Genomic DNA, 57,671 nt, shown 5'->3' on the forward strand with positions numbered 1-57,671 from the left:
ACGCAATGGGCACGTGGGCTGGGAGCGATTGTGGCAAGGATGGTTCAAACTACAAACCATCCTTGAAGGCTATGAGCTAGCCAAGTCTCTTGAGCTTTGAGATGTGATCAAGAGACAGCGCATCGCGGGGCTTTTTGTTGTCGCATTCGAATTAACGAGTGCGAGGGCAAATTTCGTCATCAGAGAAGAAATATGCAATTTCACGAGCAGCAGATTCAACAGCGTCAGAGCCGTGTACTGCGTTTTCGCTAACTTCAGTCGCAAAGCAAGAACGAATGGTGCCGCGCGCTGCTTCCGCAGGGTTCGTTGCGCCCATGATCTCACGGTTAGCCAGAACTGCATTTTCGCCTTCCAGCACTTGAACCATTACGGGACCAGACGTCATGAACTCAACCAAGCTTGCAAAGAACGGACGCTCTTTGTGCTCAGCATAAAAGCCTTCAGCTTGCTCTTGGCTCATGTGGATCATTTTTGATGCAACAATAGTCAAGCCAGCAGACTCGAAACGGTTGTAAATAGCGCCAATTAGATTTTTAGCGACGGCATCGGGCTTGATGATTGAAAAGGTGCGTTGAATCGCCATCTTTCAGCTCTCCTTGAGGGAAGAATACAAAGGTTCCTGTTGTTGTCACAGGTTTAATTTTCGCGGCGCATTATACGCATCGAACAGGCTGAATGAACAGCGTTAAAAAAATACCAGATGTGACTCAGCCATCATAAAGCGAACCCTAGGCCGAATATAAGTCAGAAGGCGAAAAAAAACGGCCTTTCGACCGTTTCCTTAATCTGCTTCATCGATCCAGTGTTGTTGAATCGCTTCAAGGATGCGTTCACCACAATGACTAGGGTCATCATCGAACTCATCGAGCTCAACAACCCACTGCATTAAATCGGTGAATCGTACCTGAGTCGGATCGACATCTGGATGGACATCAATCAGCGCCAGCGCAATATCCAATGAGTCAGTCCATTTCAACGCCATGGTTAATGCTCCTAGTGTTGTTCAGAAACCATATTTAAGGTGTATTTCGGAATTTCGACAACTAAATCTTCGTCGGCAACTTGTGCCTGACAGCCGAGCCGCGACTCTGGCTCAAGGCCCCAAGCTTTGTCCAACATGTCGTCTTCCAATTCATCACTTTCTTCCAGTGAGTCAAAGCCTTCACGGATCACCACATGACAAGTGGTACAAGCACAAGACTTCTCACAGGCATGTTCAATATCGATATGGTTACGCAGCGCCACATCAAGCACAGTTTCGCCTTCGGCGGCATCCACCACCATGCCTTCGGGGCATAGCTCTTCATTAGGTAGAAATACGATTTTTGGCATGGTTAAACCTCATCCACTTTATGGCCCGCCAATGCCGAGCGAATCGACACGTCCATTCGGCGCGCAGCAAATACTTCTGATAATTTGTTGACTCGCTCAATCGCCAGTTCAATGGCTTTATCATCCTGACCTTGTGCGACTTGTTTCAGCTCTGCCATCCCTGCAAGCAACCCATCGCGCTCATCACAACTCAATAGTTTATCGCCATCTGCGGCAATCGCGACATCAAGCGCTTCAAGAACTCGCTCAGCCTCTACGCGTTGCTCGGCGAGCATTCGCGCGGTCATATCTTCTTTTGCATGGGTGATCGACGATTTGATCATCTGGGTAATTTCATCTTCACTCAAGCCATACGATGGTTTCACGTCAATGGCGGCCGACACGCCGGTTGATTTTTCCATCGCCGACACACTCAACAAACCATCTGCATCGACTTGAAAAGTGACGCGAATGTGGGCTGCACCGGCTGCCAACGGCGGAATATCCCGCAGGGTAAAGCGTGCCAGCGAGCGACAATCATCCACCAATTCGCGCTCACCTTGTAGTACATGAATCATCATCGCCGTCTGGCCATCTTTGAACGTGGTGAACTCCTGGGCTTTGGCAATGGGAATCGTACTATTGCGCGGGATGACCTTTTCGACTAAACCGCCCATCGTCTCTAAACCGAGCGACAGCGGAATAACGTCGAGCAAGAGCATGTCGTCAGCATTCTTGTTGCCAACTAATACATCGGCTTGCAGTGCAGCACCTAGCGCTACCACTTTGTCCGGATCGATGCTTGTCAACGGCGCTTTGCCAAACAGCGCAGCAACATCTGCTCTGACTTTGGGCACCCGAGTAGAGCCACCGACCATGACAACTTGAAGAATTTCGTCTGGGCTAATCGATGCGTCCTTCAGTGCCCGCTTACTTGCGCGCAACGTCTTGCGGACCAGCGGTTCGATCAGTTGCTCAAAGTGCTGCCGTGAAACCTCTAATTGGTATTCGCCAGTGGACAACTTTAGGCTTACTGCTACGGAAGCAAGGTCGCTCAGCTGCTCTTTCACTCGGCGCGCTGCGTTGGCCAAATGCCGTAAATCCGCTTGGCTGAGTTGCCCGCTGTTCAAGCCTGCTTGAGTGATAAAATCGTCAACCAACAGCTGATCAAAGTCATCACCACCGAGAGCAGAATCACCACCTGTCGCCAGTACTTCGAAAATACCTTTTTGCAACCGCAACACTGACACATCGAAGGTTCCGCCGCCGAGATCGTACACGACGATGACGCCTTCATCGCCGCTGTCAAGACCGTATGCAACAGCCGCAGCAGTCGGCTCATTGATTAATCGAAGTACCTTTAAACCGGCCAGTTGCGCAGCATCTTTGGTCGCTTGGCGCTGGGCATCATCAAAATAGGCCGGCACCGTGATCACGGCGCCATCAATGTCGCCGCCTAACGAATGCTCAGCGCGTTGGCGCAACGTGGTCAACAGGTGTGATGAGGTTTCAATGGCGTTGATTTTGCCCTGCGGCGTATCGAAAGCCACCAAGCCGTTTTCAGTCTCACAAAACTGATAAGGAAATTTTTGACCGCGAGCCTGAACATCAGCCAATGAGCGGCCCATAAAACGCTTCACAGAAACAATGGTGTTGACCGGATCAATTTCGCTTTGGGCGACCGCTGGGTAGCCTGTAAGTATTTCATCCGTTTGATAGCTCACTACCGAAGGCAGAATAGCTTGACCATTGGCGTCAACAAGGGTTTCTGCCTGGCCACTGCGGACCGAAGCAACTAACGAATGAGTGGTACCCAAATCGATGCCTACAGCACGTTTGGTTTGGTGCGGAGCGGTACTTTGACCGGGCTCAGCAATCTGCAGCAATGCCATGTATTTAGCCTGACTGTGTAGAAACTAGTAATTAGTAATCGAGTGCGTCTTCGGCCTGAGCAATCTCAACCATCAACTTATTCATGAAAGACAACTTACGCACTTCATTGGCCCAAGTCGGCGCATCTTGATGATGCTGACCGGCATCCAACGCCTGAGCAATTTTATCGTTCAGTTGTTTTTGAGCCGCGGCAATCGTATCAGAGAATTGTTCAAGGCCGTCGAGATCTTCCGCTTGTTTCAGAGCTTCTAAATGCTCACGCCATTCCATCTGCTGCATTAAAAATGCTGAATCTCGCAGCGTATGTTGTTCGGCTTGTAAATCAATGCCAGCCAATTGCAACATGTATTGAGCTCGCTTTAGCGGCACTTTTAAGGTCTGAAACGCATCGTTGATTTGAGCTGACTGTTGCACCGCTAAGCGTTGTGCCTGCTCGCCCTGGCTAACAAACTGGTCAGGGTGGACGGACTTTTGTAAGTCACGAAAGGTATTGGTTAAAGCTGTTTGGTCGAGACTATATTGCTCAGGCAAACCAAACAGCTCAAAGTAGTTGTCCATGATAATGGTAGCGCGTTAACTCAGTGCTGAATTTAACATTAAACGGTAAAGCTCTCGCCGCAACCACACTCGTCTTTGACGTTGGGGTTATTGAACTGGAAGCCCTCATTCAATCCTTCTTTGACAAAATCAAGTTCGGTACCATTGAGGTACACCAAGCTTTTGCCATCAATAATGATTTTCAGGCCATGGGTTTCAAACACCTCATCGCCGTCTTCCAGTTCATCAACAAACTCCAAGACATAGGCAAGGCCACTACAACCTGTGGTCCGAACCCCAAGGCGAAGGCCTAAGCCTTTGCCTCGATTTGATAAAAATGCACTGACTCGGTCGGCTGCTGCGTCAGTCATTGTTACTGCCATGCCTTATGTCTCCTGAGATTAAGCGGGTTGCTTGCTTTTGTAATCTTCAATCGCTGCTTTAATGGCATCTTCGGCCAAAATTGAGCAGTGAATTTTTACCGGCGGCAACGCCAACTCCTCGGCGATTGCGGTGTTCTTAATCGAAGCAGCCTCGTCGAGAGTCTTACCTTTGACCCACTCGGTAACCAATGACGAAGAGGCAATCGCGCTGCCACAGCCATAAGTTTTGAACTTGGCATCTTCAATCACACCCTGATCGTCGATTTTTAACTGTAATTTCATCACGTCACCACAAGCTGGTGCGCCGACCATGCCGGTCGCGACTTGTGGATCATCTTTTTCAAACGAACCAACGTTGCGAGGATTCTCGTAGTGGTCGATTACTTTTTCACTGTAAGCCATATCTATTTACTCCTACTTTGTCCGTTCGCAATTAATGGTGAGTCCATTCGACTTTATTTAAATCGACGCCGTCTTTAAACATTTCCCAAAGCGGCGACATCTCGCGCAATTTGCCAATTGCGTTTTGAAGCAAATTAACGGTGTAATCCACTTCTTCTTCAGTGGTGAAGCGACCGATGCTAAAACGAATCGAGCTGTGAGCCAATTCGTCATTTAACCCTAGGGCACGCAACACATATGACGGCTCTAGGCTGGCCGAAGTACAAGCAGAACCCGAAGAAACCGCCAAATCTTTTAGCGCCATAATCAATGATTCGCCTTCAACGAAAGCAAAGCTAACATTGAGATTGCCCGCTACGCGTTGCTCTAAATCACCATTAACATAGACTTCTTCCATGTCTTTAATGCCGTTCCAGAGGCGTTGACGAAGCGCTAAGACGCGCTCATTTTCTTGCGCCATTTCTTCTTTGGCCAAGCGGAATGCTTCACCCATACCAACAATCTGGTGGGTTGGCAGAGTACCAGAACGCATACCACGCTCATGGCCACCACCGTGCATTTGCGCTTCTAATCGCACTCGCGGCTTACGACGAACGTAAAGCGCACCGATGCCTTTTGGACCGTAGCATTTGTGAGCTGAGAAGCTCATCATGTCGATTTTTTGTTGAGCCATATCAATTGGCACTTTACCGGCGCTTTGTGCGGCATCGACGTGGAACAAAATTTTGTTCTCGCGACATAGCTCACCTATTGCAGTGACATCTTGAATCACGCCGATCTCGTTGTTGACGTGCATGATGCTGACCACAATGGTGTCTTCTCGAAGCGCTTGCTGGAGCTTGGCCAAGTCAATGAGGCCATTGCTTTCCGGCTCAAGGTAAGTCACCTCAAAGCCTTCGCGTTCTAACTGACGAAAGGTATCGAGCACCGCTTTGTGTTCAGTTTTACAGGTGATCAAGTGCTTGCCTTTTTTCTGATAGAAATGAGCAGCACCTTTAATGGCGAGGTTATTTGATTCGGTGGCACCGGAAGTAAAGACGATTTCACGCGGATCGGCGTTGATCAAATCAGCGATTTGATTGCGTGCAATATCAACCGCTTCTTCGGCTTGCCAACCAAATTTGTGAGAGCGCGAAGCGGGGTTACCGAATACGCCATCGGTGGTCATAAATTGCATCATTTTTTCAGCAACCCGAGGATCGACCGGGGTGGTTGCTGAATAATCCAAGTAAATCGGAAGCTTCATGAATTACTCCGTAAAAATCTCGTCTGAGCCGTATCCGGCTATCAGCCCACCATGTGAAGTGGGATATTAATTTTGTTATTGCTTAATTGGTTGTCTTGACGCTCGGTCACGCCTTGAACATCGTGTTCTTGCATCAAGTCGGCGAGTGAAATGCTCGCCAAAAAATTCTCAATACGCTCACTCAAACCCAGCCAAAGCGAATGGGTCAGACAACGGTTGCCGCTTTGGCAATCTCCCTTGCCCTGACAACGAGTGGCGTCAATGGATTCGTCAACAGCGGCGATAACCATGTTGACTGAAATATCTGCTGCGTCTTTACCAAGGCGATAACCACCACCCGGGCCACGGACGCTGGACACCAACCCTTGCTTGCGCAGGCGGGAAAACAGCTGCTCCAGATATGACAGTGAAATATCCTGTCGTTCTGAAATATCGGCCAACGGTACAGGGCCATCTTCTGAGTGCAAGGCCACGTCAAGCATGGCTGTGACCGCGTAGCGGCCTTTTGATGTTAAACGCATTTTTTTATCCGGTCTCTCTCAGCAGTGACGCGAATGGTCACATACCCGAGTAAAACAGTCAAGTAAATATCATACTATTTTACTCAGGTTTTATAAGGCCGGATCAACTCGCTATTTAAATTCCCGGGTCAAATGCTTCACGCTCCCGTTGACGAGCTTGCGCAGCCTCTTTTTCAGCCTCGGCTAAATCAATCACATCGAGCTCGGGGATTTCCTTGCAGACATCGCCCCCAAGGTTGTTGATGGCACCACACATGTCGTTCACTTTGGCATCCATCAAATGAATGTGATCAACTAACTGGCCAATGGCTTGGGCGACTGGATCGGGGTTGTCTGGCGAGACCGCATAGGAATTAAAACCATATTTTTTCGCCAGCGCATCGCGATGCTCGCGCTTTTCGTCAGTACTGGTTTGCGCTTTAACAATGCGGCCTGGAATGCCGACAACTGTGGCCCCTGCGGGGACCTCTTTGACCACCACCGCATTAGAGCCAATGCGAGCATTTTCGTGCACGGTAAACGGACCAAGCACCTTGGCTCCGGCGCCAATGACGACTCCATCTTTGAGGGTCGGGTGACGTTTGCCTGCATCCCAACTGGTGCCGCCAAGGGTAACCCCGTGATACAGCGTGACATCGTCACCAATCTCTGCGGTCTCACCGATTACAATGCCCATCCCGTGGTCAATAAAGAAACGGCGACCAATAGTGGCTCCGGGGTGAATTTCAATTCCGGTCATCCAACGCGAAAACGATGACACAAAGCGTCCCAACCACTTCATTTGATGACGCCAAAACCAGTTGGCAAGGCGATGTAGCCAGAGCGCGTGGAGGCCAGGGTAACAAGTGAGTACTTCCCATGTATTGCGGGCAGCGGGATCGCGGCCAAACACACAACGAATGTCTTCTCGCATGAGACTAAACATTTAAGTTGCTCTCCTTATTCCTTACTGGCGCCTTCTACGCCGCTATCTTGCTCTGTTTCTTCCTGATGTGAGGCATGCTTTTTCCGACCCGGGTTCTGCACCGAGCTAAGCATCCCTCGTAATATATTTAACTCTGTCGCCTCAGGCCGCGCTCGGTTAAATAGGCGGCGAAGCTTAGTCATCACGACACCAGGGTGCTGTGGAATAATAAACCCCGTTTGACGAAGCGTCTGCTCTAGGTGTTGGTAAAACCCTTCGAGTTGCTCTGCCAGCGGGTATTCGGCTTGCTCGCTTTGATGCTGCTCGCGGTTCAACCATGCCATTCGCACTTCATAACATAATGTTTGGACGGCAGCGGCTAAATTCAACGAGCTGTAGTCTGGATTGGCTGGAATACAGACATGGAAATGGCACTGCTGCAACTCGTCATTACTGAGTCCATGGGCTTCACGGCCAAAGACAATCGCCACCGGATAGTTGGGAGCTTCCGCAATGACTTTTTCACCACATTCGCGTGGGTCAAGCATTGGCCAGCTAAACGTCCGATTTCGAGCGCTGGTCCCTACCACTAGACCGCAGTCAGCGATTGCCTGTTGCAGTGAATCACACACCGTCACGTTTTCCAACACGTCCACCGCACCAGCAGCTAAGGCAACCGATTTACCATCAGGCATCGCCTGCGGATCAACCAAGTACAGATGCTGCAGACCCATGGTTTTCATCGCTCGAGCGGCAGAGCCAATATTACCGGAGTGAGTCGTGCCGACCAGCACAATGCGAACTTGATCCAACATCTTTGATATGCACCTGGAATTTTCGGGGGCACGAAGTTTATCACGCCGGATCATTGTTTTATAGATGTAGATCCTAGACCTTTTGCAGATCTTTTGATAACGCTGACGACACCGCCACAAGCTGGTCAAAAATTAAGCTGGAATAAGCCTGTAACCCCGTGTATACTCCGCCGCCGACCTAGTTCTTTAACAAAACATCGAGTGGTAGTGGAATGCATCCAATGCTAAATATCGCCGTGCGCGCTGCACGAGCGGCAGGAAAAGTGATCCTGCATGGTTACGAACGACTGGACCGTATCGAAACCGAAACGAAAAGTGCCAATGATTTTGTCACCAACATCGACAAGGATGCCGAACAAGTCATTATCGAAACCTTGTTAAACGCTTACCCTGATCACAGCATCGTTGCTGAAGAAAGCGGTATGAGTGGCGCAGTCAAAAGCGACTACCAATGGATCATTGACCCACTCGATGGCACCACCAACTTCATGCGTGGTGTACCTCACTTTGCAATTTCCATTGCATTAAAACACAAAGATCGCCTCGATCAGGCGGTCGTTTACGATCCAATTCGCGACGAACTCTTTACCGCTAGCCGTGGCGCAGGCGCCCAGCTAAATGGTTATCGTATTCGCGTGACCGACAAACCAGACTTGAATGGCGCTCTGCTTGCAACAGGCTTTCCGTTCAAAGCAAAACATCACTTACCTGCTTACACAGCAATTTTTTCTGACTTGTTCGAACAGGTTGGCGATATGCGCCGAGCGGGCTCTGCCGCTCTAGATTTGGCTTATGTTGCTGCTGGCCGTATTGATGGTTTCTGGGAAATTGGCCTTAAGCCTTGGGATATTGCCGCTGGCGAGCTAATCGTTCGTGAAGCTGGCGGTATCGTTTGTGATTTTGTTGGCGGTCATGGCCACCTCAAAAGCGGTAATGTCGTCGCTGCTAACCCTCGGGTGACTCAACGTATGGTCAAAGCGATGCAGCCGCATTTAGGTGAAGCGCTCAAGCGCTAAGTGATTACAACGGCTCCAAATTGAAAAGGCCCTTGCAAACGCAAGGGCCTTTTTTGTTGCTCGCAATCGCGAAAGATATATTCACCCGAGCACAAAAAAGCGGCCATCAAGGCCGCTCTTTGATTAACTACCAAGGCAAGCTTTAAAGCATGGCTTGCTGATCGGCACCTTCTTTCTCGATTTCCTCTGGAATCAGAGATTCACGAGTGAGACCAAGAGCCAACGCCGTTGTGGTAGCAATATAAATCGACGAGTAGCTACCGACAACCACACCAACAATCAATGATGCAGAGAAGGTTGCCAACAGTTCACCACCAGCGAAATACAAGGCAAACAACACCACCAAAGTCGTCAATGAGGTGATCAAGGTTCGACTCAGGGTCTGCGTCAACGAGGCATTGGTAATCGCGATTTCACCCATCTTACGCACCTTGCGGAAGTTCTCCCGAATTCGGTCGAACACCACGATGGTGTCGTTCAGTGAGTAACCAATCACCGACAGCACACCGGCAACCGTGGTCAGGTTAAACTCCAACTGAGTCAGAGCGTAAAAACCAAAGATTAACGACACGTCGTGGAACAACGCCGCCACCGCGCCAGCACCCAAGCGCCATTCAAAGCGAAAAGCAACGTAAATCAGGATGCTGATCAGTGCCACCACCATTGCCAGCAACGCCGATTCCATCAGCTCTTTACCGACAACAGGGCCGACGAACTCAGTACGCTTAATAATCACTTGGTCGTCAAGCTGGGCTTTAAGGACATCCGTGATCTTATTGTTGAGAGTTTCAGCTGAAGCTTGCTCAACCGGCGGTAAACGCACCAGCATATCGCGGCTAGAGCCGTACGCCTGAACCGTCGCCGATTCAAAGCCTTCGTTTTCCAACACGCCGCGAATATCAGAAGCAACCACTGACTTGGAGAACTCCAGCTCCACCAATGTACCGCCGGTGAAATCAAGGCCCATATTCAAGCCGCGAACACCAACCAGAGCCAGAGATACGATCACCAAAATGGTCGACAAAATACCGGCTGGGCCGCGCCAACGCATGAAGTTGATATCACTGTCGAGTTTTAAGATTTGAAACATCGTCGACTCCTTAAATCGGCAGCTTGTCGAGACGGCGACCGCCCCACACTGAGTTAACGACCAAACGTGTACCAACAATTGCGGTAAACATTGATGTCGCAAGACCAATGGCCAGCGTTAAGGCGAAGCCTTTCACCGGACCACTACCGATAGAGAACAAGATAACCGCCGTAATAAAGGTGGTGATATTGGCATCGGCAATCGATGATAAGGCATTGGAATAACCCATATGGATCGATTGCTGAACCGAACGCCCGGCTCTCAACTCTTCGCGTATTCGCTCGAAGATCAGCACGTTGGCATCAACCGCTGTACCAATGGTTAAAACGATACCGGCGATACCTGGCAGCGATAACGTCGCCCCCGGCAACATCGACATCACCCCAACGATTAACACCAAGTTCATCACCAATGCGACGTTGGCGACCAAGCCGAAACCACGGTAGTAGAACAGCATGAATGCGATGGTGGCAGCCAAACCATAAATGATCGACGTTAAGCCACGCTCAATATTCTCAGCGCCCATGCTTGGGCCAACCGTGCGTTCTTCAACAATCTGAATCGGAGCAATCAAAGCACCGGCACGCAGTACCAGCGCCAAGTTATGCGCTTCAGCTTGGGAATCGATACCGGTAATACGGAAGCTACGTCCGAGGCGAGCCTGAATGGTCGCAACGTTGACCACTTCTTCTTGCTTATCGAAGATTGGGCGGCCATCAGCATCACGTTTGCCAGTCGGTTTGTATTCAATAAATACTGTCGCCATCGGCTGACCAATGGCGTCTTTGGTGGCAGCAGCCATCTTATTGCCGCCCTTGCCATCCAATGAAATGTTCACCTGAGGGCGCGAATACTCATCAAAGCCAGACTGCGCACCAACAATGTGGTCACCGGTCAGGATCACGCGATTCTTGAGAAGTACCGGACGGCCATCGCGATCGGTAAACAAACGACTACCAGGGATGGAACGACCAGCAACAGCGGCTGCAACATCACCTTTGGTGTCTTGCATGCGGAATTCCAGCGTGGCCGTCGCTCCGAGGATTTCCTTCGCGCGTGCGGTGTCCTGCACACCCGGCAATTCCACCACAATACGATCTGCACCCTGCCGCTGTACCAGCGGCTCGGCAACACCTAATTCATTAACCCGGTTACGGATAATGGTGATGTTTTGCTGCACTGCGTAATCGCGCGTTTCTTTCAGCTTTTGCTCACTCATGGTGACAATGGTGTCGGTATCATTGTCGCTATCGGTGAAGATCAAATCTGGATACTTGCGCTCCAACGCACGCGTACCTTGGTCACGGCCTTCCTCATCGCGAAAGCGCAGCTCAACACCGCCTTGCGAGCGCTGACGAATGCCCTTATAGCGGACCCCCTCTTCGCGCAAATCAGAGCGGAAATCCTGCACCATTTGTTCTTCGGTTTTGGCAATGGCCGCGCCCATATCCACTTCCATCAGGAAGTGAACACCACCGCGCAAGTCCAGGCCCAATTTCATTGGGCCGGCACCTAGACCTTCGAGCCATGCTGGCGTTGCAGGCGCCAGATTTAGAGCCACAACAAAGCGCTCGCCAAGGGCATTGGCAACCAATTCACGAACAGGTAGTTGTTGATCAGAATTAAGAAGGCGTAATTCGATTTGATTGTTCTCAAGGGTCAGGCGCTTGTATTCAACACCTTCGGCCTCAAGGGCTTGTTTGACTTTGTCCAGAGTCTGCGCTTCAACGGTGGCACCGCGGGCCGCCGAGATTTGCACAGCTGGATCTTCACCATATAAATTTGGTGACGCATAAAGTGCGCAAATGGCGACCACGAGGATCACCATTACCACTTTCCAAATAGGATTTGTATTTAACACAATCGGCTCCTGCCGAGTTTATTACAGTGACTTCATCGTGCCTTTCGGCAGCACCGCTGAAATAGCTGCTTTTTGAGCAGTAACGTCAAGGCCTTCAGCCAGGCTAATCACAACGAAATCTTTCTCGTCGCTGACTTTGGCAATTTTGCCAACCAGACCACCATTGGTCAGAACTTCATCGCCTTTTTTCAGCGCGCTGACCAAGGCTTTGTGATCTTTCACTCGCTTGGCTTGCGGGCGGTACACCATGAAATAAAAAATCACGGCGAACATTACCAGCATGAAAATCAACTCAAAGCCACCGCCTTGCGCTTGTGCACCTGAATCAGCCCAGGCATCTGCAATAAACAGACTCATGAATACTTCCTTAACAGTTAGTCAGTTGTAGTTTCGTTTTGTTGCTCAAGTGGTGGCACTGGAAGCCCCCGGCGAGCATAAAAATCAGTTACGAAGTCGGATAATTTACCTTGCTCAATCGCCGCCCGCAAACCTTCCATCACTCGTTGGTAAAAACGTAAGTTGTGGATGGTGTTCAAGCGAGCACCCAGAATCTCATTACATTTGTCCAAATGATGTAGATATGCGCGACTGTAATTCTTACAGGTATAGCAATCACACTCAGGATCAAGCGGTCCGGTATCTTTCTTGTGTTTGGCGTTGCGGATCTTTACCACGCCGTCAGTGACAAACAAATGGCCATTACGCGCATTTCGGGTTGGCATCACGCAATCGAACATATCAACGCCGCGACGGACCCCTTCAACCAGATCTTCGGGCTTGCCGACTCCCATCAGATATCGGGGCTTATCTTCAGGGATCAAGGGGGTGGTGTGATCCAAAATGCGGATCATGTCTTCTTTTGGCTCGCCAACCGACAAACCGCCGATGGCGTAGCCATCAAAACCAATGTCGGTTAACCCCTTGAGCGATACCTCTCGAAGTGGCTCATACATGCCGCCCTGAATAATGCCAAACAGCGCATTGGGGTTTTCAATCTTATCGAAATGAGTTCGACAGCGCTCAGCCCAGCGCAGCGACAGCTCCATCGAAGTTTTCGCTTCATCGAAGGTTGCTGGATATGGCGTGCACTCATCGAAGATCATGACGATATCGGAGCCCAATGAAGTTTGTACTTCCATCGATTCTTCCGGCGTCAGGAAGATCTTATCGCCATTGACTGGCGAGCTAAAACTCACCCCTTCTTCGGTAATTTTGCGTAGCGCACCCAAACTAAACACTTGGAATCCGCCGGAATCGGTCAAGATCGGGCCTTGCCAGTTCATGAAGTCGTGCAAGTCACCATGCATTTCCATGATTTCCATGCCCGGCCGCAGCCATAAGTGGAAGGTGTTACCCAGCAAAATTTCAGCGCCAGTTCCAGCCACCTCTTCTGGGGTCATGCCCTTGACGGTGCCGTAAGTGCCTACCGGCATGAAAGCCGGCGTTTCAACAGTGCCGCGCTCAAAATGCAAACGGCCACGACGGGCTTTGCCATCGGTATTGATGAGTTCGTATTTCATAGATCCTCGCTAACCGGAAAAACAGTCCGGTGCTGACTCAATCTTTCTAGAGAAGTCAGTAACAACGTTCAGTGCATTGTCACAAATGTTGGTTACGGCTGATGAACATGGCATCGCCGTAACTAAAAAAGCGGTATTGCTGCTCGACTGCGGCCTTGTAAGCCGCCATCACGTGATCATAACCGGCAAAGGCGCTAATCAACATGATCAAAGTCGATTGTGGTAAATGAAAGTTGGTCACCATGGCATCAACTAACTGGAATTGATAGCCAGGGTAGATAAAGATGCTGGTGTCCTGACAAAACGGCTGCAGCTGTTGCTCAGCTGGCGCTTGCCCTTCGATGAAGCAGGCCTGAGCGGCCGATTCCAGTGAACGAACCGACGTCGTCCCCACCGCAATCACTCGGCCACCATTGGCTCTGGTTTGATTGATTTTATCCACCGTAGCCTGAGGGACGTCAGCCCACTCGGCATGCATGACGTGGTCTTTGACATCATCGACCCGAACCGGCTGAAAGGTACCGGCGCCAACATGTAAGGTCACGAAGCCAATGTCAGCGCCTTTGGCTTGAATCGCTGCCATCAACTCATCGGTAAAGTGAAGACCCGCGGTTGGCGCCGCCACTGCGCCCGGTTTGTCGTTATAAACCGTTTGATAACGTTCGCGGTCAGAGTCTTCGTCGGGGCGGTCAATATAAGGAGGCAATGGCATGTGGCCAATGTCTTCCAAGACGTCGAGCCAGCTTTGATCATCACTTAAGGCCAGCTCAAATAACGCATCTTGACGGCCGGTCACGGCGACTTCGACTTTATCTTCAAGAATAATCTGACTACCCGGCTTTGGGGCTTTGCTGCATCGAACGTGAGCAAGCGCTTGCTGCGGTGAGATAATGCGCTCAACCAGTACTTCTAATTTGGCGCCGGTGATCTTGCGACCAAAAGCTCGAGCGGGGATCACGCGGGTATCGTTAAAGATCAGCAAGTCACCGGGGTTAATCTGCTCGAGAATATCGGTAAATTGGCGATGCTTGAGTTCGCCGGAGTTGCCATCAAGACACAGCAATCGGCTACTACTGCGGTCTGGCTGTGGGTAGCGGGCAATCAACTCGTCAGGCAATTCAAACGAGAAATCAGCAACTTTCATCCGATTCTCCGGCGGTATCTAGATCAATGGGCAGAATTTAGGCGGCGGCTAGTCTAGAGCGCCACCGCTAACGGATCAAGTGATCAGCCCATTATACTAATCGATGTCGATCGCTGCTGGCCGAGCAGCAGCCCATCGCTGGCGCCGAGTCCACAATAAAGCCGAAATCCAAACCACACTGAGCGCGCCAACACTGCCGCCACCACCGCCGCTTTGAGAGCCGGTGTCATTGTTAGTGCCATTATTGTTGCAGCAATCATCAGCTGGAGCCTGATCTGGAATAAATTCGATATCGCGGATGGTCGCTGTTCCAACCTCGGTAACGGAGTAGTTGAGCTGCAAGATGTCGCCGGAGGCAACTCGATAATCAAATGCACCATCTTCAGACGAGTAGATGGCCAAGACATCGCCATTGAGTTCGCTGATCCAAAGGCTCTGACCGTCATCGTTACTAAACGACACATTGAGCGACACCTGACCGGCTTCGGCAAACTGAATGAGCAAATCGGTTTCATCTTGGCCGACCGCAGCCAGCGATGCCAACAGCGCGTCGCCTTGCTGCTCAAAGCGGCTTTGACCAAAGGCAAATGTCGTTAGCTCGGCAGGAACCGCGGCATTATCAAAACTGACCATAGCGGCAACATCGGCGACCAGATCAATTTCTATCGGCTCTTTTGAGGTTTCCATGTTAATAACACCCGCTGTCGAGTTCAGGCTGCGGGCATCAAATTGCACTTCAAGAACACACTGCTGCTGGGCCAATAAGGTTTGATTGGAACAATCATCGGTAATAACGCTGTAGGAGTTTCCGGCAAGCACCGCTTGGCCAAGATCGATCGCAGTGGTCGTCGCCTGATTCGTGATCAGCACAGTTCGCATGACTGACTCGCCAATCGGCAGCAAGCCAAAATATTGAGGACTAGTGGCTACGACGCCAGCGGTGGTTTCATCGATCCACTGCAGGTAACTGGCGACCCGCGCATAGCCGGATGGGAATCGCCCGCCACATTCGATGCCCCAGCTGGTAATGCCAAATATCTGGTTAAGTGGGTTGAGCAAGGGCCCGCCACTGTCGCCAAAACAGGTATCAGCACTATTGTTGCCGCCGGCACACAGCATGTTGTCGGTAATATCAACGCCGGTGCGGTTAAACTCACTGCGACACTGTTGTGGCTCAACATAAGCAACGGTCGCTTGCATCAACTGATTGACCGGCGACTGTTGTTCTTCAGTATCGCCCCATCCCAGCACTAACAAATCATCGCCATTAGCCAAGGCAGCAGTGGCGGCGCTAGTCGCCAGTTTGGGGTAATCGTTGAGCGGATTGGCTTGCGCCAGTTTAATCAGCGCGACGTCATTGTCGTTGGTTTGTTCGTCATACTGAGGATGAACAATAAATTGCTCAACACGTTTTAAGTTGCTGCGGTTTACTTGAGCTTGCCGCGCAATCCCGACTGCCACCGCTAACTCGTCAGGCCCTAAACCGAAAGAAGTCAAACAATGCGCTGCGGTCAGCACCCAGTCTGAATTCACTTGCACGCCGCCGCAAAAATGTTGGGATTGATCGATAAACTGGCCATCATTACCAATGTATTGGATCGATGCCAACCAACCGTAGCGGGTAATCTCTGTAGGCTCGCCCCCGATAATTTTTGTCGGCTCTGTCGATAACTGCTGAGCCGAGGCCGTCAAACAACACAGTGACATCAATACAGCTTTTAAGGCCACGCTGAATTTCATTTTTTGATCACCTATACACATATTGTGATTGCCTTTGGTTTGACCGGAGTATCGGTAGCTTTATTGCAGTAAATCAAACTTTGCCATACGCCAGAGTCATAGTCTTGAAGTGTACCGGTCAACTGGGAGAAGACTCATGACAATGCAAGTTGATGAAATCATGAACACCGAGTTATTTACCCTAGGCCCCGACGCACAACTATCTAACGCAAAGCAACTCATGTCGGAGCACCCGATTCGCCACATCCCGATAATCGACGCTGACCAACGACTACTTGGTATCATCAGTCAACGTGATGTTCTGAAGCACGGAGGAATGGATGCAAATGAGCAGGACACCGCAGCTGTCTCCTCTATTATGACAGATCATCCCTATACCATTAGCCCAAAAACCGGCGTTGTTCAGGCTGCTCGTCTGTTGAAGCGACAGCGCTTCGGATGCCTACCCGTAGTCGATAACGGTAAGCTGGTCGGCATGGTCACAGGCTCTGATTTTGTTGAAGTTGCCATTCAGTTAATGACAATGGCCGAAGATGTTGTACCAGACCCAATAGACGAGCTATAACCGTAAAATTCCAACAAAAACAACCAAAAAAGAGTGACTAGAATCACTCTTTTTTGCGTTCTGGCCTGCCCAAATGAAAAATACAGTAATTTAATTACAAAAAAAGTTTGACGTGTGATGCATGTCACACTATTATTCACGTCAACGAAACGAGAACACAGTTCTTTGGAGGACACAACCTATGCAACCTTTGATTGATATTTTCAGCAAAGTGCTCTCCGGCGACCAGATTTCTGCAGCTGAAGAGCCTACAAAATTGGCACCTGCAACTAAGCGATACAACTTCGCTTACAACAAGTAAATGTGCGACGTTGGTGACCACCTCGCCAACGCGCCTTTTCCCCCCAATTGATTCGCTGAATCACGTTATTGAAGCCTTTTCTGGTTTGCCCGCTATAGAGTAGCGGGCTTTTTTTTGGATTTTTTCCAGCTTTGGCCGCAGTATGATAACAAGTCGGTTTTAACCCAAAAGCACAACGCGTGAATTTTCTCGCCCACTTCCATATTGCGTCGCTGACCAATACCAGCCTCACCGGTGCCTTGCTCGGCGATTTTGTCCGTGGCCGCCAATTTCAACAATTTCCGATGGATGTGCAATTAGGTATTTCATTGCACAGAAAAGTTGATTCCTACAGCGAGCAGATGCCTTATCTAAAAGTGATAAGGCCACAATTTCCCCAAGGTCAGCGCCGTTACTTAGGGATCGTAACCGACATGCTACTCGATCATAAACTCAGCCAGCATTGGCATGAGTTTCACCACATGCCCTTACCTGACTTCGCCGCAAGTGTCTACTCGCAACTGGTGCCTTTACCGCAAACAGCACCGCGGTACGACGACGTCAGGCTAGCGATGAGCCAAGGCGATTGGCTTAGCCGCTATCAAACCGAGCAACAAATATTGCACGCACTGAGCAGAATCAGCCAACGGTTAAAGCGGCCGGCTGATTTAGCAGCCATTGGAACTCGGTGCTTACAAGATTTTCAACCGGAGTTAGAACAGGCGATTTTGGTTGACTATCAAGCAATGATTCAGCGGCTTCAAGATTGGCTAAAGCATTGTGGAGAACAAAACCAACCTCGGTGAACTTGAAATTGTCAAAAATAAAAAGAAGCTAACCGACTGAAATTTCTAGCATATTATTAGCGGCACAAAAAAATCAAAAAAAACGTCAATTTTTTGACACTCTCGATTATAATCAAAGTGTCTGGTGCCGTTCGGCGCAGTCTAGACAGCCATCTAGTTCGATCGCCATAGCCACAAATTAAAATGTTGTTTTGTGCATTTCGAGGCTTTTAGCAGATGGCGTTACAGAGGACGCTCTGATAAATCAGAGTGCAGTCACTCGTAACAGGTAAATCATTCTAACAACAATATCAAATTGCTCAGTGCCCGCTTTAAGTGGTTGAGCAACGCTGTTTATTGAACGACCTAGTCCCAAACCCAAAGCAGTAAATACAGTTGCACTTATTTCAAACAATGGCTTTGAAGTAAGACCCGAGGTAGCTGGTGGCTACCACATTTATTCAGCAGTGAGATTTTTCAGTATCAATAACCCCGCTTTGTGACAATTTGGAGTAGTTAGAAGGACTAAATATCTCGCGGGTTTGTCAGGGACACAGAGGGATGAAGACAAATCAATTCCGACTAGATATCAATGGACTGAGGGGAGTCGCGGTCATTGCCGTTGTTCTCTATCACTTCAATAATGAATGGTTGCCAAGTGGTTTCGCCGGCGTCGATGTTTTTTTTGTCGTTTCAGGATTTTTAATGACAAAAATAATAATGACGGCAATAGATAACAGTAGCTTCTCGCTAATACGCTTCTATCAATCCAGAGCTAATCGCATCATCCCCGCATTGGCATTTGTTTGTTTAGCTGTGCTGCTCTACGGATGGTTTCAGTTACTCAACGGCGATTTCAATAGCCTTTTAAGGCACGTATACAGCAGCTTATTATTCTTTTCCAATCACGTTTACTGGATGGAATCAGGTTACTTTGAAGCCAATGCAATGGAAAAGTGGCTGCTACATACTTGGTCACTATCCGTTGAGTGGCAATTTTACCTCGCTTACCCTTTAGTTTTGCTAGGTTTAGCAAAAATTTCATCCAGACGGTTTATTAAGGCTATTGTACTGACAGGGGCAGCCGTAGGCTTTGCTTTCAGCATTGTGGCCACGGGAATATCGGCGGATGCTGCTTACTTTCTTCTGCCAACTCGGGCATGGCAGCTGTTATTGGGAGCTGTCGCGTTCTTTTATCCCATGTCATTGGGACGCTACGCTAAAGTGATTTCATACGGAGCTCTGCTCACCATCATCCTGTCGATGTTTGTCTTCGATGAAAGTACTCCGTGGCCATCATATTTCGCCATACTGCCGACCCTCAGTGCTTTCTTTATCCTTCAATGCAACTATAAAGACAACATCGTTATCAATAACAAAGCGCTACAAGTTATCGGTCTGTGGTCCTATTCAATCTATCTTTGGCATTGGCCGGTAGCGGTTTACATTAACAACCTGAATTTTTCCCCTTCAAAGCAGTTCTACTATCTATTAACTGGCATTGTCGCCTCACTTGTTCTCGGAGCCTTGTCTTATTACATCATCGAGCAAAAGCGATATATGAAGGCCAAGTATGCCATTTTCGCGTTGGTCGCATGCTCCTCGTATATGCTGCTCAAAGCGGGCGTCCCGCAAGACCTTCGAGAAATGTCGAGCCACCCAGCCAACCAATTTATCGCCAGCTATGGTAACTATTCGCCTCGTGGCGGCTGCTTAGTGTCAGAATTTCAACGTAAGCATCAATCTATGGGTATATTCAGCGACTGTTTAGACATGAATAGCTCTGGCGGCGTTTTCATGTGGGGCGACTCCCATATGAGCTCGATATCACTCGGATTACGCCAATACATTCCCAAGGGCATAACGATAAACCGCGTATTTTCCTCAGGATGTCCATCATCGTTTCAGATCAAACGTGGCAGTGTTTCAAGATTAAGGCGAGCATGCGACTTTTCTAATGAGTTGGCATTGAAGGCAATTAAGAAGATTCGCCCCGAGACGGTGATCATTGCCAATAAAGACAAACACGAGATGATGGACTGGGCCAACACAGTTACCACATTAAAGTCGCTGGGCGTCCGAGAGATTGTTTTAGTCGGACCTCTGCCTCAGTGGTATCCGTCTTTACCAGCTGTATATGCCAAGCACTCATATGGCAAAACCCATATTTCAGGCAAAAAGTTAGATCAGAATGTGGTTAAAACCAACGAAAAAATGGCGCAGATGATATCGGATTTAGATTCAGTCACCTACATTGATGTGATTAATCGAATATGTCCTGAAAGCGAAGATCAAAGAACATGTCACGTCACCTATGGTGACGAATTACTCGCTTTTGATTACGGTCACCTGACTCTATCTGGCTCCAAGCACATTGCCAAAGAAATCATCGTACCGATATTAGATGTCACCAAAAAAGGGTGACCTTAAAGTCACCCAAAGTGCACGAGGTGATCCGTTGGCCGCAGCAATCGCTGCAGCCATCAGAACGCGGTGGCTCAGCTAAACTGAGCTTCTTCAGTACTGCCCGTTAGTGCCGTTACCGACGACTGGCCGCCCTGAATAATGTTAGTGACCTTATCAAAATAGCCTGTGCCAACTTCTTGCTGATGAGCAACAAAGGTGTAGCCTTTGTTGGCTGCAGCAAATTCAGGCTCTTGGACCATTTCAACGTAATGACGCATGCCTTCACCTTGAGCATAGGCGTGAGCCAATTCAAACATGTTGAACCACATGTTATGGATGCCCGCTAAAGTAATGAACTGGTACTTGTAGCCCATGTCTGACAACTCTTGCTGGAACTTGGCAATGGTGGTGTCATCCAAATTCTTGCGCCAGTTAAACGACGGAGAGCAGTTATATGCGAGGATCTGGTCGGGATACTTTGCTTTGATTGCTTCAGCAAATTTCTTCGCTTCTTGCAAACACGGCGTCGCCGTTTCACACCAGACCATGTCGGCATATGGGGCGTAGGCCAGACCACGAGAAATCGCTTGATCGATTCCTGGCGTCACTCGGTAAAAGCCCTCGCTAGTGCGCTCGCCGGTAATAAACTCCTGATCGTAAGGATCGGCATCGGAAGTCAGCAAATCGGCAGCGTTGGCATCGGTACGAGCAATCACCAAAGTGGTTGTGCCTGCAACATCGGCAGCAAGTCGGGCAGAAACCAGTTTTTGCACAGCCTCTTTGGTTGGCACCAGTACCTTGCCTCCCATGTGACCACACTTTTTCACCGATGCCAGTTGATCTTCAAAGTGAACACCAGCAGCACCAGCATTGATCATGTTTTTCATCAACTCATAGGCATTGAGGACGCCGCCAAAACCAGCTTCCGCATCAGCGACAATTGGCAGGAAGTAATCAATGCCGGTTTCAGGACTTTGGCCGTTTGACCATTGAATTTGGTCTGCTCGGGCAAACGAGTTGTTAATCCGTTCGACCACCGCAGGTACGGAATTGGCCGGATACAGCGACTGATCTGGGTACATGCTTGATGCTAAATTGGCATCTGCAGCAACCTGCCAGCCAGACAAATAAATCGCCTCAATCCCTGCTTTGGCTTGCTGTACCGCCTGCCCGCCGGTCAATGCTCCGAGGCAATTGACGTAACCTTTTTTGGCATCGCCGTTGATCAGTTGCCATAACTTATCAGCGCCACGCTGAGCTAAATCATTTCTCGGTACAAACGATCCGCGCAGGTTAACCACATCTTCAGCGCTGTACGTTCGCGTCACGCCCTTCCAGCGTGGGTTAGTGAGCCAGTCTTGTTCAATCGCAGCTATTTGTTGTTCACGTGTTAAAGACATGGTGCGTCCTCTTCTCGGTTTTATTTACGCCTCTTAATTGGGCATTTTGGTAGTTTGTATTTAGCGTCGCGTCAAAACATTTGTAATCTTACAACTACAATCTCGTTCAAGTTTTGGATTCTTTCCATTAGCCATTAGTCGAACAAAAATTATCCAAAGCAAAAATTGAAGATTCTTTTTTTATTTATTTTCACTCACATAGATATAATCCAGTGGTGATAGCAATCTCCTTAACGAGCCATTTTGGTTATAAATGGAACAAACAAGCCTGACAAGCATTTGATCAAAATTAAATTTAATTACGTAAATTTACTACACATTAAAATTTACTAGAGCGACTATTCAAACGCTCTGCACTCCCCACCAAGCGCTTCCTCAGCCACAATTAAAAGTGCTAACTCCCTAGATTTGTTGGCTTAAAACAGCCACAGCCTATTTCAAAAACAACTTAGAGTCTTAACTCTAAAACAGTCATCACACCCGATAATTTGCGCATTTACACATGTAAAATTTTACAAAAGGTGTTTTTTTTTGCCGCAGCACACAGCCTGATAACAACGCTTCTCACTCCTTTTGCCATCGGGCTATAGTGAATACACAGTCTTTTGGTGACAAAGAGGTAGCAAATGGAAGGCGACAAAAAGCAAAAGCAATTGCCTAAACTGGACAAGAAAAAGTACGAAGCCGAGCTACAGCGATTACAAGTTGAACTCGTTCACTTGCAAGAATGGGTTAAGACGCAGGGCTTGAAAGTCGCGGTGGTCTTTGAAGGTCGTGATGCCTCGGGCAAAGGCGGCACCATTAAGCGGATCACCGAAAAGCTCAACCCTAGGGTTTGTCGGGTTGTCGCTCTTGGCGTGCCAACCGAGCGAGAACGCACCCAGTGGTACTTTCAACGCTACGTAAAACACTTGCCAGCCGCTGGTGAAATTGTGCTATTTGACCGCTCTTGGTACAACCGCGCTGGCGTTGAGCGCGTCATGGGTTTCTGTAGCGATGACGAATACGACGAATTTATGCGCTCTTGCCCAGAATTTGAGCGCATGCTGATCCGCAGTGGCATTATTCTGATTAAGTATTGGTTCTCGGTCTCTGACGACGAGCAGGAAAAGCGTTTTCAGGAGCGGATTAAAAACCCCATCAAGCGTTGGAAATTCTCCCCCATGGATCTTGAGTCTCGGGCCAAATGGGCTGAATATTCGGCAGCTAAAGACGACATGTTCAAGTACACCGATACCAAGCAATCACCTTGGTTCGTGGTTCAATCAGATGATAAGCGGCGGTTGCGCCTAAACTGCATCAGCCACTTTATTCAGCAGATCCCCTATAAAAAAATTCAATACGACAACATCATCTTGCCGAAGATCGATAAAAGTGGCTATGTCAGAGCGCCCCATGGCGATCAAACCATCGTCCCCGATGTTTTTTAGCACACCACAAAAACAACAAAGCCCTGCTATGCAGGGCTTTGGTAACCGTCACTAGATCGTTATTGCTGGTCAATAATCGATGCAATCTCTACCGCTGAAGTGTGGCGAATATCCTTGCCAGTGACGTTGTAGACAACATATTCGGAGATGTTGGTGCAGTGATCACCGACTCGCTCAAGTGCTCGGCTAATTGACATCAAGTCGAGCATTTGCGGAATCGAACGCGAATCGCCCATCATGTAAGTCAATGACTGACGCACAATCCCTTCATGCAAGGAGTCAATTTTCTTGTCATGCAAGTGAACCTGCCAAGCCGCTTTAACATCCATCCGAGCAAACGCATCGAGCACTTCGCGGAGCATTTTAACGATTTGTTCGCCCATCGCTTCGAGGTTGAACTTCACCACATCCGGCGCACTAATATCAGAACGAAGCGAGGCTTTAGCAATGGACTCTGCTAAGTCGCCAATACGCTCTAAATCAGTAATGGTTTTGACAATTGTCATCATCAGGCGCAAGTCGCTCGCTGTAGGCTGACGCTTGGCAATAATGCGGGTGCATTCCTGATCGATTTCCATTTCAAAATTATTGACCTTGACGTCATTGTTAATGACTTCATGGGCCAAATCACTGTTCTTATCACGGGCAGCAGTTAACACATCCATCAGTTGCTGCTCAACCAAACCGCCCATTGCCAGAATTTGGCTTCGAACGTTTTCTAGCTCTTCATTAAACTGGCCAGAAATGTGTTTGTTTAAATGACCTGTATCCACGGTAATTCCTCTATTGTGCAAAGCAATGGCAATGCTTAGCCGTATCGGCCAGTAATATAATCTTCAGTTTTCTTCTTCGCTGGCGTTGTGAACAGCGTGTTGGTGTCTGAATATTCGACCATCTCACCCATGTACATGAACGCGGTCTGATCGGAAACCCGAGCCGCCTGTTGCATGTTGTGCGTGACAATGACAACAGTAAACTGCTTCTTCAAATCATTAATCAGCTCTTCAATGGTCAGTGTTGAAATCGGGTCCAATGCTGATGTGGGTTCGTCCAACAACAAGACTTCTGGCTCAATGGCAATGGCGCGAGCAATGACTAAGCGCTGCTGCTGACCACCGGAGAGGCCGAATGCATTGTCATTTAAGCGATCTTTCACTTCATCCCAAAGGGCGGCACCACGCAACGAGCGTTCAACCGCTTCATCGAGTACTCGACGGTCTTTAATGCCCTGCAGACGCAAGCCGTAAACCACATTCTCGTAGATGCTTTTCGGGAATGGATTTGGGCGCTGGAATACCATACCAACGCCGCGGCGGAGCGCTGCCACATCGACTTTGCGATCGTAAATATTCTGGCCGTGCAGCAGAATTTCACCTTCAATCCGGCAAATGTCCACCAGATCATTCATCCGATTAATACAGCGCAGCAAGGTTGATTTACCGCAACCAGACGGGCCAATAAAGGCGGTCACCTGATTTTTTGGGATCTTCATGCTGACGTCATACAGCGCCTGCTTGTTGCCGTAGTACAAATCTAGATTTTTAATTTCCAACGCAGTTTCAGCATCGGTCAATGCCGATAAATCTCGGGTCGCTGTTGAGCCAGTTGGTGTTACTGTGATCATCAGGAGATGTCCTCTAATCAAATACTGTTCTTAGTGCTCAAGCGAGCGGTATTTTTCACGCAAGTGATTGCGAATGCCAATAGCGGTAATGTTCAAGCCTACGATTACAGTCACCAACAAGAAGGAGGTGGCATAAACCAGAGGGCGAGCCGCTTCAACGTTCGGGCTTTGGAAGCCCACATCATAGATGTGGAAACCCAAGTGCATAAACTTACGGTCTAAGTGAATAAATGGGAAATTGCCATCCACCGGTAAGGTTGGGGCCATTTTAACCACACCCACCAGCATCAGTGGTGCAACTTCACCGGCAGCACGAGCAACCGCCAGAATCAAACCGGTCATAATTGCAGGCGATGCCATTGGCAAGATAATGCGCCACAGTGTTTCGGCTTTGGTCGCACCCAAGGCCAAACTACCCTGACGAACAGTCGACGGGATCCGCGACAAACCTTCTTCGGTCGAGACAATCACCACCGGCAAGGTCAAGATTGCCAGGGTCAATGCCGACCACATCATGCCAGGGGTACCAAACGTTGGTGACGGCAGCGCCTCTGGGTAGAACAATTGGTCGATGCTGCCACCCATGACGTAGACGAAAAAGCCCAAACCAAATACGCCATAAACAATCGATGGCACACCAGCTAAGTTAATCACTGCGGTGCGAATGATTTTAGTCAGGGCGTTTTTGCCAGCATATTCGTGCAGATAAATTGCCGCGACAACACCAAATGGCGTCACCACCACAGCCATCAACATCACCATGAACACGGTGCCAAAGATTGCCGGGAACACGCCACCTTCGGTATTGGCTTCGCGCGGTTCGCTGCTGATGAATTTACCAACCTCAATGAACCAGTGGCCCGCTTTTGCCAGCACACTCATGTCATTCGGGTAAATCACATCCAGCACATACTTCATGGAGATGCTAACCGACTCGCCGCGCATGTCTTTGATAACGACACTATCGCGCTCGGTTTCTTCACGCAGTGCAAATAGCTCTTTTTCGTAGCCAAGATATTCCGTGCGTAAGGCTTCGCGCTGGGCGTTGTAATCGTCAATGCGATCTTGCGTTAAGCGGTCGCGCAATTCATCACCACGCTCGCGCAAACGAATTTTTTCCAGCTTGTAGTTGATACCGCCAATGTCACTGTGCTGAATGTCAGCCATGCCATCAGTCAGTTCAGCAACGCGGGCAATGCGCTGCTCTAGAACTTCAGCGACATCGCCAGCCACTGGTTTGCCTTGCTCCAAAACGGCTTCGATTTGACCGTAGAAATTGCCGTTTTTGGTACGCTCAACCCGCGCCATATTGGTCGGCTGGCTACGCGAGATAATGTCGGTTTCAAGGATCCAACGGAAATCCAAGTCAACAAACTCACGGTTACCGGTTTTCACCAGATAACGGGTCACCAGGTCGGTTGGTGCGCCGTCGATTTCGCGACCAGATTCGCGCAACTGCAACACGGTGACTTGTTCACGGTCGTGAATTTCGCCAACCACAGTAGTGACGTTGCCAAGCTGGTCGCGCACTTCGAATTGATAAATCGCCGCAGGCCAAAAGTAGATCAAGCCACGCCAAGCAATCAGCAATAACAAGCCTAATACGGCCACCAGGCTAATACTGACGGTACCAGCCGTCATCCAAACCCAGGGTGAGCCAGACTTAAACCAAGTTTTCATCTAAATAATCTCCGTCTCGCTCAGCTTACATATTGCTGTACTTGTCACGCAGACGCTGGCGGACAAATTCAGAAATAGTGTTGAATACAAAGGTCACGATAAACAGCACAAAGGCTGACAAGAACAGCACGCGATAATGCGAGCTACCGACCTCAGACTCAGGCATTTCAACCGCGATATTAGCCGACAAGGTCCGCATGCCCTGGAAGATGCTCCAGTCCATCAGTGGTGTATTACCGGTCGCCATCAATACGATCATGGTTTCGCCTACGGCGCGGCCTAAGCCCATCATTACCGCCGAGAAAATACCCGGACTTGCCGTCAACAGCACAACTCGGGTCAAGGTTTGCCATGGTGTTGCACCCAATGCCAATGAACCATTGGACAAATGACGCGGCACGCTGAATACGGCATCCTCTGCAATCGAGAAAATCGTCGGAATGACAGCAAAGCCCATGGCAATACCAACCACCAAGGAGTTGCGCTGGTCAAAGCTAATGCCCAATTCATTGGTGATGTAGCCACGTGCATCACCACCCATCAACCACATTTCTAGTGTTGGGCTGATGGCAAAACTGAACCAACCTAAGAAGATCACCACGGGAATCAACACCGCTGCATCCCAGCCTTCGGGTAAGCGCTGCTTGATATTTTTTGGCAGCTTGTGAAAGCCCCAAGCAGCGGCCAAGAAACCGGCAGGCAAGACAATCAGCAAGGTCATCACGCCCGGCAGATTCCCTTCAATCAGTGGTGCTAACCAAAGACCGGCGAGGAAACCAAGAATAACCGTTGGTAATGCCTCCATGATTTCGACGGTTGGTTTGACATAGGTGCGCATCTCCGGTGCCATGAAATAAGCGGTATAGATTGCCCCCGCCAAAGCCAAAGGCACCGCAAATAGCATGGCGTAGAAAGCCGCTTTGATGGTACCGAACGAAATTGGCACCAATGACATTTTGGCTTCGAAGTCGTCACTACCAGAGGTTGACTGCCAAATATAATCTGGCTCTTTGTAACCTTCGTACCAAACCTCTTGCCACAACGCGCTCCAAGTTACTTCTGGATGCGGGTTGTAGATGTCGACATAACTAATCTGTCCAGCTTCTTGCAATAGTGCAGAATCAGCACGAGGTGAGAATACAATCTGATCGATGCTGTCTTCTGCCAACTGCTTGCTCACCAAACGAGTGTCGCCAGTCGAGTGGAACAGCGACAACTGACCATCGGTGGTTCCCGCCATGAAGCCACGACGGAAAAACTCAGATGTCATAATGCTCACGTTGCCACCGGCATCAAAATCACGGATCCGGGTAAATTCGCGACCTTGCTCGGTCAGCACCTGGAACCATTGGCTAACAGTACCGCCCTGCTCGGCAATCATGATCGACGACGCACCAGACAACAAATCCATGTAGGTGAGTTTGGTGTTGCCAAAATCAAGGGTTTGCAGGCGGCTAATGCCGGCATCCGGTTGGCTAATGTCATAAACATCAACCAAGTTGGCGTGACGAACAAACATCATCCGATGGTCAGGCGTGATAAGTAGTTGGTCGATGTCATGAGTTTGCGTGCGAATCGCGTAATACTCCGCTTGCCACTCAATTTCCTCGGTCATGAAATCTTCTTCGCCAAGTAAGCGAGTGACAATCAAGCGGTTGTCGGCTGTCACCGCGGCGAACGTCGCCTCGGTTTCACCGCGCTCAAAGACAAAGTGCTTGAGTGGCTGACCTTGTTGGTCAACTTGTAGTGGCTCTTCGCCGAGCGGATAACTGACAAATGGCGTCAACTGACGCACATCATTCGGGAAGGTCACCCGAAAATCAGGTCGCACCACCAAAGCTTGGCCCTGCTCATCGGCAATGGCATAGGTTTGGCTGGCTGGCGTCGACATGGTGACGATAAGTTCACCCGTTAAGCCAGATAGTTGTTCAACACTAACGATATCGCCGGGGTTAAACCCTTTGTTTGCCTGACGCGCAGCGAAAAAGACCACAGACGCATCATCAGTCAAACGAAATCCAATCTCGTTTTGCTCTTCGATACCAAGTGCTAGGGTTTTACCTGTGCCTGGGACGGCATACGTTTCGTGCTGTTCCATCGTCACCGGACGAAAAACAGGGAACACAACATAGAGCAGATAAAAGAAGATCAGCAGTAGTGCCACCAAAACCATAACACCGCCAGCGGTTACACCGTAGCGGGCAATACGATCTTTTATCAGGCGCACACGACTGGCCGCTAATAAGTTATGAGCGGAGTCGGCCATTTTGAACCTCAAAGTGAATAAAGCTGGGGGGATTATATTTTTGCAATATGACAGTTTTGTTACAGATCGGTAGGTAAATAAAGTTTATTCCGGTGAGCCCTATACACATCAAAATCAGGGTTAAATCATGCTGATTTTATTAATAAATCTATTAGACTGAATTTGTTTAGTAATCGCCCCAAGTGCAAACCTTGACTAACTGGTCAATTAACAACCAGCACAACCGTTGCGATTCATCGAATAAAGCCATAATTACAATCAAAGTAGCGGAGCAATCTTGATGAAAACCATCGTTATTTCCATTATTGGCCCCGACCGTTCAGGCATTGTTGATGACGTGTCAAAATGCCTCATTAACCACCAAGGTAATTGGCTCGGTTCCAGCATGAGTTTAATGGCCGGACAATTTGCTGGCATCGTCGAGGCGAGTTTGCCGGAAGATCAATTAGCGTCGCTCACCGCTGAACTTAACCAGCTGAATAATTTAACGATTCATGTCGCCGATGGCGTTTCGGAAGAAACCACGACCACGCCAACACTGGAGTTCGTGGTCACCGCCAACGACCGCCCCGGCATCGTGCAACAAGTCTCTGCTTGCTTGGCAAAACTGCAAACCAATGTGTTGTTACTTGAAACCGAATGCCAGCCCGCTGCCCACTTCGGCGGCAATTTATTCCAAGCGCGGATCAGTGTGGCGCTGCCTGCCCAGCTGAGCGCAGACGATGTCTGGGCAGCACTCGAAGCACTGTCTGACGATCTAATGATTGACCAAGACGCAGTGTAAACCTCGCGTGACATAAAAGCGTCATCAAACTGATTGAGCGATGGCCTTAGAATAGGCCGCTATTTTTTTATCTCCAGAGGACAACATGAGCCACCCAAAACTGCACGTCGAAAAGGAATTAAGCTGGTTATCATTTAATGAGCGAGTGTTGCAGGAGGCGGCCGACAAAACAGTTCCAATCATTGAGCGAGTGCGCTTTTTGGGGATCTTCTCCAATAACCTCGATGAGTTTTTCCGTGTACGGGTGGCGAATGTTCGCCGCCGTATCTTGATTGAAGGACCCGGCCCGAAAAGCGACAAAACCAAAAAGCTGATGACCGAGATCCAGCAAAAAGTGCTGAAGTTGAATCAGGGTTTTGACGAAGCCTACATGGATATCATCATTGGCCTCGCTCGCCACAACATCTTTTTGATTAACGAAGAGCAGGTATCTGAGGCGCATGGACGCTGGTTGCGCAAGTACTTTCGCGACAATGTGTTGCCCCATGTAGCGCCAATTATCGTCAGTGAGAAAGTCGACCTGACTCGCGTGTTGCAAGACGACTTAACCTACCTCGTAGTCGAGCTGAAATCGGCAGACAACATTCGCTACGCACTGATTGAAGTTCCTTCGGATCGCGTTTCTCGGTTTGTGAATTTGCCCTATGAGAAAGGCCGCAAGAAAAAGAGCATGATTTTGCTCGACAATATGATCCGCTATTGCCTTGATGACATCTTCCAAGGTTTTTTCGAATACGAATCAGCTCAGGCATTTTCCATCAAAATGACCCGCGATGCCGATTTCGATTTAAGTGAAGATGTCGACCAATCGATCCTCGAGCAAATGTCTGGCGGCTTAAAACAACGCTTAACGGGTAAACCCGTGCGCTTCGTTCACGATCGTGAAATGCCAACGGCAATGGTTGAGCTCATCAAGTACAAGCTAGGTATCTCGTCCTACGACTCAGTGATCCCTGGCGGCCGATACCATAACTTCCGCGATTTTATTGGCTTCCCTAACGTTGGCCGAGCTTATTTAGAAAACCCCAAACTGCGGGCATTAGACAGCGCTCACTTCGATCGCCACACCACCGCCTTTGAAGCAATCAGTGAAGGCGATATTTTGCTGTATTACCCGTATCACAAGTTTCGTTACTTCACCGAATTCATGCGCCAAGGTGCATTCGACCCGGCGGTAAAAGCAATCAAAATCAGCATTTATCGGGTCGCCAAAAACAGCCAGGTCATCAAATCATTGATCGATGCAGCTGAAAATGGTAAACGCGTCACTGTAGTCGTAGAGCTGCGCGCGCGCTTTGATGAGGAAGCCAACATCGACTGGGCCCGAACCCTCACCGAAGCGGGGATCAAAGTAGAATTCGGCGTTCCGGCATTAAAATGCCATACCAAACTGTGCCAAATTACCCGCACCGAAGATGGCGAAGATGTCAACTATTGCCACATTGGTACCGGCAACTTCCATGAGAAAACAGCCCGCATTTATACCGATTTCAGCTTGTTCACCAAACATGTCGAAATCAATGACGAAGTCGCCAACGTCTTTAATTTCATTCAGCACGCTTACAAACGCTATCGTTTCAAGCATTTGATCGTCAGCCCCAACGACACTCGGCGCCGCCTTTATCGCCTGATCGATCAAGAAATTGATTACGCCCAACAGGGCAAAAAAGCAGAAATATTTATTAAAGTGAATAACTTGGTTGATGTTGGCATCGTCAATCGGCTTTACTCCGCAAGCAACGCCGGGGTGAAGATCCGGATCATTGTCCGTGGCATGTGCAGCTTAGTACCTGGCCTTGCTGGCTACAGTGAAAATATTCAAGCCATCAGTATTGTCGACCGTTTTCTTGAGCACCCGCGGGTCTTTAGTTTCCGCGCAAACGGCGAATACGAGACCTTTATTTCGTCGGCTGATTGGATGACGCGCAATATCGAGAATCGGGTCGAAGTCGGCGTTCCTGTCTACGACACTAAAATGAAAAAAGTGATTCTCGACATTCTCGAACTGCAATGGAGCGATCGAACCAAAGCACGAGTTATCGACATTGAGCAAACAAACCCTTATAAACCTAGAGGTAACAAAAAGAAAATTCGCTCACAGATTGCCACTCACGATTACTTAAAAGCATATGAAGAGAAGTCAAAAGGACGTGGAAAGTAACTCGATAGATACCGCAAACGCAGACAATGTGCTGGTTGCACTCGATCTCGGCTCCAATAGCTTTCATATGGTGATTGCCCGAATTGTCGAGGGCAACTTGCAGATCCTTAGCCGTCACAAAGAAAAAGTCCGGCTCGCCGCCGGGCTGGATGACAACAAAAAACTCGATCAAGCAGCCTTTCAGCGTGGCCTTGAATCTCTCAGTCGCTTTAATGAGCGATTGCAGCCTTTCGACACCGCCAATGTTCGCATTGTCGCCACACATACCTTACGTAAAGCTAAGAATGCCCGAGATTTCCTTGCCCAAGCCGAGGCGATCTTATCTCATCCGGTCGAAGTAATTTCTGGCCATGAAGAGGCCCGATTGATTTACAAAGCCGTCAGCAATGCCGAAATGACCGATGCTAAAACCTTAGTCATCGACATCGGCGGCGGCAGCACTGAATTGGCTTTAGGGCAAAATCATCAAGTCTTGCGCCTAACCAGCCGCACCATGGGATGTGTCAGTTTTACCAAGCAATTTTTCGCCAACGGCATTACCAAGCAAGCGTTCAAAAAAGCAACGCTAGCAGCACAGCAGCGATTAGAGCCGGTGATCGATAGCTTTAGCCGAGTTGGCTGGGGGCAGGTACTGGCGACATCCGGTACCGCTTCTGCCCTCGCCGCCTGCGCTCAGGAAATGGGCCACAGCGCCATTACCAGCGACAGCCTGAAAGATCTGCAAAAACTGCTGATTGAGAAACAAACCAACATCGACATCAAAGGCATCTCAGAAGAGCGTTTGCAGGTCTTGGCCGGTGGTCTGGCGGTAATGGCCGCCATTGTCGGCGCATTCGATATCGCTGAAATTCGCTATTCAGCTGCCGCCCTGCGCGAAGGGGTGTTATATGAAATGCACGGCGGCATGGAGCACAGTGATGTCAGGCGTCGCACCCGCGAGAGCTTGATGGCAAGGTACAATGTTGACGCCACCCAGGCCCAGCGAGTCGCGGAAGTCGCCATTTGGCTGTGGCGGCAACTGCAACAACCGTGGGCGCTTCCAGCTTCATCACTCAGTTTAATTCGCCACGCGGCTTACCTTCATGAAGTCGGCTTGGACATCAATTCATCAGCAATTCAACGCCACTCAGCCTATATCATTGAGAATAGCGACTTGCCCGGCTTTAATCGCGATGAGCAGTTGGTGTTGGCCAATTTAGTACGGTTCCACCGTAAAAAACTGCAACTGAACCAACTACTACCGATCGAAGAGCTATTTAAGGACAAAACCTTAATTCGCTTAATACGCATCTTGCGCATCGCGGTGTTGTTGAATTTGGGTCGCAAAGGGTACGAACAACCGCAGGCGGTAGCCGTTGATGGCAAAACCATGTCGCTGCAATTTGCCGCAGAGACCCTCGACAACCAGCAACTACTGCATGCCGATCTAGAGCGCGAAGCGCAATTACTCGAATTAGCTGGATTTAGCTTATCGTTTCAGTAAACAACTCCGTGCTTATGTGAGGAACACCTATCGCTGAAGCTGGCGTCATCAGCTTCAGCAATCCTCCTATCCTGTATCGCCAAGCCACAACACCTTAGTCATGCGGCATGAGTGTGCTGCGTGCTCAAATGTTGATGAAAGGTCCGTCTTGCTGCGCGCAAGCCAGCAGCTAAACCTAGTTTTCCCAAGTTAAAATAGGTTGCTTCAAGTTGATTCAAGGCGCCATCAATACGTGCTTCACCGGTCGACTCTAGCGCTGTGAATATGCGCGTGATCTGACAACACTGATGGGCCAATTCAAGGTTTGGTAATGCTTGCTGTGGAGAGACAAACTGCTGCCGATTACGGCGCAATACGGCAAAGATCTCGGCAAGTCGAGTCAAGTGGGTGACAAGTTCTTGTGGTGGAGTGGTCATTAGATGCGTCCTTTTATTTTTTTATATGACTATAGCCTGTTGATCTTTGCTGTGTGTTTTTGCAGCAAAGATCAACAGGCTCTACATTCACCATAGAAAAGGGGCTTTTGTTACACCAGTCGACCTAATTGATCGAAATCAAACCAGCTTAAATTGGTCATACAGGTACGTCCTGTGCTGATCTGACTTGTGATCTGTGCTGGTAGCGTCTACCAGCAACGAAAAAACCGGCCGAAGCCGGTTTTCAAATTAATCTTGTTGACCTCAATTGAGGGTTACAGCAGACCCAATTTTTTCAGGTCAGCGTTAGCAACTTTTGCTGGTACAGGGATGTAGCCGTCTTTTTCTACAACCGTTTGACCTTGCTTAGACAACATGTAGCGCACGAATTCAGCTTCTAGCGGAGCCAGTGGGCGATTCGGATGCTTGTTGACGTAAACGTACAAGTAACGCGACAGTGGGTACTCACCAGTTAGGGCTTTTTCCATGGTTGCTGGCACGAAAGGACCACCTTTCTTCGACAGCGGTACCGCTTTAACACCAGAGGTCAGGTAACCGATACCTGAGTAACCAATAGCGTTCAATGACGCAGACACTGACTGCACAACCGATGCAGAACCAGGCTGCTCATTCACAGAAGATTTGAAGTCACCTTTACACAGGCCTTTCTTCTTGAAGTAACCGTAAGTACCAGATACCGAGTTACGACCGTAAAGCTGGAAGTCACGAGTGCTCCAGTCACCGGTCAAGCCCAAATCACCCCAGTTGTTTACTGCAGCGCCACCACACTTACCAGTGCTTGAGAAAATAGCATCAACCTGCTTGATAGTTAAACCTTCAATTGGGTTGTCTTTATTGATGAATACCGCCAAGGCATCGATTGCAACGCGAACTGGAGTTGGCTTGTAACCATACTTCTTGTCGAATGCTTCGATTTCACCAGCTTTCATTTTGCGGCTCATTGGGCCGAAGTTAGAGGTGCCTTTTTCCAGCGCTGGTGGCGCAGTAGAAGAACCTGCTGCGGTCACTTCAACAGTAACGCTTGGGTAGAAATCATCGCGGAATTCCTGAGTCCACAGAGACATCATGTTTGCCAATGTGTCAGAACCAGTTGATGAGATCTTGCCAGAAATACCGCTGACTTGTTTGTAGTCAGGCAGGTCTTTATCCAAAGCAACAACGTTGGCAGAGAATACTGCAGCTGCAGTCAGGCCGATCGTTGCAGCAACTTGTTTGAGTTTCATAGGGACTCCGTCTGGAAATAATCCATTGCAATAAAAAACGCGCTCAGTATTGCGCTCTGCCATGACAGTTAGATTAACCTTTTATGACATTTTTATTTCAGTGAAAAATTCAGTCTAAGTGATTATTTTTTAAAGATTAGTGTTTGTGGAATAACAAAACTAAAGGTTGAGCCAACGGTTAATTCGGACTCAATATTTAAGCTGGACTGATGATGACTTAGGGCATGCTTCACAATCGCCAAGCCCAACCCAGAGCCACCGGTTTTGCGGGAGCGAGCGCGATCAACTCGGTAAAAGCGTTCGGTTAAACGCGCCAAATGCTCCGCACCAATACCGTCGCCATCATCGGTTACCGCAAACTCGGCACCAATCGCGCAACTTTGCCAGTGCACTTCAATATTGCCACCATCAGGGGTGTAATGAACGGCATTAAAAATGAGATTCGAAAAAGCGCTGCGCATTTGCATCAAATCGCCTTTCATCATCAAACCGGGCTCAATAAAGAGCTGAATATTAAGCTGACGCTCATCGGCTAGGGCTTTGGCCTCTTCAGCAATCGTCGTCAGTAGCCCTGGCACATCAATATCATGACTGGTATCGGGCCGCTCATTGGCTTCAATTTTTGATAAGGTCAGCAACTGCGACACCAGCGAATCCATCCGGTGGGTTTGTTCGAGCATCATCGCCTGCGCTTTTTGCCACATTTCAGGTGGCATCGATTGCGGATCTTGCAGCATCTCAATATAGCCTTGAACCACCGTCAGCGGCGTCCTTAACTCATGGCTAACATTAGCCACAAAGTCGCGCCGCATTTGTTCCAGGCGCAACCATTGAGTGACATCACGAACCACCAGCAGCACCTGCTTTTTGTCATAGGGCATGCGGCGAAATTCAATCATTCGCATCGGTTCAGCTGGCGATGGAAACACCATCAGATCGGGGCCATCAGTGGCGTTGATATATTCGATGAACTCTGGATTTCGGATGAGATTGTCAATACGTTGACCGGCATCGTCGGGCCAGCGCAAGCCAAGCAGTCGTTGCGCTAATTGATTCGACCAGACAATCGAGCGATCTTGGGCGATCACCACGGCTCCATCGGGCAGCGCTTCAGCGCCGCGGCGGAATCGTTTCAGTAAACGAGCAAGATCTTTACGGCGGCGGCGATTGCGTTGTTGCAGTCGATAAAGGCCATCATAGATCACACCCCATGAGCCTGAGCCAGCCGGCGGCGCAAAGCGCTTATCGCGCCACAAGTACACGGACAACTGCTTCATATGACGATAATGCCAAAGTAGCAGAGCCAAGGCACAGAGGCCGGCAAAGAGTATTGGCGCACCAAACAGCTGGCCGAACAATCCAGCCACCGCCAACATCAGAATGACGGTGGTCAGGGTGCCCCAGCCAATTGAGCGTTCTCTCATTTGCTATCCAAGGTAATTAGATGCGAGCTGAAAAGCGGTAGCCTGCGCCACGCACAGTTTGAATCATTTTATCGTGGCCGTTTGTTTCAATCGCTTTGCGTAAGCGACGAATATGAACGTCAACGGTCCGATCTTCAACATAAATATTGGTTCCCCACACCTGGTCGAGCAATTGTTCGCGGCTGTAAACACGCTCAGGGTGAGTCATGAAGAAGTGTAATAACTTAAATTCAGTGGGGCCCATTTCCAAAGCATCGTCACCACAAGTCACACGGTGACTCACCGGATCAAGGCGCAATCCTTGGATTTCGACTTGTTCATCCAAGCCAGTAGGGTTGACGCGACGGATCACGGCTTTGATCCGTGCCATCAGTTCCCGTGGCGAAAACGGCTTGGTGACATAATCGTCAGCTCCGACTTCTAAGCCGCGGATTTTATCTTCTTCTTCACCACGCGCGGTTAGCATGATGATTGGGATCTGACGAGTAAACTCATCTTTTTTCAGTTTTTTCGCCAATTGAATACCACTGCCACCGGGCAGCATCCAATCCAACAAAACTAAATCAGGATACGGCTCAGTTAACTGTTGAAGCGCTTCATCAAAATCTTCAGCTTCAACTGCCTGATAGCCATGCTGATCAAGAACAAATGTCAGCATCTCCCTGATAGGTGCTTCATCTTCAACTACTAGCACTCGTCTAGCCATAATACGTCACTCAGCCTCAGCAATTGAGCGCAGTCTAAATTGACTGCAGTCTATAATTCAACGCGTATTATTCGGTTGAACAATGTCACTTTTATGACAATTGTTACAGATTTTCTTAATCACCAATAAATTGCTGCAAAAACACGCAGCAAAGCTCAACAGGCTCTAGAGCAATTGAACCAATGATTTCAAAAAATAAAGCCTTGCGAGGTGAACTCAGCAAGGCTTTATTTCGTGGCAATGCCACGCGAGGTAGCAAGCGTGAAATTAGAACAAGTGGATGATACCTACACCGACATACTCATCATCATGCTCTTTGTCATCCAAATCGAATGAGGTGCCAAACGCATATAAGGTGGTGCTTTTTGCCAGTTTGTAATCAACACCAAGGTTGATGGCTTCACCGGCAGAAGACTTGCTGTTTAACGCCATGTCGCTGTCTTGATACTGCGCTTTGAACAACCAATCATTGTACTTGTAACCTGCGTTAACCAAGTAGCCGTCACCGTCTTTGTCGACTTTATCGTCACGGTCAGATTCTGAATCTTGGAACATGGCACCCAATTGAATGTTGTTCCACTGGCCATAAGCCGTTACACGATAGCTGGTGATACCGAATACTTCGCTGTTGTATGATGCAGAAGCGTACCAGTTGCCGTTTTTCCAGCCGGCGTCACCATAGCTTACCGCCAAAGAGAAGGCATCAGAACTAGCGCCGTTATCGGAAGCATCAGACTGTTTGGAATTGCCTTCCAGTACATAAGTAGCGGCAAAGCGCGCTTTACCAAACTTAGGAGAGGTGTAGTGAACACTTTCTTCAACACGGTCTTCACTGGCAAACAAACCAGCGATATCACCGTTGATGTCACCAAAGCGGTCGACTTTACCTTGGGATGTTTTAAAGGCGCTGTCTTTGCGGCCTAACAGCAATTCACCCATTTTTTTGCTGCGTAATCCAACATACTGGTTACGAGCTTTAATGTTGTCTGCGTCTTCATCAATATTTACTTTGAATTCAAGCAAATAAACAGCAGACAAGTCGTCATTAATGGGCGCGGCACCTTTTAGACCGAAACGTGAGTGATGACTTTTAACTTCTGTCGTCGAGTCTCCCGCTTCATCCGTGTTTTGTACCGTGACGTTAATTTTTCCATATACCGTTGGGGCAAGATCTGCCGGCGCAGCCATCGCAAGAGGGCTGACAAGCATCAGAGCGCTGCAAAGTTTTTTCATAATTATGTTTCGCTTTTGTTAAAAGTAGCGACAGTTTAGCTACTAAAACCATACTGCCATTGATGAGTATCAAGCGAAAACAAAAAAGCGGAGCCGTGGCTCCGCTAGTAGGGTGGTCGTATCAGCAACCCAAATACACAGTGTTGAATTTAGAACTTGTGCTCAATGCCTAAACCAACATAGGTTTCTTCATCGATGGTTTTGCCACCGTCGTTGGTGACATCTTTATCGAGATCACGCTGCGTTGCAAAAGCATACAATTTGGTTGGTTTTGCCAACTTGTAATCGGCGCCGACGCTGATTGAAGTTGGATCGGCACTGCCATCTTCCATGGTTTGATATTGCGCTTTGAATGTCCACGCATCCATCTTGTAAGCTGCGCTGACCATGTAACCGGTGTAATCGTCATCACCATCAACTGGCTCTTCGTTTTGGATCATCGCACCCAATACGAAATCGCCCAATTTACCCTGCACCGTTGCACGAATCACATCGTGAGCATCCACTTCACTGTCATAAGCAACTGAGGCGTAAATCGGCGTTTTCTTGAGGCTAGCATCACCGTACATGAGAGCTGTCGAGAAGCCAGTATCACCCTTTTGCTTGTTCGAGTTTTCGGTAACGTAAGTCACGCCCAACTGGAAATCGTTGAACTTTGGCGACTTGTAAGTCACCGTTTGGTCGAGGCGATTTTCACCTTCAAACAATGATTTGATATCTCCTTCCAAATCACCAAATAGATCAACTTTACCCTGTGATTGCTTCAGCACAGTGTCGTTACGACCAACTAAGACTTGGCCGAAGTCACCTTGCAAACCAACCCACTGGTTACGGGCGTCGATATTGTCGCCTTCAGAATCAGCAACATTGACTTGGAATTCTAGGGTGTAGATCACGTCCAGTGAATCGTTGACAGCCATGCCGCCTTTGATACCAAAACGTGACGCATTTGATTTCAGCTCAGCTTCGCTGCCATCGGTTCCTTTGTCATCAGAACTCTGCAAAGAGGCATTGATTTTGCCGTAAACAGAGATTGGCTCAAGGGCAACAGCAGGCGCAGCCAAAGTAGCCGCAACGGCCAGAGCCGCAGAGGATTTGATCAGATTCATCGCACATTACTCGTATAGTGTTTCGTCAAAAAAGAAGAAGAGATACAAATCGAATCTCTAACTTGGCGCAAATGGTGTCAGAACAATGTGACATTTTTATTTCAATAAATGGGTTTAATCGCGTCGCTTTGAGAAAAACAGACTTGCAGAGACTTCGCAGCCTTTATTGATACGACCAACACGTTGGAAATTAATGAGAACACGCTGCCAAGCGAAGCCAAACAGCGTGCTCTGAGAAGAGAAACTAGCGGAACAACACCTGCTCACGCTGACACCAGCGCACGGTCAGACGCGTCAGTAGCCAAGCAATAAAACCAGCATTAGCCCAAATTAGCAGCAGATAGCCCCACTCCAAGGTACCTTTTGCTAACTCCTTAATCGCCAGGGCGACATTTGATAACGGCACCATGGCCCACCAAAAGTTCATCTCAATGCCCGGCAGCGAGGCAAGTAACAGCGGCAAAAAAGGCAGCGTAAAAGCAAAGCCCATATAAGTTTGAGCCTCTTTGAAGCTGCGGGCATAAAATGAAATCGCCATCATCAAAGAACCAAACATGATACAAGCGGGGATCACCGACAATAGGATCAGAATCAGATCGTGGAAATGGAAGCTTTGCATCGCCTCTTTGACCACATCAATATCCAGCCCAAATGCTGCAGCTGCCCCCCAACCGGCCATACTCATTAGCATCAATGACGCGGTCACAAAGGCCGTGGTGGAGACCAGAGCGATTTTAGCAAGGACAATCTCGGTGGTGGTCAATGGCAACATCAATAAGGTTTCCAAAGTACCGCGCTCTTTTTCACCTGCGCCAATATCCACCGCTGGGTAAATGGCCCCTGATAGCGCGATGATCAGCATGATGTAAGGCAAAAATCCACCGACGGCTTCACCCACAGTTTCGCGCTCGTCTGCAACCGATTGTTTTTCTAGGGTAATGGGGGTTAACCATTGCTGTTGTTGCGATTCATCCAAGCCTTGCTGTTGCAGTTGCTTAACCTGCCATTGGCGAGCGAGATCAGCTTTAACTTTCTCAATCAGGCGGGTCGCTCTAGAAAACACTTCCGCGCCGTTGTAATGCAATACCCAAGTTGCACTTGGCATCACGCCCTGCACTTCCAACACCAAATCAACCTGACCGTCGGCCAAGGCTTGCTGTGGCGTCACGCCTCTTGCGAGCGTCGTCCGAGATAAACCTTGTTGCTTGTTTAACGCTGCCACCACCGAATAGTCGGAAAATTCCCCACGCACGTCATAGCGAATGGTTTCTTGTTGCTTGGCACTGGCGACTGTGGCGGTCACGCCCATACTGATCGCCATGATAATTGGCATGATCAACAGCGGCGTCAGGATCATGGTCATCATCACTCGCCGATCACGCGTCAGCTCAAGCAATTCCTTTTGATATAAGTGCCACATTAAGCTGCTCCTCCGTGTTGCAAGCAATGACGCAATGCCAAATTCAACGAATCGGCCTGAAAGTGCTCCAGAAACTCAGCGCAAGAACCAAAGAAACAACGTCGTCCTTCATGAATCACAACGATCCGATCGCACAGCAATTGCACTTCATCCATGTGATGAGTGGCAAACAGTACGGTTTTGCCGGCCTCCTTTTGCTGCTCGATGCAACTAAGTACCTGTTCGGTAGCGACGATGTCGAGTCCGGTCGTCGGTTCATCAAAAATGACCAATTGCGGATCGTGCACCAAGGCCCGAGCAATCGCCGCTCGCTGTCGCATCCCCGTAGATAACTCGGCAACTTTGCGATCAAGAAATTGCTCCAGCTTTAACTGTTCAGTCAGCAGCTCAATTTGTTGCCGCACCTGCTCGGCAGCAAGGCCGTAGCTGCGGGCAAAGAAAGTCAGATTTTCTCGCACGGTCAGCCGCTCGTACAAGCCTTTACTGCCACTCAAAAAACCAAGCTGACGGCGATAGCCCTGAGAGTCAGAATCGATCGCCGCCAAATCCGTTTCAACGGTGCCAGAATCTGCTTTTAAGATGCCGCTCAGTAAGCGAAGTGTGGTGGTTTTACCGGCCCCGTTGGCGCCGAGCAAGCCAATCACTTCACCGGCCTGCGCTTCAAAACTGATCTCGGAGAGTGCCTGAAACCATTTTCCATCGAGCCGATTGGCCGGCACGTTGGCTTTTTTGTCGACCCGAAAACGCTTCGACAAACGATGTACTTTAATCATTCCTTGATTCCTTCAATATTGACCTGATTAGTCTACAGAGCGGCTTTATTTTTGTTAAGCTGCCGCCATACCTTGTTACCATTTAGCTGCTACCCCTATGAACTATCAGATTATTCCCGTAACCGACTTTATGCAAAATTGCACCCTACTTTGGTGCGAGCAAAGCAAGGAGGCGGCGATTGTTGATCCCGGTGGCGACATGGAACAAATTCTTGAAGCCGTTGAACAGCGCCAACTCAAGGTCAGCAAAATTTTATTGACCCATGCTCATATCGACCATGCCGGAGCCACCGCCAAGTTGGCTAGTCACCTCAACTGCGCGATCGAAGGCCCACACCAAGAAGACAAATTCTGGATTGATGCGTTACCTCAGCAAAGCCAAATGTTTCGCTTTCCCAAAGTAGACGGTTTTACCCCTACTCGCTGGTTGCAACAAGGTGACCAAGTCACCATTGGTCAACGAACTCTGGAAGTGCGTCATTGCCCAGGACACACGCCCGGCCATGTGATTTTTGTCGATCACGACAGCCAGATGGCGATTGTTGGCGATGTCATTTTCAAAAACTCCATTGGTCGCACTGATTTTCCAAAGGGCGATCACGCCACGTTAATCGAATCGATTCAGCAACAAATTCTGTCATTGCCCGCCGACACCACTTTGCTGCCGGGTCATGGCCCAACCACCACTGTCGGCCAAGAGCAGCGACAGAATCCTTATATTCGCTAATACCTTAGCCAAGGTTGCCGCATTATCGTGGCGGCAACGCTTGTTCCGCCATCGACTTTATGGCTCAATATCGTCCCCTTTTTTGGCAATAGGCAAAGACACCTCATGTGGTTTAAGAACCTGATTTTCTATCGTTTTACCAAGCCTTTCGATCTCTCTGATGAAAAATTCGAGCAAGCGCTCAGCGAGTTTGCATTTCATCCATGTGGTTCTCAGGACATCAGCCAGTATGGCTGGACCTCGCCTTTCGGTCAGCAGCAAGATGCCCTGCTGCACGTCGCCAACGATTGTTTTTGGATCACGGCTCGCAAAGAGGAAAAGATCATTCCAGCAGCAGTGGTGAAAGAAGAAGTAGAAGAAAAAGCATCGCAAATCTCTGAAGCTGAGCAACGCAAAGTCAGCAACAAAGAGAAGCAGCAACTCAAAGATGAGGTGATCACCACCTTGTTGCCACGCGCCTTTAGCCGCTTTGCCAGCACCTCAGCCTTTATCGATAAGAAAGAGGGCTTACTCGTTGTCGATGCAGCCAGTCACAACAAAGCCGAAGAGTTGCTGGCGCTACTGCGCAAAAGCCTTGGCACCTTGCCAGTGCTGCCCGTTGAAGTGATGCAAGCACCTGCTTATGTTATGACTCAATGGTTGGAAAACGGCACCTGCCCAGCACCATTTACCATTACCGATGAGGCTGAGCTGTCTGAAATTGGTGATGATGGCGCAGTCGTGCGTTTCAAGCGCCAAGCCCTTGATGGCGATGAGATCAAAGTTCACTTAGAAGCTGGCAAGCAAGTAGTAAAGCTATCTTTAATGCTAGATGAGCGTGCCGAGCTGATTGTACAAGACGATTTAACCATCAAGCGTCTGAAGTTTACCGAGTTGGTGACCGATGAAAATGAAGAGGTGGGCGATGAAGATCCGCTGGCTCGCCTTGATGCTGATTTCAGCCTGATGTGCGGTGAGATCCGCGTATTGATTAAAGCCTTGCTCAACGCTATGGGCGGCGAATTGCTGCCAGACCAGCGTTAAGTTGATGCCCGCCGTGTCATGCGGCGGGCTGCTGCAATTATTCGTACAGCGTTCGCTCTTGCGCCAGCTTGTTAAGAAACTCTGGGCATAAGAAGACATCGGTCGAACTAATCACGCCCTTATCAACGTAATATTCCAACTCGTCTTTGACATCCACTTGTTGCTCGCTGTACTTCATGTACAAATGGCCCAAGCGAATAAAGTCTAAATACTCCACTTCATCGCTCTGGAAGCTCTGATTGCGCCACTGCCAGACCACACGCGCAAAATCTTCACCGAGATTCCAGTGGCGAACAATATGGACGCCGACAGTACAACTGAGTTGCTCAATCGCGTTATCAAGAAACGCAGCCGAAATCATATCCGGCGCTTGCACTTCTATTTCGGTCAAAATGGGCAAAGCACCAATCTCATGAAGCAAGCCGGCCAAAGCCAAACGGTCACGTGACAGGGTACTGCGTTTGTGCGTATTCAAATACTCTGACGATAACGCCACCGCCGCACACGACACCGAAATGCTTTGGTGCCATATTTTCCGCAGGCAGTTTTTCACAGTCTGGTTATTGGAAATAAACAATTGCTCAAGCGCCATCGCGATCGCGACATTTTTAATGGCTCGCAAGCCAATGCGGAATACCGCCGTGGACACCGAATCAATATTTGCTGAGCGACTATTGTAGGCGGTGCTTGCCACTCGAATGATACGCGCAGATAGCGCCGTGTCGGTGGCAACAACTCGTGCAATGTCGTGAAGTGTGCTGGCAGGGTCATCCGCAACATCGCGAATTTTGACGGCCACTTCCGGCAAGGTAGGAAGCACCAAGGCATCTTGTCTGATTTTCTCGGTTAAGATTCCGAGTAAAGCACTTTCAGTAGACATAAGTCCCTTAAGTTATTGTTTTCGTTTTATTCAAAAAGTTGACTGAGAGCTAAATCCATCGTCAAAACACAAACTAGCAAGTCATTTGGCTTGGTTAAACTATCAGCAAATTTGCATGGTGACGGCTACAGACGTAAAATCGCGCGCCGTTTACTATAGTTCATCATCGCCAACAGTGAGGCCATATGTTTAGCCCAGAATTGCTATCACCTGCCGGTACCCTAAAAAACATGCGCTATGCCTTTGCGTACGGCGCGGACGCCGTCTACGCAGGCCAGCCTCGCTACAGTCTGCGGGTTCGGAATAACGAATTCAATCATGAAAACCTTAAAAAAGGTATTGATGAAGCGCACTCTCTCGGCAAAAAGTTGTATGTGGTAAACAATATTTCTCCACATAACACCAAGTTACGTACCTTTATCAAAGACCTCCAACCTGTCATTGATATGAAACCCGATGCCTTGATTATGGCTGATCCTGGGTTGATTTCTATGGTTCGGGAACATTTTCCAGATATGCCAATTCACCTGTCGGTTCAGGCCAATGCAGTGAACTGGGCCACGGTCAAATTCTGGCAGCAAATGGGCATCACTCGGACCATTCTGTCGCGCGAGCTATCACTCGATGAAATCGAAGAGATCCGCCAGCGGGTACCTGAAATGGAACTCGAAGTGTTCGTTCATGGCGCTTTGTGCATGGCTTACTCTGGCCGTTGCTTATTGTCGGGATACATCAACAAACGCGATCCAAATCAAGGCACCTGCACCAACGCCTGTCGCTGGAAATATGACGCCCATGAAGCAACCGAGAACGAGGTCGGCGATGTCGTCGCCATCGATCCGAATGCCCAACAGCACATTGAGAGTGAGTTAGCCAAAGTGCCAGCAACATTGGGCGACGGGTTACCCACGGACAAAATGTATTTGCTGCAAGAGGGCAACCGCCCCGGCGAGTACATGCCAGCGTTTGAAGATGAGCATGGCACTTACATCATGAACTCGAAAGATCTGCGCGCGGTCGAGCATGTGGAGCGACTCACCAAGATGGGGGTTCACTCGTTAAAAATCGAAGGCCGTACCAAGTCGTTTTACTATTGCGCTCGCACCGCACAGGTGTATCGCAAAGCGATTGATGACGCAGTCGCCGGCAAACCATTCGATCCAAACCTGTTGGCATCGTTAGAGCACTTGGCTCATCGCGGTTATACCGAGGGCTTTTTGCGCCGCCATACTCATGATTCCTACCAGAACTATGATTACGGCTATTCGGTCAGCACCAGCCAGCAATTTGTCGGTGAAATTAAAGGTCGAATGGCCAACGGGTTAGTCGAAGTGGAAGTGAAAAACCGCTTTGACAAAGGCCATCACGTCGAACTGATGACCCCTAAAGGCAACCTCAGCTTCACCTTAGATCACATCGAAAATGGCAAAGGCGAATCAATGGAAGTAGCGCCAGGCAATGGCTACACCGTTTATCTGCCAGTCCCCGAAGAAATCGATGTCAGCCACGGTCTGCTGATGCGCAACCTCGATGGTGATGCCAATACCCGTCAGCCGTTCGTCAACGCAGGCTAACACCTATCCGCCCCCGCGCTTCGCGGGGGCGTCAGTCAAATCACGATCAACCCAGCCATTCGCTAGCCTCCAACTCAGTGAGCTGTTACATTCGTCAGTTAGGACTCATCCCCTCTCCTGGGCAGTGAAGAAAAGGACTGAATGGAATGGCTTTCGGACCGGAAATTGACGTGACCGCGGCATCTTCAAACATTCAACAGCAGCAACAAGCACAAGCGGATGCCAACACTCGTAAACGCGTGCTATTCGGTAGTTTCTTTGCCATTTTGCTGATTGGTTTAATCGCCGTATGGGTTCGCTCGCCGATTTATCAAAGCTCTGCTTTAGTGCAACTCACTTTTCCCGACATCGGCACTCTCGCTCCCGAAGCCATGGCCGAAAGGGCATTTGCGGTGAGTGAGCGTAAACTTCAAAGCGAAGGCTTACAAAACTCACTGCTCTACACGCTTCATGATTCGGGTTATAACATCAGTGGCGAGCAACTCGCCGCCATGCTAAGCAGCGAAGGCGAGCCTTCCCAGCGTATGCTCACGCTCTATGTTCGCGATCAAAACCCAGAACTGACCTTGCCGGTCATTGAAGCCTGGCTGGCGCTATATCTTGAAGAATATCAACAGCAGCAGGGCAACAGCTCTGATAAAAATCAGGATCAGACCAATGAAAAATTGGCTGACCTAGAAGCTCGCTTGGCCGAGCGCAGGCAAACGCTAGCGGAATTCAGCACCGCTCATGATGTCAGTTCTATTGAACAAGATGAAAATCGTGCGCTGAATAAAATGAAAAACGTCACCAAGGCGTTAAATCAAGCCGAGCAACAACAAATCGAAGCCGCTGCGCAACTCAAAGCGATTGAGCAAGCCAAGCGACAAGGTTCACCGATTGCTAGCCCAGATGCGAAACAGCAGGCACAAAAGCTACGAGCCGCTATTCTGGCAATTGAGCAAGACTTGACAGAGCTCAGCGAGCGCTTTACTGATAAGTACATGTCGCTAGACCCGGATATCGTCAAAAAGACCCGCAAACTCGAAGAGTTGCAACAAGAGCTGGCTGACTTAACCAGCAATAGTGCGGCGCTTTACGAAGCGGAGACGCGGCAAAACTTAGTCGATGCCAAAGGTCGAGTCTCAGCGTTAACTGCACAACGAGAGGAACTAAGGGCCGCGACCATGGCCGCGAAAGAACGCCTTGCCGATTACCGAATTATGAATGAAGAGTTGGTGCTACTGGAGAATCAGATCCGCGCCCACAAGGCCAAGCTGATTGATTTGGAGGTAGTGCAGTCAGACATCCCTCGAGTGGACGTGCTGGAATACCCATCGGCCCCCACCTTCCCCATCGGGCCCAACTACTGGCTTCATTCATTATTTGTGCTGATCGCCGCTGTTGTAGGTGCTTTAGTTAGCTTGCAAATTCTCGCCTTGATCTCGGTACGGCGGCCAAGCGGACCAACTACAGCCAACTACACCATTGTCCAAAATGCCCCGGCCGGCGCTGCGCTCGGCTCACCAATGAATCAGCAGTTGGAACACCAGCAAGATCAGCATCGGCTAGCACAAGCACCGCAGCCACAAGCGCTAAACCACACGGCATCGGCCCCTGCGATCGCCCCAATCGGCATGCCAAGACAATTAACGACAGCAGAATTAATGGCGTTGTTGGGCCAAGCGCCGGAAGATGGCAAGCTCGCCATGGCCATGCTGCTCTGTGGCGTAGCCCCAACAGAGCTGATGACCATGAATGAAGCTCAGTTCGATCTTGAACAGCAGATGCTCCATTTAACCGGCCGTTTCCAACGCTCACTGAAAGTCCCGCAGCGGCTGATTGAATCCGTTCAGGCACTGAATTTGGCTAGCGGTGCGGGTATCTGGGATCAACAAGCAGAACAACCAATGGAGCTGGCCGATATCAACGCCATGTTGCTAATCGCAGCCGAAGACGCGCAACTGGAACAACCGCAACAAGTCAATGTCGATGCGGTGCGCCATAGCTATCTTTGCTTTATCGCCGAACAAGGCTGCAAACTTTCCGAACTGGAATCGATGACGGGCTACATTCCACCGAAGCAACTCAGTTGGTACCGAGCAGTTGCCAGTGAACCAGTTGCCGCCCCCGAATTTATTCATCCTGCGTTAAATAGTTAAAACAAATTGTTAACAATTGGCGTTATTTTTGTGGGGCGCTTCACCGAACGTTGAAGTGAGCCCCGCGCAGCGACACAACTATGCCATAATCGCCCCCCAATCAGGTCGGTCACGCTGGCCGTCCTTCAGCGCCAAACAACGTAACAAGTAGTAGAAGTATTTATGTTGCCTAACACTCTTTCGAAATTGCTCGCGCCAGCAGCATTATGCTGCGGCCTCATTGCACCGCTCGCCAGTGCCACCGTGGTTCATGTCAAAACCTCGCAAGGGGATTTTGACATCAATCTATTCGACAGTACGACGCCCAAAACGGTGGCCAACTTCTTAAGCTACGTGGAACGCGAAGACTATAGCAATGTCATTGTTCATCGCTCCGTACCGGGCTTTGTCGTTCAAAGCGGCGGTTATACCTATAACCCAGAGTCACAACGGTTAGACGTGGTTGCACAAGATCCTGCCGTCGACAATGAACCAGAACTGTCTAATGTTCGCGGCACCATCGCAATGGCCAAATTAGGTTCAGATCCGAATAGCGCAACGTCCCAGTGGTTTTTCAATTTGACTAATAATGCCGCCAACTTGGATAACCAGAACGATGGTTTTACCGTTTTTGGCGTGGTCATGGGCGATGGTATGGATGTGATCGATGCAATCGCCGATTTGCCGGTTTACAACGCAGGATCACCACTCAACTCACTGCCTTTGCAATCAGAGCCTGGCGAAGATGAAACGCTCACAGACGAGCATTTCGTGATTATTGAGTCAATCACTGTCATCGACCCCAATACCGACACTAATTTGGAATTGATGCCACCAAAGACCACAAAACCGCCCACAAACGGTGGCGACAATGGCGGTAATAATGGCGGCTCAGGCGGCGGAGGCAGCACAGGTTTGCTAGCGTTACTAGCGCTGGCAGGATTGAGTTTCCGACGATTGCTAAATCGCTAAACTAAGAGGCCGAAGTAGAGCCAAGCAAGGCATTGCTCCAACCAATCGCTTCCTGATAAAACTCAGGGAGCGATTCATCAGCCAACCCCAGCCGATCCGACATAGCCGGAATGCTCTCCCAAATAGCTCTTTCGTAATCAAGCGCCAGATTGAGATAGGGCGCAATGATCCCCTCTCGATGAACCACGGCATCCTTAATGTGCGCCGACACTGGCACTTTTTCCATAATCACATCAATCGGCTGATCCAAAATCGCATCGAGCAGTGAAAACAATCCAGCGAGAAAAGCAGCCGGCGCGTGGGCTTGATCTTGCTTCGACGTCAGCAACTCGCAAAAACGTGCACGGGTGATCGATAGCCGCAGTAATTCGTCGGGCTTATCGTCAGCCAAATTAGCTGCCACAATCAGAGCCAAAAACTTGCGCAGCTCCGTTTCCCCCAAATACACCAAGGCTTGTTTGATCGACGAAATATCAGACGGGTGGGCGAAGAACGAAGAATTGACGAATCGCAGTAGTTTGTAGGTCAGTGACACATCGCGTTGAATAATGGTATTTAACTCAGCAAAATCACACTCGGGCTGAGCCAATTTAGCCAGTAACTCAACCATATTGGTTTGCGAGGGGCTTAAACCACGGCGTTGAATGATTTCCGGTCGGCTAAAGAAATAGCCCTGAAAATACTGAAAACCCATCTGCTGCATTTTCTTATATTCTTCCGGCGTTTCAACCTTTTCAGCCAACAGCTCTAACTCAAAATCGAGTTTTAACTTTTTAATCGCCAATATTTGTTTTGGGGTGCTAGCCTGAATATCTACTTTAATCATGTCGACGTAAGGCAGCAGGGCGCGCCACGCCTCTTTGTAAGCAAAATCGTCTAATGCAATGCGATAACCAAGCGCTTTCAACTTCTGACAAATCGCCAACAACTCTGGACCGGGTTCGATATCCTCAAGCAGCTCAATCACCACCCGCTCTTTTGGCAACAACTCTGGTACTTTCACCAGCAACGATAATTCAGGAAAATTAATGAACGCTGGCGCATCGCCAATAATTTCCTCAAAACCGAGATGGAGATGACTACCAGCAACCAGCTTCGACGTGGCCTCGTGGGCATCAATAGCGGGAAAGACATTGTTCAAACTATCTCGAAACAGGAGCTCGTAACCAACAAGATCAAGATCGGCGTTCACAATGGGTTGTCTGGCGACATAGATATACATAGATACTGCAACTATGGTTGATTTAGCCACTCTGGCTGAGGAACTAAAATAGTACGCGAAAGCTCAATAAGGTTGCATCCAAAGCGAGACTGATTAGTGACCGCTATCTAACTCTGAGTCTGCTAAAACCCATTGAACGCAGCGCAAGAAGAATATGAAACCCAACAATAATGTGACACAAGTCACATTAGCGTAAATTTAATAAAAACCTGCCATAGTTAGGTCACCACAATTGGTCGATTAAAAAACAATCAATTAGCTTTCTTATCATGATTGGAGCTCGCTCATCGTGTGCCAAACCCAATTTGCATTTGCTGAAACAGTTCCTTAACATCTCTATCACTTTTACTCATAGAGACGTTGAGTAAAACCTAACTTTAATGGACGCGCGCCAATATTGGATAACCACGGAACGGTTGCTACGTAAAGTTTAGGAGCACCCGTGATGGGCAAACCAATGACCAAACTGGCACGCTTGTGTTCATGTGCCGCCGCAGCAACAATCGCTTTTTCTTCATCAGCTTTTGCTACCACCATTGATGTCTTAGTACTTTACACCGATGGCGTAACCGCGCGTTATGGTGCCGGCGTCGAATCCCGTATCAATCAAGTAGTGAATGTCACCAACCAAGTCTACAGCGATAGCGACTTGAACTTGCAACTACGCTTGGTCCATAGCCAACACATTAACTACACCGATAACAACCATCCGCAAACCGCGCTCGAAGAGTTAACCTGCGATTTAACTCGCTTTCAAAGCCATAATGAATGCAATCGTGGCAGTGCCTTCAATGCCGTTGATAATCTAAGAGACCAGCATGGCGCCGATATGGTCATTTTGATGCGCCCGTACCTAGCAGCCCATGACGGCGTCTGTGGTATCGCTTGGATTGGTGGCAACGGTACCGATGGTGACTTCAGCAACAAGGTCTGGCGTGAAACGGCCATGAGTGTTGTTGGACTCGATGGCCCCTGTGCTGATTGGGTCACATCTCACGAATTAGGCCACAACATGGGCCTGACTCATTCATCGCTGCAAGATGCTCGCGGTGGTACTTACACTTGGGCTTGGGGTCATGGTAAGGCCAACGACTTCGCGACCATCATGGGGTATGCCTGGGTTTTCGGAAATAGCACACGCAAAGCCTACAACTTCTCTAATCCAGATTTAGACTGCTATGGCTCACCATGTGGTATTCCGAAAAACCAATCGGGCGCTGCAGATGCAGTTGCCGCAATTGAAGTCACTGCACCACAAATTGCCGCTTATACAGCATCAACGTCTGACGGAGGCTCAGATAATGGAGGCGACACGCCACCACCACCGGCTGGTTCACCAGAGCAGTTGAAGCAAATTTTTATCCAAGAAAAAGAAACCTTGGCGGCATTGAAACTAGTCAAAGATCAAAAAAAGCAGGAATTGCTGGCTGCCAAAACGCCGTATAAAGAAGCTCATTTGGTCTATAAAACTGCGTTGAAAGCATATCAATCTGCGCTCAATCAACAGCAAAAGTTTCTCGACAAGGTCAACGTTGCGACAGCCCAATACAACGCTTCATCAGGTGAAAGCCTGAGCTATCAACAAAAATTGTTGGCGAAAGTTCAAAAGCACACTGATTCGTACAACGCTGCCACTCAATTGGTCAACGATACCGCCCAGCAACTGAATGCTGTGACACCTGCGTATCAAGCGGCACTTAACGCTTACAATGCGGCAGTAACAGCTTTTAATACGGCCAAAGATGCCGTAGTTGCTCAAAAAGCTGTCGTTGAAGAAGCCAAACAGAACTATATCAACGCAAAAGCCTAATTTTGCTATTGTGTATTGAGTTATAAAAACGATTGGCTGAGAGTTCGCTCTCAGCCTTTTTTGTTTGAGGACGCCCTATGAAACGCGCTGTACTGATTATTTTGCCAATCGTTTTAGCGGTAGGTTTCGCGGTTAGCTACCTAATGACCGGCGACGAGCAAGCTGCGGCAAGCTCTCAACCGAGGAGCAGCCAATCGCAATCAGCCACAGATTCACCTGACGGCAGCTTTAAGCCGCTCGCTCCACTCGAACCAGCAACAACAGTGAAGCCGATTCAACTTATCGATCCACAAGATGCAACTGCACTCGAGACATCAGCGCAGGCCTTAGATTCTGTCGCCCAGCCTTGGCAAGCCCATGATAATTATGACATTGCGATTCCAGATGAAATTGCTGCGGCACCAAGCTTTCAGTTAGTCACCATATCGTCGTCAATGGAGAGTGAAATCAGTATTGGCGATGTGATTGAGCTACCACTGAGCGAAGCGGGCGAAGTGATCACAGTAGAAGTCACCTCAGAAACACTTAATGACAATGGCGATTACTCTTGGCAAGGCCAAACTGTCGGCGGAGACCACAGTTATCCGGTCATCGTGACCCAAGGGCCAAATGGCACCTACGGCTCAATTGCTACCGAAGATGGCACTTACACATTAACGACAGTGGATGGTGAAGGGGTCGTTTACAAAAATCCACCGTTACCAGAAACCCATGATGATGATTTTCTGGTGCCGCCCATTTCCGACGACAACTCTAGCGTTGATGATCACGGGCATTAATCAAAGTTAGATTTGCTCCAACGCGTCCGACAAATTTTTCACGGCGACCACTTCAATCCCTGAAATAGGTTGTTTGGGCGCATTGGCCAGCGGCACGATGGCTTTTTTGAAGCCGTGTTTGGCCGCTTCTTGAATTCGCTCGATACCATTGGTTACTGGGCGAATTTCCCCAGACAAACCGACTTCACCGAACACCACCCAATCGTGGGGTAGCACGCGATCGCGAAAGCTCGACACCAATGCCAATAACAAGGCCAAATCGGCACCAGTTTCGGCGACCCGAACACCGCCAACGACATTGACGAAAACATCCTGATCGGCCATTTGCAGACCACCATGCCGGTGCATCACAGCTAGCAACATTGCCAAGCGATTTTGCTCCAAACCCACCGAGACTCGCCGCGGGTTGGCAAGCTGTGAGCTATCTGCCAACGCTTGAATTTCTACCAGCAGCGGCCTAGTGCCTTCCCAAACCACCATCACAACGCTACCTGCCGACTGTTCTTCGGCACGCGATAAGAATATCGCCGACGGGTTCGACACCTCTTTCAGCCCTTGTCCGGTCATGGCAAACACGCCGAGTTCATTGACCGCGCCAAAGCGGTTTTTGGTGCCGCGCAGGGTGCGAAAACGGCTATCGGCAGAGCCATCCAGCATGATGGCGCAATCAATACAATGTTCGAGCACCTTAGGACCGGCCAAAGAGCCATCTTTGGTGACATGCCCGACCATAATAATGGCCACGCCAGATTGCTTAGCGAAACGTGTCAAATGAGCCGCCGACTCGCGGACTTGCGACACGCTACCGGGGGCCGATTGAATGTCATCCAAATGCATCACTTGAATCGAATCAATCACCATGATTTCGGGCTTTTCGCTATCGGCCAAAGCACAAATATCAGCAACATTGGTTTCCGCCAACATCCGCAATTTATCACTTGGTAAACCCAAGCGGGTAGCACGCATCGCCACTTGCTGCAACGACTCTTCACCGGTGACATAGAGGGCTTTACGACCACTCGCCAAGTGACACATAACTTGCAGCAGCAACGTACTTTTACCGGCCCCTGGGCTACCGCCAATCAAAATCGCTGATCCCGGCACCACACCGCCGCCAAGCACCCGATCTAATTCCTTAAAACCACTGCTAAAGCGAGGTACCTGCTGCAAATCGATCTCGGCCAAGGTTTGCACCTTAGCGGCAGTAGCACCAGCATAGCCTTGGCGACCACTGGTACTGGTTCGGCTTTTAGTCGAGCCCAGCCGCACTTCAGAAATCGTATTCCACTCGTTACATTCGCTACATTGGCCTTGCCAACGAGGAAAATCAGCACCACATTCGGTACAAACGTAAGCCGTCTTGGTTTTCGCCATGTGTCATCTCCGCTATGATGCTGGCATACTAAGTGCTTAACTTATCAATGCACAACAATTAATTGACACCTGCCCCCAAGCAGGGCTTTGCTGGATGAATATTGAAGATTACCGCCCCTTGATTGAGCAACTGAAGCCCTTGGTCAAAGAGCCTGACTTTGAGGATTTGCTTGCTCGATTTCTGCGCTCAGAGCCGACTAAGAAACAGTTTTTCATCAAAATGGAATTAAAGCGGCTGGCCGAACCTTGCATTCGGGTCATCGACGTGCGCAGTCGTGCGGGCGAATCTTTCCGAGAAGTCAAAGCTGGTAGTATCACCCATTACTTAGATAGCCCTACTCAAGCGGTGTTTGATGCCCAAATGAAGATATTTGGCCGCTATACCATGGGAGTTTATGAGGCGGTCATTGAAAAAGACAAAGCGCTCCGCGCAGCCTCCAAAATGCAGGTATCGGCAGTTGCAGAAGAGCAAGCTGACGATCAGCAAAGCGTCGCCAGTGCCATGTATAACTTGCCGCTGCTGCATTTGGGTAAGTCGGTCAAACGTCAGTCAGAGCGGTTGATATTATCTGCCAAAGTGACCGCCACCCTGCCTGCGGACCGTGAAATCGAAGCGTCAATCTCTGACTTCTCTATCCAAGGAATGAAACTGCGGGTAGATGCTCACATCTACCTCATCGAGAAAGCGCAAATCACCGTCGATCTCAGCTTCATGCGCGCCCGTGATGATCATCAAGGCGGCCATTGGCAAGCCACTTATCGTTTATTGGGGATTCATAAGCAGAACAACTTATACAAGTGGTTGCGGCTGCAACGGATCGACAATGACTCCTTACTAAGTGAGCGCATTCAGCGCTATTTTGAAGCCCAACACAAACGCCTGACCGTAGATACCGATGCATCGGTCGAATCCGTCAGAGCGCGTGGTTTCGAAGATGCTTACTTTCGCCAAATGTCGGCAGTGCCGGTACTCATTGGTTTAGGTGATAACGGCTTAGAACCGCAAGTAGCCCTGCGCAGCGAGGCCAATAGCGCTATTTTCGATTTCTGGCGCGGGCTTGATGGCAATGTCTGGCTTGGTGATGTGTTCACGCCGTCTCGCCTGAGAGAAATGGCTGCTAATGCACGCAGCGGCCAATCCACGTTATTTTATTGCTTTAACCACTTATCCGGCGGCAAACTGCATTATTACGTAGCCAGCCACCAGCAATTAGTCAAAGAAGGGCTGATTGACTTATTTTTTGGTTTCGCCAGCCACCGCGATAGCTGGCGGGTATTCTCTGCCTCAATTCACACCTTATCGGTCGACGATGCCGAGCGACCTTTGTCGCTCCCCGATGACTTGCCAGAATACAAGCACGAGCCAATGGATCGAGCGACCCGCTCAAGGCTAAAACCGCTAAAAGGCGTGATTTACCTATTTGATGTCACCAGCCGGACCGGCACCAATTGTTATCGAAGCAACTACAGTGCTGCCGACCAAAATCCCAATGACCTGAAACGTTTCCAAATTGCTACAGGTAAAACAGCGGTGCATGAAGAAGCCTTTGAGTTTCGTCATCAACGCAGCGAAGTTCGTTACCTATACCGCACGCCAATCGATGCCAAAATAGCCGAGCGAGCCGCCACCGGCACTACCTTGAATTTATCTGGGAAAGGCTTGCAAGTGCAGCTGAAAAAACCTCTGCCGTTGGCAATTGGCGATCCAATCTCAATCTCGCTGCCGCAACTGCAAAAGCTCAACAGCAAAGTGAAGCTGATGGAAGTGCCCTACCGAGTGGTGGCGATGAACCAATCGCAAACCTTGATCAGCATGCGGATCAACTCGGACACGGTGCATCCAACCGTGGTGCCATTTCTCAAGCAGTTGCTCAAAACCAATGACAAAAAACTCAAACGTGCAGCCGAGAATCTCGCGCTGCCAGAGTATGTCAGTAGCTTGCGCAACATGTTGGTGCCAACGTTACCGCACCCAGCCATGTTTGTTAGCCGAGTGGATAAAAAAATCGGCATCAGCCATATCGCCAGCAGCAATGATGACAACGGCCTCGTCAGCTTTCTCCAGCAGCTATTTGGCCAAACCGAAGCGAAATTTGCCGAAGGTGTCAATCTAACGTTTTTACAGCGTGGCGAGCGTTTCAATCAGACCATGCTGCGACCGCTTCGAGTGCTCCAAGAGGGTGGCGATATTTGCTACGTCGAATGTTTAGTCGCGGCGGTACGAAACTACAAAGGCGACATCAACCAGATTGACTGCTTATACGTGATGAACAACACCGAGCCAGAGCAGATCCGCGCATTTATCGAAGCGGCGAAGAAAAAATCTGATTTATTTGCCCTGCGCCTGACCCTGTCGCGCTACGGCAACCCAGACATGATGTCGATTAATAAAGAGCTGCACTACATCAGTGACTACGCCACCCACAAGGCGCAAGCCCTTGAAAAAGAGCTGGCCTCAATCATGGGAATTGGCGAGATCATCGACATCACCGACGAGATGTTGATTCGGACAGGCCTGCATCAGTCTGTCCAGAATGCCAAAGAAGCGAGTTAGCTGTTGCTACTTGCCAGTAGGTAATAAATGCCTTCAAGGCCGTGGTATTTCAGGGCGGTTGTGGCTTTAGCCGCAACCACGGGTTTTGCATGATAAGCCACACCCAATGCCGCCGCCGCCATCATGACCAAATCATTGGCACCATCGCCAGCGGCAACAGTTTGTGATGGTGGGATATCAAACTGCTGTGCTAGCGCAACCAGCGTATCGGCTTTGCGTTGGGCGTCGACAATGTCGCCAAGTACCTTGCCGGTGAGCTTGCCATCGATGATTTCCAACACATTGGAGACCGCCGCATCCAGCGGTAACGTATCTTTCAGGTAATCGGCAAAATAGGTAAAACCACCAGAAGCAATCGCCACCCGCCAGTTTTTCTGACGCAGAGCAGTCACTAGCTCCGGTAACCCAGGCGACATGGGTAACTGCTCACGCACCTCAGCCAGAATGGCTTCATCGGCATCGGTTAAGGTCGCTACTCGAGCTCGCAGACTTTCGGCAAAATCGAGCTTACCTTGCATGGCCAGCTCGGTCACTTCAGCAACTTGCTCTCCGACACCTGCTAATTTCGCAATTTCGTCAATGCACTCAATCTCAATGGCTGTTGAGTCCATATCCATCAGCAGTAACCCGGGTTGCTCAACTGAGGGCGCATCCGTTAAGAGGTTAAATTCCCACAAGCGTTCAGCGGCCAAATCGGCCAGTGCTTGCAAATCATCTGGCACCGCCGCCAAACCAAGTACCAATGCGCCCATGCTCGCTGGCTGATACAGGCTCGCGAGGCAATCGCTACGCACGACATCCACTGCGATCAAAGCGATAATTTCAGCCAAATCCTGAACGTTAAGCAGCCCCTGAATCACCAACCGACATTGCTCTTGCGCTAATGGCGCAGCTAACGGCGTCGCGCCTTGGTGCTCAGCTTGGCTAACAATGGTCAGTTGGCTGGCGTCGCACGCGGTCACAGCGCAGGGTTTATACTGCTCGATAAGCGCCGTTAAATATGCAGATTGAGTTTGTTTACTCGGATCGATGATGATCTGATGACAGAAGTTCAAAAGCTAACT

The 57,671-nt window shown here is 49.3% G+C and carries 50 protein-coding genes; 16 read left to right on the forward strand and 34 right to left on the reverse strand.

Features of this window, described 5'->3' with window-relative positions:
* Positions 1–151: 151 nt before the first annotated feature.
* The 11 genes from ndk to trmJ all read right to left on the reverse strand — a co-directional run bounded on the left by ndk (position 152) and on the right by trmJ (position 8,012).
* Positions 152–583, reverse strand: a complete 432-nt coding sequence (gene ndk / locus IC617_RS12900) for a nucleoside-diphosphate kinase (RefSeq protein WP_087504606.1) — start codon at positions 581–583, stop codon at positions 152–154.
* 198 nt (positions 584–781) lie between these two features.
* On the reverse strand, positions 782–982 hold the full coding sequence (iscX, locus tag IC617_RS12905; RefSeq protein ID WP_224745993.1) for a Fe-S cluster assembly protein IscX: 201 nt from the start codon (positions 980–982) through the stop codon (positions 782–784).
* A gap of 11 nt (positions 983–993) precedes the next feature.
* Entirely contained in the window at positions 994–1,332 is a 339-nt protein-coding gene (fdx, locus tag IC617_RS12910) for an ISC system 2Fe-2S type ferredoxin (protein WP_191145404.1), read from the reverse strand.
* Between the two features lie 2 nt (positions 1,333–1,334).
* The gene (hscA, locus tag IC617_RS12915) at positions 1,335–3,203 is read right to left on the reverse strand and encodes a Fe-S protein assembly chaperone HscA (RefSeq protein ID WP_191145405.1); all 1,869 of its coding nucleotides are present in this window, start codon (positions 3,201–3,203) and stop codon (positions 1,335–1,337) included.
* A 31-nt stretch (positions 3,204–3,234) separates the two neighbouring features.
* Positions 3,235–3,762 (reverse strand): co-chaperone HscB, encoded by a 528-nt coding sequence (gene hscB / locus IC617_RS12920; RefSeq protein ID WP_191145406.1) that lies wholly within the window; start codon positions 3,760–3,762, stop codon positions 3,235–3,237.
* A 38-nt stretch (positions 3,763–3,800) separates the two neighbouring features.
* Positions 3,801–4,124 (reverse strand): iron-sulfur cluster assembly protein IscA, encoded by a 324-nt coding sequence (gene iscA, locus IC617_RS12925; RefSeq protein WP_191145407.1) that lies wholly within the window; start codon positions 4,122–4,124, stop codon positions 3,801–3,803.
* An 18-nt stretch (positions 4,125–4,142) separates the two neighbouring features.
* A complete protein-coding gene (gene iscU, locus IC617_RS12930; protein WP_191145408.1) occupies positions 4,143–4,526 on the reverse strand; it encodes a Fe-S cluster assembly scaffold IscU in 384 nt (127 codons plus the stop codon).
* 31 nt (positions 4,527–4,557) lie between these two features.
* Positions 4,558–5,772 carry an IscS subfamily cysteine desulfurase gene (locus tag IC617_RS12935; RefSeq protein ID WP_191145409.1) on the reverse strand — a complete coding sequence of 405 codons (1,215 nt, stop codon included), beginning with the start codon at positions 5,770–5,772 and terminating at the stop codon, positions 4,558–4,560.
* Between the two features lie 41 nt (positions 5,773–5,813).
* Positions 5,814–6,293, reverse strand: a complete 480-nt coding sequence (gene iscR, locus IC617_RS12940; protein ID WP_191145410.1) for a Fe-S cluster assembly transcriptional regulator IscR — start codon at positions 6,291–6,293, stop codon at positions 5,814–5,816.
* Between the two features lie 115 nt (positions 6,294–6,408).
* Positions 6,409–7,218 (reverse strand): serine O-acetyltransferase, encoded by an 810-nt coding sequence (gene cysE, locus IC617_RS12945; RefSeq protein WP_191145411.1) that lies wholly within the window; start codon positions 7,216–7,218, stop codon positions 6,409–6,411.
* Between the two features lie 14 nt (positions 7,219–7,232).
* The gene (gene trmJ, locus IC617_RS12950) at positions 7,233–8,012 is read right to left on the reverse strand and encodes a tRNA (cytosine(32)/uridine(32)-2'-O)-methyltransferase TrmJ (protein ID WP_191145412.1); all 780 of its coding nucleotides are present in this window, start codon (positions 8,010–8,012) and stop codon (positions 7,233–7,235) included.
* Positions 8,013–8,224: 212 nt separating this feature from the next.
* Between trmJ and suhB the strand changes: the two genes are divergently transcribed.
* Complete coding sequence (gene suhB / locus IC617_RS12955) at positions 8,225–9,028, forward strand: inositol-1-monophosphatase (protein WP_191145413.1); 804 nt, start codon at positions 8,225–8,227, stop codon at positions 9,026–9,028.
* A 142-nt stretch (positions 9,029–9,170) separates the two neighbouring features.
* On the opposite strand, the gene secF is transcribed toward suhB, so the two are convergent.
* The 6 genes from secF to IC617_RS12985 all read right to left on the reverse strand — a co-directional run bounded on the left by secF (position 9,171) and on the right by IC617_RS12985 (position 16,383).
* Positions 9,171–10,118, reverse strand: coding sequence for a protein translocase subunit SecF (gene secF, locus IC617_RS12960; protein ID WP_191145414.1), 948 nt, complete (start codon positions 10,116–10,118; stop codon positions 9,171–9,173).
* Positions 10,119–10,128: 10 nt separating this feature from the next.
* Positions 10,129–11,979: a protein translocase subunit SecD gene (gene secD / locus IC617_RS12965; protein ID WP_191145415.1), complete on the reverse strand. Its 1,851-nt coding sequence runs from the start codon at positions 11,977–11,979 to the stop codon at positions 10,129–10,131.
* A 21-nt stretch (positions 11,980–12,000) separates the two neighbouring features.
* A complete protein-coding gene (gene yajC, locus IC617_RS12970) occupies positions 12,001–12,336 on the reverse strand; it encodes a preprotein translocase subunit YajC (protein WP_191145416.1) in 336 nt (111 codons plus the stop codon).
* Positions 12,337–12,353: 17 nt separating this feature from the next.
* Positions 12,354–13,499 carry a tRNA guanosine(34) transglycosylase Tgt gene (tgt, locus tag IC617_RS12975; RefSeq protein WP_191145417.1) on the reverse strand — a complete coding sequence of 382 codons (1,146 nt, stop codon included), beginning with the start codon at positions 13,497–13,499 and terminating at the stop codon, positions 12,354–12,356.
* 79 nt (positions 13,500–13,578) lie between these two features.
* Entirely contained in the window at positions 13,579–14,643 is a 1,065-nt protein-coding gene (gene queA / locus IC617_RS12980) for a tRNA preQ1(34) S-adenosylmethionine ribosyltransferase-isomerase QueA (RefSeq protein WP_191145418.1), read from the reverse strand.
* Between the two features lie 96 nt (positions 14,644–14,739).
* Complete coding sequence (locus IC617_RS12985) at positions 14,740–16,383, reverse strand: serine protease (RefSeq protein WP_191145419.1); 1,644 nt, start codon at positions 16,381–16,383, stop codon at positions 14,740–14,742.
* 136 nt (positions 16,384–16,519) lie between these two features.
* On the opposite strand from IC617_RS12985, the gene IC617_RS12990 reads away from it, so the two are divergent.
* The 3 genes from IC617_RS12990 (at position 16,520) to IC617_RS13000 (ending at position 20,437) form a co-directional block, all read left to right on the forward strand.
* Positions 16,520–16,948 (forward strand): CBS domain-containing protein, encoded by a 429-nt coding sequence (locus tag IC617_RS12990; RefSeq protein ID WP_191145420.1) that lies wholly within the window; start codon positions 16,520–16,522, stop codon positions 16,946–16,948.
* Between the two features lie 480 nt (positions 16,949–17,428).
* Positions 17,429–18,034, forward strand: a complete 606-nt coding sequence (locus IC617_RS19095; protein WP_191145421.1) for an acyl carrier protein phosphodiesterase — start codon at positions 17,429–17,431, stop codon at positions 18,032–18,034.
* A gap of 540 nt (positions 18,035–18,574) precedes the next feature.
* Positions 18,575–20,437, forward strand: a complete 1,863-nt coding sequence (locus IC617_RS13000; protein ID WP_191145422.1) for an acyltransferase family protein — start codon at positions 18,575–18,577, stop codon at positions 20,435–20,437.
* 74 nt (positions 20,438–20,511) lie between these two features.
* Here the strand turns inward: IC617_RS13000 and aceA are convergent, their stop codons facing one another.
* Positions 20,512–21,819 carry an isocitrate lyase gene (gene aceA, locus IC617_RS13005; RefSeq protein ID WP_191145423.1) on the reverse strand — a complete coding sequence of 436 codons (1,308 nt, stop codon included), beginning with the start codon at positions 21,817–21,819 and terminating at the stop codon, positions 20,512–20,514.
* A 626-nt stretch (positions 21,820–22,445) separates the two neighbouring features.
* Between aceA and ppk2 the strand changes: the two genes are divergently transcribed.
* Complete coding sequence (ppk2, locus tag IC617_RS13010) at positions 22,446–23,249, forward strand: polyphosphate kinase 2 (protein ID WP_191145424.1); 804 nt, start codon at positions 22,446–22,448, stop codon at positions 23,247–23,249.
* Between the two features lie 59 nt (positions 23,250–23,308).
* Here ppk2 and phoU read toward each other — a convergent pair whose 3' ends face one another.
* From phoU to IC617_RS13030, 4 genes are read right to left on the reverse strand one after another with little or no spacing between them, the layout of a single operon-like run.
* On the reverse strand, positions 23,309–24,022 hold the full coding sequence (gene phoU, locus IC617_RS13015; RefSeq protein WP_191145425.1) for a phosphate signaling complex protein PhoU: 714 nt from the start codon (positions 24,020–24,022) through the stop codon (positions 23,309–23,311).
* Positions 24,023–24,057: 35 nt separating this feature from the next.
* Positions 24,058–24,873, reverse strand: coding sequence for a phosphate ABC transporter ATP-binding protein PstB (gene pstB / locus IC617_RS13020; protein ID WP_191145426.1), 816 nt, complete (start codon positions 24,871–24,873; stop codon positions 24,058–24,060).
* Positions 24,874–24,903: 30 nt separating this feature from the next.
* Positions 24,904–26,553 (reverse strand): phosphate ABC transporter permease PstA, encoded by a 1,650-nt coding sequence (gene pstA / locus IC617_RS13025; RefSeq protein ID WP_191145427.1) that lies wholly within the window; start codon positions 26,551–26,553, stop codon positions 24,904–24,906.
* A gap of 25 nt (positions 26,554–26,578) precedes the next feature.
* Complete coding sequence (locus tag IC617_RS13030; protein WP_191145428.1) at positions 26,579–28,819, reverse strand: ABC transporter permease subunit; 2,241 nt, start codon at positions 28,817–28,819, stop codon at positions 26,579–26,581.
* 280 nt (positions 28,820–29,099) lie between these two features.
* On the opposite strand from IC617_RS13030, the gene IC617_RS13035 reads away from it, so the two are divergent.
* From IC617_RS13035 to IC617_RS13045, 3 genes are all read left to right on the forward strand, one after another.
* Complete coding sequence (locus tag IC617_RS13035; protein WP_224745995.1) at positions 29,100–29,603, forward strand: glycine cleavage system transcriptional repressor; 504 nt, start codon at positions 29,100–29,102, stop codon at positions 29,601–29,603.
* Positions 29,604–29,688: 85 nt separating this feature from the next.
* Positions 29,689–31,764: a polyphosphate kinase 1 gene (gene ppk1 / locus IC617_RS13040; RefSeq protein ID WP_191145430.1), complete on the forward strand. Its 2,076-nt coding sequence runs from the start codon at positions 29,689–29,691 to the stop codon at positions 31,762–31,764.
* Positions 31,754–33,247, forward strand: coding sequence for a Ppx/GppA phosphatase family protein (locus IC617_RS13045; RefSeq protein ID WP_191145431.1), 1,494 nt, complete (start codon positions 31,754–31,756; stop codon positions 33,245–33,247). The genes ppk1 and IC617_RS13045 overlap by 11 nt, the downstream gene beginning before the upstream one ends.
* Before the next feature lie 98 nt (positions 33,248–33,345).
* On the opposite strand, the gene IC617_RS13050 is transcribed toward IC617_RS13045, so the two are convergent.
* From IC617_RS13050 to ccmA, 8 genes are all read right to left on the reverse strand, one after another.
* Positions 33,346–33,663 (reverse strand): hypothetical protein, encoded by a 318-nt coding sequence (locus tag IC617_RS13050; protein WP_191145432.1) that lies wholly within the window; start codon positions 33,661–33,663, stop codon positions 33,346–33,348.
* A 275-nt stretch (positions 33,664–33,938) separates the two neighbouring features.
* The gene (locus IC617_RS13055) at positions 33,939–34,907 is read right to left on the reverse strand and encodes a PstS family phosphate ABC transporter substrate-binding protein (protein WP_191145433.1); all 969 of its coding nucleotides are present in this window, start codon (positions 34,905–34,907) and stop codon (positions 33,939–33,941) included.
* Between the two features lie 122 nt (positions 34,908–35,029).
* Complete coding sequence (gene phoR / locus IC617_RS13060; RefSeq protein ID WP_191145434.1) at positions 35,030–36,331, reverse strand: phosphate regulon sensor histidine kinase PhoR; 1,302 nt, start codon at positions 36,329–36,331, stop codon at positions 35,030–35,032.
* 16 nt (positions 36,332–36,347) lie between these two features.
* The gene (gene phoB, locus IC617_RS13065; RefSeq protein WP_087504572.1) at positions 36,348–37,037 is read right to left on the reverse strand and encodes a phosphate regulon transcriptional regulator PhoB; all 690 of its coding nucleotides are present in this window, start codon (positions 37,035–37,037) and stop codon (positions 36,348–36,350) included.
* Positions 37,038–37,304: 267 nt separating this feature from the next.
* Complete coding sequence (locus IC617_RS13070) at positions 37,305–38,270, reverse strand: porin (protein WP_191145435.1); 966 nt, start codon at positions 38,268–38,270, stop codon at positions 37,305–37,307.
* A gap of 149 nt (positions 38,271–38,419) precedes the next feature.
* Positions 38,420–39,379 (reverse strand): porin, encoded by a 960-nt coding sequence (locus IC617_RS13075; RefSeq protein ID WP_191145436.1) that lies wholly within the window; start codon positions 39,377–39,379, stop codon positions 38,420–38,422.
* 244 nt (positions 39,380–39,623) lie between these two features.
* Positions 39,624–40,799 (reverse strand): ABC transporter permease, encoded by a 1,176-nt coding sequence (locus IC617_RS13080; protein WP_191145437.1) that lies wholly within the window; start codon positions 40,797–40,799, stop codon positions 39,624–39,626.
* Positions 40,799–41,572, reverse strand: coding sequence for a heme ABC exporter ATP-binding protein CcmA (ccmA, locus tag IC617_RS13085; RefSeq protein ID WP_191145438.1), 774 nt, complete (start codon positions 41,570–41,572; stop codon positions 40,799–40,801). Before ccmA ends, IC617_RS13080 begins: the two co-directional genes overlap by 1 nt.
* Before the next feature lie 97 nt (positions 41,573–41,669).
* Between ccmA and IC617_RS13090 the strand changes: the two genes are divergently transcribed.
* Together IC617_RS13090 and rdgC are read left to right on the forward strand one after the other, a co-directional pair.
* Positions 41,670–42,299: an MBL fold metallo-hydrolase gene (locus IC617_RS13090; protein ID WP_191145439.1), complete on the forward strand. Its 630-nt coding sequence runs from the start codon at positions 41,670–41,672 to the stop codon at positions 42,297–42,299.
* 105 nt (positions 42,300–42,404) lie between these two features.
* Positions 42,405–43,322, forward strand: coding sequence for a recombination-associated protein RdgC (rdgC, locus tag IC617_RS13095; RefSeq protein ID WP_191145440.1), 918 nt, complete (start codon positions 42,405–42,407; stop codon positions 43,320–43,322).
* 37 nt (positions 43,323–43,359) lie between these two features.
* On the opposite strand, the gene IC617_RS13100 is transcribed toward rdgC, so the two are convergent.
* Positions 43,360–44,202 (reverse strand): HDOD domain-containing protein, encoded by an 843-nt coding sequence (locus IC617_RS13100; protein ID WP_191145441.1) that lies wholly within the window; start codon positions 44,200–44,202, stop codon positions 43,360–43,362.
* A 185-nt stretch (positions 44,203–44,387) separates the two neighbouring features.
* On the opposite strand from IC617_RS13100, the gene trhP reads away from it, so the two are divergent.
* From trhP to IC617_RS13115, 3 genes are all read left to right on the forward strand, one after another.
* Positions 44,388–45,776, forward strand: coding sequence for a prephenate-dependent tRNA uridine(34) hydroxylase TrhP (gene trhP, locus IC617_RS13105; RefSeq protein WP_191145442.1), 1,389 nt, complete (start codon positions 44,388–44,390; stop codon positions 45,774–45,776).
* Between the two features lie 146 nt (positions 45,777–45,922).
* Complete coding sequence (locus tag IC617_RS13110; protein WP_191145443.1) at positions 45,923–47,917, forward strand: GumC family protein; 1,995 nt, start codon at positions 45,923–45,925, stop codon at positions 47,915–47,917.
* Between the two features lie 162 nt (positions 47,918–48,079).
* Positions 48,080–48,868 carry a peptidylprolyl isomerase gene (locus tag IC617_RS13115; RefSeq protein ID WP_191145444.1) on the forward strand — a complete coding sequence of 263 codons (789 nt, stop codon included), beginning with the start codon at positions 48,080–48,082 and terminating at the stop codon, positions 48,866–48,868.
* Position 48,869: 1 nt separating this feature from the next.
* Here the strand turns inward: IC617_RS13115 and IC617_RS13120 are convergent, their stop codons facing one another.
* Positions 48,870–50,090, reverse strand: a complete 1,221-nt coding sequence (locus IC617_RS13120; protein WP_191145445.1) for an EAL and HDOD domain-containing protein — start codon at positions 50,088–50,090, stop codon at positions 48,870–48,872.
* Between the two features lie 445 nt (positions 50,091–50,535).
* Between IC617_RS13120 and IC617_RS13125 the strand changes: the two genes are divergently transcribed.
* Together IC617_RS13125 and IC617_RS13130 are read left to right on the forward strand one after the other, a co-directional pair.
* Positions 50,536–51,900, forward strand: a complete 1,365-nt coding sequence (locus IC617_RS13125; RefSeq protein WP_191145446.1) for a reprolysin-like metallopeptidase — start codon at positions 50,536–50,538, stop codon at positions 51,898–51,900.
* Positions 51,901–51,977: 77 nt separating this feature from the next.
* Positions 51,978–52,679 (forward strand): protease inhibitor BamI-like protein, encoded by a 702-nt coding sequence (locus tag IC617_RS13130; protein WP_191145447.1) that lies wholly within the window; start codon positions 51,978–51,980, stop codon positions 52,677–52,679.
* 6 nt (positions 52,680–52,685) lie between these two features.
* Here IC617_RS13130 and radA read toward each other — a convergent pair whose 3' ends face one another.
* Positions 52,686–54,053 (reverse strand): DNA repair protein RadA, encoded by a 1,368-nt coding sequence (radA, locus tag IC617_RS13135; RefSeq protein WP_191145448.1) that lies wholly within the window; start codon positions 54,051–54,053, stop codon positions 52,686–52,688.
* 94 nt (positions 54,054–54,147) lie between these two features.
* On the opposite strand from radA, the gene IC617_RS13140 reads away from it, so the two are divergent.
* A complete protein-coding gene (locus tag IC617_RS13140; RefSeq protein WP_191145449.1) occupies positions 54,148–56,607 on the forward strand; it encodes a PilZ domain-containing protein in 2,460 nt (819 codons plus the stop codon).
* Here the strand turns inward: IC617_RS13140 and serB are convergent.
* The gene (gene serB / locus IC617_RS13145; RefSeq protein WP_224745996.1) at positions 56,604–57,662 is read right to left on the reverse strand and encodes a phosphoserine phosphatase SerB; all 1,059 of its coding nucleotides are present in this window, start codon (positions 57,660–57,662) and stop codon (positions 56,604–56,606) included. The genes IC617_RS13140 and serB overlap by 4 nt on opposite strands.
* Positions 57,663–57,671 lie beyond the last annotated feature (9 nt).

The sequence above is a fragment of the Neiella litorisoli genome (assembly GCF_014773395.1).
Classification (GTDB): Bacteria; Pseudomonadota; Gammaproteobacteria; order Enterobacterales; family Neiellaceae; genus Neiella; species Neiella litorisoli.

Bases quoted from the DNA above. Each gene is read 5' to 3' on its own strand.
- ndk (WP_087504606.1), bottom strand. From the start codon at position 583: ATGGCGATTCAACGCACCTTTTCAATCATCAAGCCCGATGCCGTCGCT.
- iscX (WP_224745993.1), bottom strand. From the start codon at position 982: ATGGCGTTGAAATGGACTGACTCATTGGATATTGCGCTGGCGCTGATT.
- fdx (WP_191145404.1), bottom strand. From the start codon at position 1,332: ATGCCAAAAATCGTATTTCTACCTAATGAAGAGCTATGCCCCGAAGGC.
- hscA (WP_191145405.1), bottom strand. From the start codon at position 3,203: ATGGCATTGCTGCAGATTGCTGAGCCCGGTCAAAGTACCGCTCCGCAC.
- hscB (WP_191145406.1), bottom strand. From the start codon at position 3,762: ATGGACAACTACTTTGAGCTGTTTGGTTTGCCTGAGCAATATAGTCTC.
- iscA (WP_191145407.1), bottom strand. From the start codon at position 4,124: ATGGCAGTAACAATGACTGACGCAGCAGCCGACCGAGTCAGTGCATTT.
- iscU (WP_191145408.1), bottom strand. From the start codon at position 4,526: ATGGCTTACAGTGAAAAAGTAATCGACCACTACGAGAATCCTCGCAAC.
- IC617_RS12935 (WP_191145409.1), bottom strand. From the start codon at position 5,772: ATGAAGCTTCCGATTTACTTGGATTATTCAGCAACCACCCCGGTCGAT.
- iscR (WP_191145410.1), bottom strand. From the start codon at position 6,293: ATGCGTTTAACATCAAAAGGCCGCTACGCGGTCACAGCCATGCTTGAC.
- cysE (WP_191145411.1), bottom strand. From the start codon at position 7,218: ATGTTTAGTCTCATGCGAGAAGACATTCGTTGTGTGTTTGGCCGCGAT.
- trmJ (WP_191145412.1), bottom strand. From the start codon at position 8,012: ATGTTGGATCAAGTTCGCATTGTGCTGGTCGGCACGACTCACTCCGGT.
- suhB (WP_191145413.1), top strand. From the start codon at position 8,225: ATGCATCCAATGCTAAATATCGCCGTGCGCGCTGCACGAGCGGCAGGA.
- secF (WP_191145414.1), bottom strand. From the start codon at position 10,118: ATGTTTCAAATCTTAAAACTCGACAGTGATATCAACTTCATGCGTTGG.
- yajC (WP_191145416.1), bottom strand. From the start codon at position 12,336: ATGAGTCTGTTTATTGCAGATGCCTGGGCTGATTCAGGTGCACAAGCG.
- tgt (WP_191145417.1), bottom strand. From the start codon at position 13,499: ATGAAATACGAACTCATCAATACCGATGGCAAAGCCCGTCGTGGCCGT.
- queA (WP_191145418.1), bottom strand. From the start codon at position 14,643: ATGAAAGTTGCTGATTTCTCGTTTGAATTGCCTGACGAGTTGATTGCC.
- IC617_RS12985 (WP_191145419.1), bottom strand. From the start codon at position 16,383: ATGAAATTCAGCGTGGCCTTAAAAGCTGTATTGATGTCACTGTGTTGT.
- IC617_RS12990 (WP_191145420.1), top strand. From the start codon at position 16,520: ATGACAATGCAAGTTGATGAAATCATGAACACCGAGTTATTTACCCTA.
- IC617_RS13000 (WP_191145422.1), top strand. From the start codon at position 18,575: ATGAAGACAAATCAATTCCGACTAGATATCAATGGACTGAGGGGAGTC.
- aceA (WP_191145423.1), bottom strand. From the start codon at position 21,819: ATGTCTTTAACACGTGAACAACAAATAGCTGCGATTGAACAAGACTGG.
- ppk2 (WP_191145424.1), top strand. From the start codon at position 22,446: ATGGAAGGCGACAAAAAGCAAAAGCAATTGCCTAAACTGGACAAGAAA.
- pstB (WP_191145426.1), bottom strand. From the start codon at position 24,873: ATGATCACAGTAACACCAACTGGCTCAACAGCGACCCGAGATTTATCG.
- pstA (WP_191145427.1), bottom strand. From the start codon at position 26,553: ATGAAAACTTGGTTTAAGTCTGGCTCACCCTGGGTTTGGATGACGGCT.
- IC617_RS13030 (WP_191145428.1), bottom strand. From the start codon at position 28,819: ATGGCCGACTCCGCTCATAACTTATTAGCGGCCAGTCGTGTGCGCCTG.
- IC617_RS13035 (WP_224745995.1), top strand. From the start codon at position 29,100: ATGAAAACCATCGTTATTTCCATTATTGGCCCCGACCGTTCAGGCATT.
- ppk1 (WP_191145430.1), top strand. From the start codon at position 29,689: ATGAGCCACCCAAAACTGCACGTCGAAAAGGAATTAAGCTGGTTATCA.
- IC617_RS13050 (WP_191145432.1), bottom strand. From the start codon at position 33,663: ATGACCACTCCACCACAAGAACTTGTCACCCACTTGACTCGACTTGCC.
- IC617_RS13055 (WP_191145433.1), bottom strand. From the start codon at position 34,907: ATGAAACTCAAACAAGTTGCTGCAACGATCGGCCTGACTGCAGCTGCA.
- phoR (WP_191145434.1), bottom strand. From the start codon at position 36,331: ATGAGAGAACGCTCAATTGGCTGGGGCACCCTGACCACCGTCATTCTG.
- phoB (WP_087504572.1), bottom strand. From the start codon at position 37,037: ATGGCTAGACGAGTGCTAGTAGTTGAAGATGAAGCACCTATCAGGGAG.
- IC617_RS13070 (WP_191145435.1), bottom strand. From the start codon at position 38,270: ATGAAAAAACTTTGCAGCGCTCTGATGCTTGTCAGCCCTCTTGCGATG.
- IC617_RS13075 (WP_191145436.1), bottom strand. From the start codon at position 39,379: ATGAATCTGATCAAATCCTCTGCGGCTCTGGCCGTTGCGGCTACTTTG.
- IC617_RS13080 (WP_191145437.1), bottom strand. From the start codon at position 40,799: ATGTGGCACTTATATCAAAAGGAATTGCTTGAGCTGACGCGTGATCGG.
- ccmA (WP_191145438.1), bottom strand. From the start codon at position 41,572: ATGATTAAAGTACATCGTTTGTCGAAGCGTTTTCGGGTCGACAAAAAA.
- IC617_RS13090 (WP_191145439.1), top strand. From the start codon at position 41,670: ATGAACTATCAGATTATTCCCGTAACCGACTTTATGCAAAATTGCACC.
- rdgC (WP_191145440.1), top strand. From the start codon at position 42,405: ATGTGGTTTAAGAACCTGATTTTCTATCGTTTTACCAAGCCTTTCGAT.
- IC617_RS13100 (WP_191145441.1), bottom strand. From the start codon at position 44,202: ATGTCTACTGAAAGTGCTTTACTCGGAATCTTAACCGAGAAAATCAGA.
- trhP (WP_191145442.1), top strand. From the start codon at position 44,388: ATGTTTAGCCCAGAATTGCTATCACCTGCCGGTACCCTAAAAAACATG.
- IC617_RS13110 (WP_191145443.1), top strand. From the start codon at position 45,923: ATGGCTTTCGGACCGGAAATTGACGTGACCGCGGCATCTTCAAACATT.
- IC617_RS13115 (WP_191145444.1), top strand. From the start codon at position 48,080: ATGTTGCCTAACACTCTTTCGAAATTGCTCGCGCCAGCAGCATTATGC.
- IC617_RS13120 (WP_191145445.1), bottom strand. From the start codon at position 50,090: ATGTATATCTATGTCGCCAGACAACCCATTGTGAACGCCGATCTTGAT.
- IC617_RS13125 (WP_191145446.1), top strand. From the start codon at position 50,536: ATGGGCAAACCAATGACCAAACTGGCACGCTTGTGTTCATGTGCCGCC.
- IC617_RS13130 (WP_191145447.1), top strand. From the start codon at position 51,978: ATGAAACGCGCTGTACTGATTATTTTGCCAATCGTTTTAGCGGTAGGT.
- radA (WP_191145448.1), bottom strand. From the start codon at position 54,053: ATGGCGAAAACCAAGACGGCTTACGTTTGTACCGAATGTGGTGCTGAT.
- IC617_RS13140 (WP_191145449.1), top strand. From the start codon at position 54,148: ATGAATATTGAAGATTACCGCCCCTTGATTGAGCAACTGAAGCCCTTG.